At 57.4% G+C, this 54,653-nt stretch carries 57 protein-coding genes, 1 tRNA gene and 1 pseudogene (2 of these 59 only partly in view); 24 read left to right on the forward strand and 35 right to left on the reverse strand.

Going from position 1 to position 54,653, the window contains the following annotated elements; genetic code table 11:
• The 3 genes from ACVWYZ_RS03795 to ACVWYZ_RS03805 all read left to right on the forward strand — a co-directional run.
• On the forward strand, positions 1-57 hold the 3' portion of the coding sequence (locus ACVWYZ_RS03795; protein ID WP_457466120.1) for a hypothetical protein. 546 nt of this gene lie to the left of the window's left edge; the window shows 57 of its 603 coding nt (coding positions 547-603); its start codon lies beyond the left edge, outside the window; the stop codon is at positions 55-57.
• A gap of 18 nt (positions 58-75) precedes the next feature.
• On the forward strand, positions 76-1,200 hold the full coding sequence (locus ACVWYZ_RS03800; protein WP_457466122.1) for a hypothetical protein: 1,125 nt from the start codon (positions 76-78) through the stop codon (positions 1,198-1,200).
• Positions 1,201-2,364: 1,164 nt separating this feature from the next.
• Positions 2,365-4,758 (forward strand): VWD domain-containing protein, encoded by a 2,394-nt coding sequence (locus ACVWYZ_RS03805; RefSeq protein WP_457466123.1) that lies wholly within the window; start codon positions 2,365-2,367, stop codon positions 4,756-4,758.
• A gap of 37 nt (positions 4,759-4,795) precedes the next feature.
• Here the strand turns inward: ACVWYZ_RS03805 and ACVWYZ_RS03810 are convergent, their stop codons facing one another.
• Together ACVWYZ_RS03810 and ACVWYZ_RS03815 are read right to left on the reverse strand one after the other, a co-directional pair.
• Positions 4,796-6,436, reverse strand: coding sequence for an NAD(P)H-hydrate dehydratase (locus ACVWYZ_RS03810; protein ID WP_457466125.1), 1,641 nt, complete (start codon positions 6,434-6,436; stop codon positions 4,796-4,798).
• A 2-nt stretch (positions 6,437-6,438) separates the two neighbouring features.
• Complete coding sequence (locus ACVWYZ_RS03815) at positions 6,439-6,840, reverse strand: VOC family protein (RefSeq protein ID WP_414342431.1); 402 nt, start codon at positions 6,838-6,840, stop codon at positions 6,439-6,441.
• A gap of 149 nt (positions 6,841-6,989) precedes the next feature.
• Between ACVWYZ_RS03815 and ACVWYZ_RS03820 the strand changes: the two genes are divergently transcribed.
• Positions 6,990-7,301 carry a hypothetical protein gene (locus ACVWYZ_RS03820; RefSeq protein WP_414331818.1) on the forward strand — a complete coding sequence of 104 codons (312 nt, stop codon included), beginning with the start codon at positions 6,990-6,992 and terminating at the stop codon, positions 7,299-7,301.
• A gap of 93 nt (positions 7,302-7,394) precedes the next feature.
• A complete protein-coding gene (gene rpe, locus ACVWYZ_RS03825; RefSeq protein WP_414408814.1) occupies positions 7,395-8,105 on the forward strand; it encodes a ribulose-phosphate 3-epimerase in 711 nt (236 codons plus the stop codon).
• Positions 8,106-8,192: 87 nt separating this feature from the next.
• Here rpe and ACVWYZ_RS03830 read toward each other — a convergent pair whose 3' ends face one another.
• Complete coding sequence (locus tag ACVWYZ_RS03830; protein WP_457466127.1) at positions 8,193-9,047, reverse strand: hypothetical protein; 855 nt, start codon at positions 9,045-9,047, stop codon at positions 8,193-8,195.
• Between the two features lie 124 nt (positions 9,048-9,171).
• Between ACVWYZ_RS03830 and miaA the strand changes: the two genes are divergently transcribed.
• Complete coding sequence (gene miaA / locus ACVWYZ_RS03835; protein ID WP_457466129.1) at positions 9,172-10,236, forward strand: tRNA (adenosine(37)-N6)-dimethylallyltransferase MiaA; 1,065 nt, start codon at positions 9,172-9,174, stop codon at positions 10,234-10,236.
• On the opposite strand, the gene menD is transcribed toward miaA, so the two are convergent.
• A complete protein-coding gene (menD, locus tag ACVWYZ_RS03840) occupies positions 10,160-11,971 on the reverse strand; it encodes a 2-succinyl-5-enolpyruvyl-6-hydroxy-3-cyclohexene-1-carboxylic-acid synthase (RefSeq protein WP_457466131.1) in 1,812 nt (603 codons plus the stop codon). The two genes, miaA and menD, sit on opposite strands and share 77 nt — an antisense overlap.
• Before the next feature lie 10 nt (positions 11,972-11,981).
• Positions 11,982-12,890, reverse strand: coding sequence for a cyanophycinase (locus tag ACVWYZ_RS03845; RefSeq protein ID WP_148202746.1), 909 nt, complete (start codon positions 12,888-12,890; stop codon positions 11,982-11,984).
• Between the two features lie 188 nt (positions 12,891-13,078).
• Between ACVWYZ_RS03845 and ACVWYZ_RS03850 the strand changes: the two genes are divergently transcribed.
• Positions 13,079-13,321: a hypothetical protein gene (locus ACVWYZ_RS03850; RefSeq protein ID WP_011433628.1), complete on the forward strand. Its 243-nt coding sequence runs from the start codon at positions 13,079-13,081 to the stop codon at positions 13,319-13,321.
• A 124-nt stretch (positions 13,322-13,445) separates the two neighbouring features.
• Here the strand turns inward: ACVWYZ_RS03850 and ACVWYZ_RS03855 are convergent, their stop codons facing one another.
• The 11 genes from ACVWYZ_RS03855 to ACVWYZ_RS03905 form a co-directional block, all read right to left on the reverse strand.
• Positions 13,446-13,979 (reverse strand): fasciclin domain-containing protein, encoded by a 534-nt coding sequence (locus ACVWYZ_RS03855; RefSeq protein ID WP_457398116.1) that lies wholly within the window; start codon positions 13,977-13,979, stop codon positions 13,446-13,448.
• A gap of 338 nt (positions 13,980-14,317) precedes the next feature.
• Positions 14,318-14,542, reverse strand: coding sequence for a DUF3134 family protein (locus ACVWYZ_RS03860; RefSeq protein WP_011433626.1), 225 nt, complete (start codon positions 14,540-14,542; stop codon positions 14,318-14,320).
• 107 nt (positions 14,543-14,649) lie between these two features.
• Positions 14,650-15,987: a UDP-N-acetylmuramoyl-tripeptide--D-alanyl-D-alanine ligase gene (locus ACVWYZ_RS03865; protein WP_457466133.1), complete on the reverse strand. Its 1,338-nt coding sequence runs from the start codon at positions 15,985-15,987 to the stop codon at positions 14,650-14,652.
• A 285-nt stretch (positions 15,988-16,272) separates the two neighbouring features.
• The gene (gene rpiA, locus ACVWYZ_RS03870; RefSeq protein ID WP_457466135.1) at positions 16,273-16,989 is read right to left on the reverse strand and encodes a ribose 5-phosphate isomerase A; all 717 of its coding nucleotides are present in this window, start codon (positions 16,987-16,989) and stop codon (positions 16,273-16,275) included.
• A 50-nt stretch (positions 16,990-17,039) separates the two neighbouring features.
• Positions 17,040-18,524, reverse strand: a complete 1,485-nt coding sequence (rimO, locus tag ACVWYZ_RS03875; RefSeq protein ID WP_457466137.1) for a 30S ribosomal protein S12 methylthiotransferase RimO — start codon at positions 18,522-18,524, stop codon at positions 17,040-17,042.
• Positions 18,508-19,323 (reverse strand): cobalt ECF transporter T component CbiQ, encoded by an 816-nt coding sequence (gene cbiQ / locus ACVWYZ_RS03880; RefSeq protein WP_457466139.1) that lies wholly within the window; start codon positions 19,321-19,323, stop codon positions 18,508-18,510. The genes rimO and cbiQ overlap by 17 nt, the downstream gene beginning before the upstream one ends.
• Entirely contained in the window at positions 19,310-19,987 is a 678-nt protein-coding gene (gene cbiM, locus ACVWYZ_RS03885; protein ID WP_457466141.1) for a cobalt transporter CbiM, read from the reverse strand. The genes cbiQ and cbiM overlap by 14 nt, the downstream gene beginning before the upstream one ends.
• Positions 19,988-19,995: 8 nt before the next feature.
• Positions 19,996-20,517, reverse strand: coding sequence for a hypothetical protein (locus ACVWYZ_RS03890; RefSeq protein ID WP_457466143.1), 522 nt, complete (start codon positions 20,515-20,517; stop codon positions 19,996-19,998).
• A 151-nt stretch (positions 20,518-20,668) separates the two neighbouring features.
• Positions 20,669-21,466, reverse strand: coding sequence for a hypothetical protein (locus tag ACVWYZ_RS03895; RefSeq protein ID WP_414384032.1), 798 nt, complete (start codon positions 21,464-21,466; stop codon positions 20,669-20,671).
• Positions 21,467-21,747: 281 nt separating this feature from the next.
• Positions 21,748-22,518, reverse strand: coding sequence for an SH3 domain-containing protein (locus tag ACVWYZ_RS03900; RefSeq protein WP_414357377.1), 771 nt, complete (start codon positions 22,516-22,518; stop codon positions 21,748-21,750).
• 226 nt (positions 22,519-22,744) lie between these two features.
• Positions 22,745-23,125, reverse strand: a complete 381-nt coding sequence (locus ACVWYZ_RS03905) for a hypothetical protein (RefSeq protein ID WP_414342412.1) — start codon at positions 23,123-23,125, stop codon at positions 22,745-22,747.
• Positions 23,126-23,602: 477 nt separating this feature from the next.
• Between ACVWYZ_RS03905 and ACVWYZ_RS03910 the strand changes: the two genes are divergently transcribed.
• The gene (locus tag ACVWYZ_RS03910; RefSeq protein ID WP_011433617.1) at positions 23,603-24,322 is read left to right on the forward strand and encodes a response regulator transcription factor; all 720 of its coding nucleotides are present in this window, start codon (positions 23,603-23,605) and stop codon (positions 24,320-24,322) included.
• Between the two features lie 56 nt (positions 24,323-24,378).
• Here ACVWYZ_RS03910 and ACVWYZ_RS03915 read toward each other — a convergent pair whose 3' ends face one another.
• Complete coding sequence (locus ACVWYZ_RS03915; protein ID WP_457466146.1) at positions 24,379-25,257, reverse strand: ABC transporter ATP-binding protein; 879 nt, start codon at positions 25,255-25,257, stop codon at positions 24,379-24,381.
• A 413-nt stretch (positions 25,258-25,670) separates the two neighbouring features.
• On the opposite strand from ACVWYZ_RS03915, the gene ACVWYZ_RS03920 reads away from it, so the two are divergent.
• The 3 genes from ACVWYZ_RS03920 (at position 25,671) to ACVWYZ_RS03930 (ending at position 27,999) form a co-directional block, all read left to right on the forward strand.
• Positions 25,671-25,949 carry a hypothetical protein gene (locus tag ACVWYZ_RS03920; protein ID WP_011431115.1) on the forward strand — a complete coding sequence of 93 codons (279 nt, stop codon included), beginning with the start codon at positions 25,671-25,673 and terminating at the stop codon, positions 25,947-25,949.
• A 60-nt stretch (positions 25,950-26,009) separates the two neighbouring features.
• Positions 26,010-27,635, forward strand: a complete 1,626-nt coding sequence (locus ACVWYZ_RS03925; protein WP_457466148.1) for a TM0106 family RecB-like putative nuclease — start codon at positions 26,010-26,012, stop codon at positions 27,633-27,635.
• Between the two features lie 130 nt (positions 27,636-27,765).
• Entirely contained in the window at positions 27,766-27,999 is a 234-nt protein-coding gene (locus ACVWYZ_RS03930) for a hypothetical protein (protein WP_457384828.1), read from the forward strand.
• 193 nt (positions 28,000-28,192) lie between these two features.
• Here ACVWYZ_RS03930 and ACVWYZ_RS03935 read toward each other — a convergent pair.
• The 3 genes from ACVWYZ_RS03935 to ACVWYZ_RS03945 all read right to left on the reverse strand — a co-directional run bounded on the left by ACVWYZ_RS03935 (position 28,193) and on the right by ACVWYZ_RS03945 (position 29,109).
• Positions 28,193-28,266, reverse strand: a tRNA-Pro gene (locus ACVWYZ_RS03935).
• A gap of 99 nt (positions 28,267-28,365) precedes the next feature.
• Positions 28,366-28,779, reverse strand: a complete 414-nt coding sequence (locus tag ACVWYZ_RS03940) for an NfeD family protein (RefSeq protein WP_414346738.1) — start codon at positions 28,777-28,779, stop codon at positions 28,366-28,368.
• A gap of 90 nt (positions 28,780-28,869) precedes the next feature.
• Positions 28,870-29,109 carry a hypothetical protein gene (locus tag ACVWYZ_RS03945; protein WP_011433611.1) on the reverse strand — a complete coding sequence of 80 codons (240 nt, stop codon included), beginning with the start codon at positions 29,107-29,109 and terminating at the stop codon, positions 28,870-28,872.
• A gap of 139 nt (positions 29,110-29,248) precedes the next feature.
• Between ACVWYZ_RS03945 and ACVWYZ_RS03950 the strand changes: the two genes are divergently transcribed.
• A complete protein-coding gene (locus tag ACVWYZ_RS03950; protein ID WP_457466150.1) occupies positions 29,249-29,443 on the forward strand; it encodes a hypothetical protein in 195 nt (64 codons plus the stop codon).
• Here the strand turns inward: ACVWYZ_RS03950 and ACVWYZ_RS03955 are convergent.
• The 3 genes from ACVWYZ_RS03955 to ACVWYZ_RS03965 all read right to left on the reverse strand — a co-directional run bounded on the left by ACVWYZ_RS03955 (position 29,419) and on the right by ACVWYZ_RS03965 (position 31,545).
• Positions 29,419-30,495 carry an SAM-dependent methyltransferase gene (locus ACVWYZ_RS03955; RefSeq protein WP_457466152.1) on the reverse strand — a complete coding sequence of 359 codons (1,077 nt, stop codon included), beginning with the start codon at positions 30,493-30,495 and terminating at the stop codon, positions 29,419-29,421. The two genes, ACVWYZ_RS03950 and ACVWYZ_RS03955, sit on opposite strands and share 25 nt — an antisense overlap.
• Positions 30,492-31,094, reverse strand: coding sequence for a 3-isopropylmalate dehydratase small subunit (gene leuD, locus ACVWYZ_RS03960; protein ID WP_457466154.1), 603 nt, complete (start codon positions 31,092-31,094; stop codon positions 30,492-30,494). The genes ACVWYZ_RS03955 and leuD overlap by 4 nt, the downstream gene beginning before the upstream one ends.
• Before the next feature lie 124 nt (positions 31,095-31,218).
• Positions 31,219-31,545, reverse strand: coding sequence for a phasin family protein (locus ACVWYZ_RS03965; protein ID WP_011433607.1), 327 nt, complete (start codon positions 31,543-31,545; stop codon positions 31,219-31,221).
• Between the two features lie 42 nt (positions 31,546-31,587).
• On the opposite strand from ACVWYZ_RS03965, the gene ACVWYZ_RS03970 reads away from it, so the two are divergent.
• Both ACVWYZ_RS03970 and ACVWYZ_RS03975 read left to right on the forward strand, forming a co-directional pair.
• On the forward strand, positions 31,588-31,935 hold the full coding sequence (locus tag ACVWYZ_RS03970; RefSeq protein WP_414408832.1) for a hypothetical protein: 348 nt from the start codon (positions 31,588-31,590) through the stop codon (positions 31,933-31,935).
• Positions 31,932-32,408, forward strand: coding sequence for an urease accessory protein UreE (locus ACVWYZ_RS03975; protein WP_457466157.1), 477 nt, complete (start codon positions 31,932-31,934; stop codon positions 32,406-32,408). Before ACVWYZ_RS03970 ends, ACVWYZ_RS03975 begins: the two co-directional genes overlap by 4 nt.
• 43 nt (positions 32,409-32,451) lie before the next feature.
• Here ACVWYZ_RS03975 and ACVWYZ_RS03980 read toward each other — a convergent pair whose 3' ends face one another.
• Together ACVWYZ_RS03980 and ACVWYZ_RS03985 are read right to left on the reverse strand one after the other, a co-directional pair.
• Positions 32,452-33,156, reverse strand: coding sequence for a Uma2 family endonuclease (locus tag ACVWYZ_RS03980; RefSeq protein ID WP_041436634.1), 705 nt, complete (start codon positions 33,154-33,156; stop codon positions 32,452-32,454).
• Between the two features lie 177 nt (positions 33,157-33,333).
• Positions 33,334-35,262, reverse strand: coding sequence for a S9 family peptidase (locus ACVWYZ_RS03985; protein WP_457466159.1), 1,929 nt, complete (start codon positions 35,260-35,262; stop codon positions 33,334-33,336).
• Between the two features lie 371 nt (positions 35,263-35,633).
• Between ACVWYZ_RS03985 and urtA the strand changes: the two genes are divergently transcribed.
• The 5 genes from urtA to urtE all read left to right on the forward strand — a co-directional run bounded on the left by urtA (position 35,634) and on the right by urtE (position 41,132).
• The gene (gene urtA, locus ACVWYZ_RS03990; RefSeq protein ID WP_457466161.1) at positions 35,634-36,914 is read left to right on the forward strand and encodes an urea ABC transporter substrate-binding protein; all 1,281 of its coding nucleotides are present in this window, start codon (positions 35,634-35,636) and stop codon (positions 36,912-36,914) included.
• Positions 36,915-37,018: 104 nt separating this feature from the next.
• Complete coding sequence (urtB, locus tag ACVWYZ_RS03995; RefSeq protein ID WP_414416924.1) at positions 37,019-38,176, forward strand: urea ABC transporter permease subunit UrtB; 1,158 nt, start codon at positions 37,019-37,021, stop codon at positions 38,174-38,176.
• A 3-nt stretch (positions 38,177-38,179) separates the two neighbouring features.
• Complete coding sequence (gene urtC / locus ACVWYZ_RS04000; protein WP_457466164.1) at positions 38,180-39,388, forward strand: urea ABC transporter permease subunit UrtC; 1,209 nt, start codon at positions 38,180-38,182, stop codon at positions 39,386-39,388.
• A 179-nt stretch (positions 39,389-39,567) separates the two neighbouring features.
• The gene (urtD, locus tag ACVWYZ_RS04005; RefSeq protein WP_457466166.1) at positions 39,568-40,335 is read left to right on the forward strand and encodes an urea ABC transporter ATP-binding protein UrtD; all 768 of its coding nucleotides are present in this window, start codon (positions 39,568-39,570) and stop codon (positions 40,333-40,335) included.
• Positions 40,336-40,367: 32 nt separating this feature from the next.
• Positions 40,368-41,132: an urea ABC transporter ATP-binding subunit UrtE gene (urtE, locus tag ACVWYZ_RS04010; RefSeq protein ID WP_457466168.1), complete on the forward strand. Its 765-nt coding sequence runs from the start codon at positions 40,368-40,370 to the stop codon at positions 41,130-41,132.
• 51 nt (positions 41,133-41,183) lie between these two features.
• On the opposite strand, the gene ACVWYZ_RS04015 is transcribed toward urtE, so the two are convergent.
• Both ACVWYZ_RS04015 and biuH read right to left on the reverse strand, forming a co-directional pair.
• Positions 41,184-42,728 carry an ABC transporter ATP-binding protein gene (locus tag ACVWYZ_RS04015; protein ID WP_414357519.1) on the reverse strand — a complete coding sequence of 515 codons (1,545 nt, stop codon included), beginning with the start codon at positions 42,726-42,728 and terminating at the stop codon, positions 41,184-41,186.
• Positions 42,729-42,787: 59 nt separating this feature from the next.
• Positions 42,788-43,483 (reverse strand): biuret amidohydrolase, encoded by a 696-nt coding sequence (gene biuH, locus ACVWYZ_RS04020; protein ID WP_011430738.1) that lies wholly within the window; start codon positions 43,481-43,483, stop codon positions 42,788-42,790.
• A 191-nt stretch (positions 43,484-43,674) separates the two neighbouring features.
• Here biuH and mnmH point away from each other — a divergent pair, with 191 nt between their 5' ends.
• Positions 43,675-44,739, forward strand: a complete 1,065-nt coding sequence (gene mnmH / locus ACVWYZ_RS04025) for a tRNA 2-selenouridine(34) synthase MnmH (RefSeq protein WP_457466170.1) — start codon at positions 43,675-43,677, stop codon at positions 44,737-44,739.
• On the opposite strand, the gene ACVWYZ_RS04030 is transcribed toward mnmH, so the two are convergent.
• From ACVWYZ_RS04030 to ACVWYZ_RS04040, 3 genes are all read right to left on the reverse strand, one after another.
• Positions 44,732-45,535: a M55 family metallopeptidase gene (locus ACVWYZ_RS04030; protein WP_457466172.1), complete on the reverse strand. Its 804-nt coding sequence runs from the start codon at positions 45,533-45,535 to the stop codon at positions 44,732-44,734. The two genes, mnmH and ACVWYZ_RS04030, sit on opposite strands and share 8 nt — an antisense overlap.
• 192 nt (positions 45,536-45,727) lie before the next feature.
• Complete coding sequence (locus ACVWYZ_RS04035) at positions 45,728-46,762, reverse strand: amidohydrolase family protein (protein ID WP_414357521.1); 1,035 nt, start codon at positions 46,760-46,762, stop codon at positions 45,728-45,730.
• A 127-nt stretch (positions 46,763-46,889) separates the two neighbouring features.
• Positions 46,890-47,768, reverse strand: coding sequence for an isoaspartyl peptidase/L-asparaginase (locus ACVWYZ_RS04040; protein ID WP_011433592.1), 879 nt, complete (start codon positions 47,766-47,768; stop codon positions 46,890-46,892).
• 235 nt (positions 47,769-48,003) lie between these two features.
• On the opposite strand from ACVWYZ_RS04040, the gene ACVWYZ_RS04045 reads away from it, so the two are divergent.
• Complete coding sequence (locus ACVWYZ_RS04045) at positions 48,004-49,608, forward strand: NAD(P)H-quinone oxidoreductase subunit 4 (protein ID WP_414357523.1); 1,605 nt, start codon at positions 48,004-48,006, stop codon at positions 49,606-49,608.
• A gap of 56 nt (positions 49,609-49,664) precedes the next feature.
• Here ACVWYZ_RS04045 and ACVWYZ_RS04050 read toward each other — a convergent pair whose 3' ends face one another.
• Positions 49,665-50,261 carry a Uma2 family endonuclease gene (locus tag ACVWYZ_RS04050; RefSeq protein WP_457466174.1) on the reverse strand — a complete coding sequence of 199 codons (597 nt, stop codon included), beginning with the start codon at positions 50,259-50,261 and terminating at the stop codon, positions 49,665-49,667.
• 65 nt (positions 50,262-50,326) lie between these two features.
• Positions 50,327-51,073: a rhomboid family intramembrane serine protease gene (locus ACVWYZ_RS04055; RefSeq protein ID WP_457466176.1), complete on the reverse strand. Its 747-nt coding sequence runs from the start codon at positions 51,071-51,073 to the stop codon at positions 50,327-50,329.
• Positions 51,074-51,280: 207 nt separating this feature from the next.
• On the opposite strand from ACVWYZ_RS04055, the gene ACVWYZ_RS04060 reads away from it, so the two are divergent.
• Entirely contained in the window at positions 51,281-51,955 is a 675-nt protein-coding gene (locus ACVWYZ_RS04060) for a response regulator transcription factor (RefSeq protein WP_457466178.1), read from the forward strand.
• A 148-nt stretch (positions 51,956-52,103) separates the two neighbouring features.
• Here the strand turns inward: ACVWYZ_RS04060 and psb35 are convergent, their stop codons facing one another.
• A complete protein-coding gene (psb35, locus tag ACVWYZ_RS04065) occupies positions 52,104-52,412 on the reverse strand; it encodes a photosystem II assembly protein Psb35 (RefSeq protein WP_457466180.1) in 309 nt (102 codons plus the stop codon).
• A 137-nt stretch (positions 52,413-52,549) separates the two neighbouring features.
• A complete protein-coding gene (locus ACVWYZ_RS04070; RefSeq protein WP_011433585.1) occupies positions 52,550-52,768 on the reverse strand; it encodes a hypothetical protein in 219 nt (72 codons plus the stop codon).
• 184 nt (positions 52,769-52,952) lie between these two features.
• On the opposite strand from ACVWYZ_RS04070, the gene ACVWYZ_RS04075 reads away from it, so the two are divergent.
• Positions 52,953-54,230 carry a cysteine desulfurase gene (locus ACVWYZ_RS04075; protein ID WP_414374674.1) on the forward strand — a complete coding sequence of 426 codons (1,278 nt, stop codon included), beginning with the start codon at positions 52,953-52,955 and terminating at the stop codon, positions 54,228-54,230.
• Positions 54,231-54,242: 12 nt separating this feature from the next.
• A pseudogene (locus tag ACVWYZ_RS04080) lies at positions 54,243-54,338 on the forward strand (IS5-like element ISSoc13 family transposase); the annotation flags it as partial.
• 85 nt (positions 54,339-54,423) lie between these two features.
• On the opposite strand, the gene ACVWYZ_RS04085 reads toward ACVWYZ_RS04080, so the two are convergent.
• Positions 54,424-54,653, reverse strand: partial view of a SpoIID/LytB domain-containing protein gene (locus ACVWYZ_RS04085; protein WP_457466182.1) — the end only. Its footprint extends 1,450 nt past the window's final position; only the last 230 of its 1,680 coding nucleotides appear in the window; its start codon lies beyond the right edge, outside the window — the gene reads right to left on this strand; it ends in the stop codon at positions 54,424-54,426.

Genomic DNA, 54,653 nt, shown 5'->3' on the forward strand with positions numbered 1-54,653 from the left:
TTCTCTGGACAAGTCGTTGGCGCAGAAGAATGGACATGTACTGACCCAATTCGCTAGATTAGTGAGGATAAATGGATGTTCGGTCGAAATACTGTTCGTCTTGTTGTTTTATTGTGCTGTTGCCTGTCTGTACTGATTCTCAAGTCTTGCTCATTACCGAACAAATCAACTATCTACTCAGTCGTTTCTCCCAACCTAGGTTTCAATACTACTGAATCTATTCTTAAGTCTAGTCTTAAGTCTAAAATCTATTATATTAACGGGTTAGCAACTGCAATAGGTGACGCAGAAGGAAATCTTGATAGGATCATTGCTGCCATTGGAGGAAATGAAGAGAATGTATTGAGCCGAATCAAAGACAACATTGGGTTCGAGCAAGACATCGCAAACTATCGGCTTGCTTACAACATGGCTTTGGGAGGAATAACTGCGTCTGGAAATGTAACTCAAGCAGCAGACAACCCAACCTTTCAAATCGTTGCATCCATTGCACTCAAGATTCGGGAAGCACTGCCAGAACTGTCAGACCCTCAAGCGTGGCAATATGCTCGTGTTCTTCTAAAAGCCCCAAATGCAAATGATATTCTAAGGCCACTATTGCAAAGGTTTAATGTCCAAGAGACTCTAATTAATCTTCTTGGTCAAACAATTCGGGATAGAATTGAAGAGCCCAATCCTGATCCCACTACTGGATTTGTGCCAGAAAATCCGGGTGAGGATCCCTCTCCAGATATGATCCCGGTCGATGAACTGGATAGATTGTTTCCGAATTTGCCACCGGATCCAGGGGAGGCGGGCAAGCAAACTTTGGAGGGGATTGATGCCGATGGAGATGGCGTGCGCGATGATGTGCAGCGCTGGATTTACCGCCGGTATCCCAATGATGAGCTGAAGCGGAAGGCCATGCTGCGATACGCCAAAGCTTTACAGGCAAGCATCGTGAATGTTGACAGGGATAGTCGAGACCAGGTGCGTGCAAGAGTGCTTGATGGTTTCCGAGCAGAGCGATGTGCAAGATTGGCATTCGGCGGAGTTGATCAATTTGATCTCATTGATGAGGTTGCTGAGGCAGTAAGGGAAGTGCAATTTCAAATGCTTAACACTCAAGAAAGAGTCATTGCAGATTTAACAGTTGATGCCAAGTTCTCTGGACAAGTCGTTGGCGCAGAAGAATCGACATGTACTGACCCAATTCGGTAATTGAGTAGAGAGGATAAATGAATGTTTCGTCAAAATATCATTCGTCTCATTATTTTATTATGCTGTTGCGTATCCATATTTATTCTCAAGTCTTGCTCATTACCGAACAAATCAACTATCTACTCAGTCGTTTCTCCCAACCTAGGTTTCAATACTACTGAATCTATTCTTAAGTCTAGAATCTATTATATTAACGGGTTAGCAACTGCAAAAGATGACGCAGAAGGAAATCTTGATAAGATCATTGCTGCCATTGGAGGAAATGAAGAGAATGTATTGATCCGACTCAAAGACAACATTGGGTTCGAGCAAGACATCGCAAACTATCGGCTTGCTTACAACATGGCTTTGGGAGGAATAACTGCGTCTGGAAATGTAACTCAAGCAGCAGACAACCCAACCTTTCAAATCGTTGCATCCATTGCACTCAAGATTCGGGAAGCACTGCCAGAACTGTCAGACCCTCAAGCGTGGCAATATGCTCGTGTTCTTCTAAAAGCCCCAAATGCAAATGATATTCTAAGGCCACTATTGCAAAGGTTTAATGTCCAAGAAACTCTAATTAATCTTCTTGGTCAAACAATTCGGGATAGAATTGCCGACCAACATCTGGATATGATTCGAAGAGATACTATAGCTTCTCTCTACGACAATTTCATTTGGCCAGCCTTGGATGATGTCAGAGATGGTTATCATGTCTTAACTATCTCTAATTCTCAGGGAACAATATTTGTCGATGCTGCCAAGCGGACAATTGCAAATGCAACCTCTCAGAAGATTGCAGGTTGTTTCTTTGGTGGGGTTCAAGTTGCCCACATGATGGGATCCACAATCTCTAGCCTCAATGACATTCCTCTGTATGTCACCTTTGATGAAGATAGAGTGGTCAATTTGGTTAGAGAGGTTGCTCGAGCCTCTGGTGGAATCTCTGATGCTCAGGGTAATCCAGTCTTATCCAGATCTTTACTTGAACCTTTGGACTGGAATGTTAGGCTTGTGCCTCCTCTTGGCCCTGATGCTCTACCTCTTGACGGTCATAGATTTGACAACTTTTACCTCAATCGGAACTTCGAGGCTCGCCGGAAAATATTCCAAATGCTGGGGGATGCAGCAGAAACTCTCAATCCCACAAGCAATCAGTGCTTAGACCTTGAGATTGAGGAAATGGAATTCATTCCTCCTGCAACCTCTACAGGGCAAGCCAACTTGAAACTGAAAGTCCGCTTGCGGGATGCCCGCGGTCGAGTTGTAGAAGATGTCTCCGGCAAACGACCTCCCGTGCAGATCACCTTCCCTAGCATCACCAATGGTGAGCTTGACCCCGCAGAAGGGGAAACGGATGAAAAAGGCGAGTTCACCACCCAAGCCACCATCCTCAACCTGGACAGGCCCATCCAGGGAGGACGGGTCTACATGCAAGTTGATGCGCGGGCCGAATACCAAATTAAGGATGCACAAGGTCGGCCCATCGGGGATCCCCTTGTTGCCACAGACAGCAAACAGTTGAACTACACAGGCGGTTCTGGTTCCGGCTCTAGTGGCTCAGGGGGTTCTGGTGGCTCAGGCGGGGGATACTGTCCTCCGGGGGCCAATTGCGATCCGGATCCCTCCCAGGCGGATCCTGATGCCGGCAAAGCAGATGGGGTAGGGGATCCGCATTTGTACACCCTGGACCGGTTGCGCTACGACTTCCACGGGGTAGGAGAATATATCCTGAGCCAGAGTGTCGTACCCGAACTGGACTTTCAACTGCAAGCGCGCTTCCGCCCCTTCGGCAGCAGCACTGTCGCCAGCATGACCCGTGCCATTGCCACCCAAATGGGATCCCATCGTGTTGCCATCTACACCACCCCTGCCCCGGAACTGAGAATAGATGGCCAACTCACCGACTTACCCCCCGGTGGCTACCTGCTCCTCGCCTTAGCCGAACGCCCGCCCCAAGACCCAGAAGACGAAGACTCTGCATGGGAAACCCCCGACCCCAACTGTACCCCCGGCGGCTGCTACGGCTACGAACTCTTCCGTGGCCATCAGGGTGAGTACATCCTCAACTGGCCAGAAGGAGAAACACTCACCGTTCAACCCTACTTCCCCAACTCTGCAGCCTTTGCTCACCTGAGTTTTACCTTGGAGCTACCCCCCCAATACTTGGGACGAGTACGCGGCCTGTTGGGCAACTACGACTACAACCCCAGCAATGACCTGCAAAGCCGCAGTGGACAGCTAGTCTCCGAGACGGACTTTAACGGGCTTTACCCAGTCTTCGGTGACAGTTGGCGGGTCAGTCCTGCTGAGTCTTTGTTTGACTATGGCCCCGGAGAGAGCAGCGAGAGCCTGAGTAACCGGTCTTTTCCCAGTGGCTTTGCGGAGATTAGCCCAAGCCAACGCATAGGAGCAGAGCGCATCTGTCGGGATTCTGGGATCCAGTTGCACCCAAGATTCAGCTTGGAAGATTGCATTTTTGATGTTGCCATTATGGGTGGAGAGGCAGTGGCCGGGTATGGGGGCACTTATCGAACCACTGAGGCCGATGGCTATACCTTCACTCCCTTGGCCAGTGTCGGGCGAGTCAGAGACTTGGTGAAATCTGGCTCCGATTATTGGGTACTGGAAGAAGTTTGTAATCAATTTTCATTCAATACATGTGTGGATAGGAGGGAGAGAGTGAGTCGTATCACCCCTTTTGGAGGGGTAATTCCAGTGCTGGAGGCAGAAAAAAATGAATGGCCAGGCTATTCAGAGTGGTTCCGCAGAATCGGTGCATTTGAAGATGGGGTGATGCTGCTGAAAGGCACTCGGAGCTTTGATGCAGGGGTTGGAACCCGGAATGTGGGGGTTTTGAACAAAGTGAATGCCCAGGGCCAAGTCTCGACGTTTGTGGATGATCTCCCATTTGGGGCCTTCGGAAGAGGAACTGCAGAATACCTATCCAACCTCGTTCAGGTGGGCAATAGCGTCGTTTTCACCCGGTATAGCTTCCCGGTGATTATGGCTCGGCAAAGTCGGGATTGGCTGCGTTCCTGTTGTGGTCAGGAGTTGCTGCAGGTGGATGCCACAGGGCAAACCACTCAGGTGATGGATTTGAGTGCTTTTTTCCCGCCTGGGTTTTCGCTTATCTCGGATAACTCCGCAACCAAGCTCGTCGGGCAGGAGTATTATTTTCTGGCCAATAACCAAGGGAATCCGAGTATTCTCAAGGCCAATCCCAGTCAGGGGCTAGCGGTAGTGGTGGATGGGCGGGTGATACGAGAACAAAATGGTGGAGATTCTGTACCCATCCGGGATATTGACCCACAAGGAGCCAACTTAGTGGCTTTGTTGGGGCAGAGTCGTCTTTTGGAAGATGCAGAAGGGTCTTGGCGCAGTGGGTTGGCACGGGTGTCCCCTCAGGGATCCCTGAGTCCGATTTTCCGGATCCCGCAGGATTTTAGCTTGCAGCCGGAGAAGACAGTGGTGGAGGATGCGGGCTTTGGTTTGGTGGCCTGTCCAAGGCTTTCGAGTAACCAGCCAGAATTCTATTCCTGTGCCCTTTACCGGGTGACCCCTAGTGGAGGGTAGGAGCAAGCAGGAAGGCTTGGGCTATGACTTAGAGTATTTATTCACCCGCCTGCGACACGGTATGGACAACTTGCTCCTGTTGAAGAGCTTGCAGCACCTGGGGCAAATGCTCCGCCAGCCGTGCCGGATCCACTCCCGTTAGGCCGCGTTCCCGTGCCAGATGGACAGCCGCCTGAGCATGCCACCACACCCCTGCACAGGCGCAACTGAGCAGGGCGGGAGCGTCCAAAGGTTGATCGGCTTGAGCTCTTCTTCGCGCCACTAGGCCCCCGATCAAACCGGTCAAGACATCGCCACTGCCACCCCGGGCCAAAGCCGGCGTGCTCTCCGGATTCACCCAGCATTCCCCAGTGGGAGAGGCGATCACCGTCCGCGCCCCCTTCAAAACCACCACGGCTCCACTCTGGGCTGCCGCCCTTTGGGCTGCCTCGATGCGATCGTGGAGCGGGATCCCTGGAAAGAGCCGCCGAAATTCCCCCAGGTGGGGGGTGAGAATGGCTTGGATCCCTTTTTCTCGTAAGCGCTCTACCCCCATCTCAGCGAGAGCATTGAGGCCATCCGCATCGATCACCCAGGGGATCCCGGCCCAATCCCGCAGCAGGATCTCCAGCAGGGGCAAACGGGTTTCTCCCAAGCCCGGCCCCACGGCCACCGCCTGAAAGGGTTTCAAGGACTTCGTCCCGCTGTCGCGATCAGCCACCGGCGGCAAAGAAGGGATCCCCTCCCAGGCATGAACCAAAACCTCTGGCAAAGCGCTGTGGATCAACCCTTTTAACTCCGCCGGCACCGCCATCGTCACCATGCCCACTCCACTGGCGCGGGATCCCAGCCCCGCCAACAGGGCCGCCCCGGCATAGGCCGCCGAGCCTGCCACCCCTAGCAGGGATCCCTGGCGGTATTTGTGGGTATCCAAAGGGGGATCCGCAGGAAAATGCTGCCAAGGCCGCAGCAACAACTGGGAAACCTCCACCTCTGGGTAGGCCCAATCCGGGATCCCGAAATCAATGCGATGCAACCGCCCTACCCAAGGCAGAGCCGCCTCTTGCCACAGCCCCCGTTTCCAAAGGCCGAGGGCATAGGTATGGCTGGCGCGAATGCAGCAGCCCCAGACTTCCCCGGTTTGGTCGTTGAGGCCAGACGGCAAATCCAGGCTAAGGATGGGGATCCCACTGCCATTGGCCCACCCCACCGCCCCCGCCCAAGGCTCCCCCAAAGGCCGGTTCAGACCGATCCCAAACAGGGCATCAATTAACAAATCGCAATCGGCCAGCTCTTCAAGACTCTCCACAAACTCTGCCCCCAGCGCCTTGAGATAGCGGGCGTGGTCTGCCGTCAGGGGTTTGAGATCCGGCTTGCCCAGCCACACCTTCACCGACTTTTGGGCCAGCCATAGCTCCCGCCCAACCACCAACCCATCGCCACCGTTGTGCCCTGTCCCACAGAGGATCCCAATGCGATGGGCTTGCGGAAAATCCTTCTGCAACTGAGCAACAACGGCCAGCCCCACCTTCTCCATCAGAGCGGCAACGGGCATGCCGGCAGAGAAGATCTGCTCCTCAATGCGCTGCATCTGCGCGGAACTGACCAGGCTGATGGCCGGATCGAACTGGCAACGAGAACCCATATCGCTACGCAACGCTGTTGCAACCGGCGGCATTGCTGAGGGGAGATGGCTCATGGCTAAGTTGCGCTAATCGAGCTTAGCTCTATCACATTCCCATCCGGATCCCGGACGAACACTGCCGCTCGCCCGGAAGCGCTCGGTTGCACCTCATACCCTTCCTGCCGCAGGCGAGCCTTCACCGCTTCCAAGTCATCTACCCCCAGCGCCACATGGGGATTACGCCCCCACTTTGAGGATCCCGTTCCGCTTCGCTGCCGTGGATCCATCGGCTCCTCGGCCACGATTAAATGAATTTGGGAGGAACCTACTTGATACCAAGCGCCGGGAAAGTCAAACGGCAACCGTTCCACCTTGGGGATCCCAAGCACCGTTCCGTAAAAATGTTCGGCTCTGGCCAGATCGCTCACCCAAAGGGCGGTGTGCAGGTGATGATAGGTTGGCTTTTGGGGGGCAGTCATTGTCTTGTTGGGAAATCTTGACCGTGGGGCTTTGCAAGGCCGACGCGAACATCAATATTTTCTCCGAACGGCAAGCCAAACCCGTAAGCTAAGGTGGAGCTAGCGCACCCGCGACAACCGTATCTTTGTTTTCGCACAGGGGTTGACCTATGGGATCCCGCACCAAGTTTTTTGGCACAGTCTTGGCCATGCTGGCCGTGAACAGCATCTACATGCAGTTGCAGCAGCTTTCCCTGAGGCTGGAGGAAAGGGATCCCGCCCCCTCTGAGCAGTCTTCTCCAGAGCCTCAAAGCAGCCAGGACTCCGTCCTGCTTCCGCGAGCGGAACGGCTGGATCCCTGGCACCGTGTTGCCCAAGTCTTGCAGGGTCTGTGGCCCGGCGATGCGAGCTTGAAAGGACTCCGTTCCGCCAACGCGAACGGGATCCTGTCGCCAGAGTCCACGTCCCCCCTGGAGCCTTGAGTGCCAAGCTGAGAGGGGATATGACGCTTTGCAAAGGGGATCAAACCCCGTACCATAGAGGAGCAGCTTTCTTTGACATTCCTGATACCCACCATGGTGCAGCCGTCAGCGACCTCTGGGCAAAAGCCGATTGTCATCGCCCCTTCAATTCTTTCGGCGGATTTCAGCCGCTTGGGGGAGGAAGTACGGGCAGTGGATGAGGCGGGGGCCGACTGGATCCATGTGGATGTGATGGATGGCCGCTTTGTGCCCAATATCACCATCGGCCCGTTGGTGGTGGAAGCCCTGCGCCCGGTGACGGCCAAGCCCCTGGACGTTCACCTGATGATTGTAGAGCCGGAGAACTATGTGGCGGATTTTGCCAAGGCAGGGGCCGATATCATTTCCGTGCACGCAGAGTCCAGCTCCACCATTCACCTGCACCGCACCCTCAGCCAAATCAAGGATCTGGGCAAGCAAGCGGGCGTGGTGCTCAATCCGGCCAGCCCTTTGGAGCTGATCCAATACGTGCTGGATCTGGTGGATCTGGTGTTGATCATGAGTGTCAACCCCGGATTTGGCGGGCAAAGCTTCATTCCGGCAGTGGTGCCCAAAATTCGCCAGTTGCGGGCCATGTGCGATGAGCGGGGCCTGGATCCCTGGATCGAGGTGGATGGTGGCTTGAAGGGAAGCAACGCTTGGCAGGTGATCGAGGCAGGAGCCAATGCCATTGTGGCCGGTTCGGCAGTGTTCAAGGCCAAAGACTATGCAGAAGCCATTCGCAGCATTCGCAACAGCCGCCGTCCCGAGCTGGTGACAGTTTAAGGTGACAGTTCATTTTGAAGGAAACTGCTCCCTTACTGAAATCCGGCTTGACCCCAGCGCTGCGCTGAGCCAACTCCTCACGTGCCTTTAGCGCAAAGCAGCAGCCCCTTTCTGGGCAGCGTAAGGCCCCGTCCCGCTGTTGACGGCAGTTGTGCCCAGGCAATGGGGAGGCACATCGACGGAGGGGGGGATGATCGGCTGGGGCAAAGTGGGGCTGAAAAAAGTCTGACAAAAAGGCACGCGATTGCGCTGAATATCGGCAAGGTAGGGAGGAGGAATGGTGCCCAAATAGGCGCCCAGCACCTGCTGCTCGGGATCCTCTGGCAGTATTTGGTAATGCAACATCAGGCGATTATCGGGAAACCAGGCGCGGATAAGCCTTTGCAGGGCCTTCAAGTTGAAGCCCGGCTCTTCAGGGTTGCGAATCAGGTGCATTCCCGCCAGGCGCCCGCCGACAAAATAGGCTTGCACATAAAACCCACGGGCATAGATGGGGGGCTCCAAGGAGTTCTGAGATGAAGGGGAATCGGGCAGGTAAAGGGCTTCACCCCCAGGACGCAGTTGCCAGCGGCTCCAGCGGGGATCCTCCCGGTCGCTAGAAAGGGTCTCCCAATTGTTGGCGCGGGCGTAGCTCAAGAAGCGCTCCTCGACCATGCCCAGATAGAGCATTTCCATTTGCAAGGGCAGCCGAGCCCGGGTTTGCAACAGGGGCAGAGTGCGCACTTCTCCCTGCTTGAGCACCAAGGTCTCCCCCCGCGCCGAGCAAGGGACACCTATGAGCATAGCCATCAGCAACCCTGTTCCAATTGCCCGTCCAATCTGGCTGAGGCCGCGCCTTGCGAACAGCTCTAGCCGGAGAGGTAAAAACTGCGCCACTGGCTGCGGCTGTGGCCCATTGCCCCTCAAAACCGTCGAAGCAGGAATGTAGGATGAGATCAGCACAGCAAAAAAGCAGGGTAGTAAGTGACCGATCCTAACCCAAAGAGACAAGGTTCTTCGAGAATCTTAATCTGGTCTCTGAGGAAAGTTGCTTGCCAGTCTGCCCTGCCGATGGTTTGGGTAGCGAATGCGCATTACCCTCGAGAATGGCATTCCCGCTGCAGCAGCTTCTGACCGGACAGAATGGCCGGGATTGATCGTCATTGCCGGCCCCACGGCCACCGGGAAATCTCGACAGGCGCTGCTTTTGGCCCAACGGCTGGGATCCCCGTTGTTGAACGCCGACTCTCGCCAGGTCTACCGCGAGTTCGACATCGGCACAGCCAAGCCTACCCCCGCCGAGCAGGCCCTTTGGCCCCACGAGTTGATCGACATTGTTGATCCCTGCCACACCTACACGGTGGCCGAGTTTCAGCAGGCGGCCCAGGCCCGCATCGCCGAGGCCCATCGGCAGGGACAGACTCCCATCTTGGTGGGGGGCACCGGTCTCTACATCCAATCGGTGACTACTGGCCTAGGGATCCCTGCTGTACCCCCGCAGCCCCAACTGAGAAGACAACTGGAAACTTGGCCCCCTGAGATCCGCTACGCCTGGCTGCAGCAGTTGGATCCCGTTGCCGCCCAGCACATTCATCCCCATGACGCAGTGCGCACGCTGCGTGCTTTGGAGATCGTTTACACCACCGGGAAGCCGGCTTCCAGCCTACGGCAGGCCCATCCCCCCCACTACCCCATCTTGATCTTGGGTCTGAGCTGCCCAATGCCCCGTTTGGAACAACGCATTGCCCGGCGCACGGCAGAGATGATGGAGCGGGGGTGGATCGAGGAGGTGAAAACCCTGCGGGAGCGCTATGGGCCCCACCTGCCCCTTTTGAATACTTTGGGCTACGCGGAAATCGGCGCTTATCTGGAGGGGCGGATCCCGGAAGCCGAACTGCAACCCCTGATTGTGCGGCGCACCCGCCAATTTGCCAAACGGCAGATGACTTGGTTTCGAGCCATGCTGGGGATCCAAAAGGGCCATGCCTACGGCACCCTGTCGGGAAGGGGTCGATGCGTGGCCCTGTGGCTGGACTGCGAAGCTGAGGATTTGCCGGAGCAGATCTGGAAGCAGGTCAAGGCTTGGATGGCAGCTCCGACCACTGTTGAAACCAGTCCCGCCGCCGCTGAGCATCGGCTTTTCGATCCGTAAGGATCTCCAACACCCGCACCCCTTGGGCAGGTAAGGGATCCAGAGCTTCGGCCAGCTCCTGCCAGCTTTCCACTCGGCGATGGGGAATGTGGTGGGCCTGACAGAGCAGGGCAAAATCCACCGCCTGGGGCGTGGCGAAATAGGGCTCGAAGGGTGGGCCCACCTCAGCGATGGGCAGCAGCTCAAAAATCCCACCCCCCTGGTTGTTGATGAGGAGAATGGTCAGGGATCCCCGCACCTGTTGGCCGAGCCGTAGGCCACTGCTGTCGTGGAGAAAGGCCAGATCCCCGGTCAGCAGCACCGTTGGGCGTTTGTGAGAGCCGTGGGCCACTCCAAGGGCGGTAGAGAGAATGCCATCGATGCCGTTGGTGCCGCGATTGAAGTAGGGACGGATGCGGCGGTCGTTGGGGGGCCAAAACCACTCCACATCCCGCACCGGCGTGCTGTTGGCAATAAACAGCGGAGTCTCTGGGGGCAAGTGGTGGGCCAGCCACCAGGCAACCTTGCCTTCAAACCACTCCGATAGGTCAGTCATGGCCTGGTCTAGGGCAGCACGGATTTGTGCTTCCGCTGTCAGCCAGCCCTGCAGAAAAGTTGTTCGCTTGGCTGGCGCTTCCGGGATCCCGGCGACCCACTCCTCTACGGCGAAAGGCAAGTGGGTGGTGGGGTTGTGCAGGGGATCCCCATTGTCGGGACGGGGATCCAACCGCCAAACGCGGGGAGCAACCTTGGCCAGGGTTTGCCGCAGCGCTTTGCTGGTGGGCAGGGATCCCAGTTGGATGACTTGCTCCGGCCAAAGCTGGGGCCGATCCCGCTGCAGGATGAGATCGTAGGTGGTGATGAGATAGGGGTTGAGGGAAGCGTAGTTGCGCAGGGGAGAGAGCCCCTCCGCCAGCACCGGCCACCCCAAAGCCGTCGCCAAATGGGCCACTGCCTCCACATAACGCTGGGGATCCGCCAGTTGAGCCGGCCCCGCCAAGATCACCCCCCGCTCACAGCTGCGCCACTCCTGCCAAAAAGAAACCGTCTCCGTCTGAAAAGGGCTCCGCACCGCCTGCAAGGAAGAGCCGGTGCATGGAGGAGCAACCCCACGAAAAAAGGTCTTCTCAAACTCCGGATCTTCCTGTAGATGGAGCAGCGGCGCAGTGCTGCCATCGGCAATGGGAGCCAAGGGATCCCGGAAGGGCACATTCAAATGCACAGGGCCGGGGAAGGGGTAAAGGGTGCGCTCCCAGGCGTGAACCAGGGTCTGGCGCAAGTAGGCCAGGGCTTCTGGAGCCGCGCTGGGCACGGCCAATTCCGCCTGCCAGTTGGGGTAATGGCCGTAGAGCTTCACTTGGTCAATTGCTTGGCCGGCGCGACAGTGGCGCAGCTCTGGAGGCCGATCCGCCGTCAGGATCAACAGGGGAAAGCCACTTTCGGCTGCCTCAAGGAGAGCCGGGAAAAAGTGGGCGGCAGCACTGCCAGAAGTACACACCAGGGGGATGGGCTGCCGGGTTTGCTGGGCCAACCCCAGAGCAAAAAAGGCTGCCGACCGCTCATCCAGCACGGGAATTGCCTCGATGTCGGGGTGCTGGGCCAGCGCGTAGGTCAGGGGTGCTGAGCGGGATCCCGGACACACCACCGCCAAACGGCAACCCAGCCGACTCAAGGTTTCGGCCAACAGGGATCCCCAGAGGGTGTTGAGGTTGCGCCAGTCCAGCCGCCTTGGCAGGACAAAGTTTTCAGCAGTCACATTTCAGCAGTCAGAGTGGAGACAAGGTGTTGAGATCGAATCGGGATCCCGGCGGCAAAAAGTGAATGCGGGCATTGTGCAGCCGAAAATACTCATCCGCTGCCGCCTCCTGAACAGTCGAGTACAGTTGTGTCCCGTCCACAATTGTCACTGTGCCCAAGCCGATCACCTCCATCACATCGTCGGCCTGGATCACCACCGCCGTATTCTCATCAATGCCGATGCCCAGACATTGGGGGTAGTGGGCCACCGCCGTAACCAGCCGCACCAGGCGATTGCGCTGATGGAAATGTTGATCGATGATGACGCGAGGCAAAAGGCCCAAGCCCGTCTTCACCGTTACAATTGCCGGCGTGGGCGGTTCTCCGCTGTAGCCGCGGGAGATCATCTGCTGCCCCAACGCAGAAGCTCCGGCGCTGGTTCCGGCAATCACCGTCTGCCCCCGCTGCCACTGCTGTCGAATGGCCTCCATCAGCTCGCTGTGGGCCAGCACCTCTGCCAGCCGCTCCTGATCCCCACCCGTGAAGTAGATGCCGGTGGAGAAGCGAATTTTCTCGACGTTATCGGGATCCCTTGCCTCCATCGGGCTGCGGATATCCAGAACTTGGAGGCTGGCTGCCCCCATCTGCTGAAAAATGTTGGCGTAGATCTCCCCCAGCACCGCCGGGATCCCAGAAGCCGCGGGCACGATGGTGATGTGGGCAGACTTTCCCCCCGCTCGGCGGAAGAACTCCCAAAGGATGTGGCGCTCATTTTCCTTATCCTCTGCTCCCCCGACGGCGATGATGTCGGAACGGGCGGTGATGGGATCCTTCACGGTAGAGCGGCTCAGGGGTTGGGCGTCGTTTGTCGGCGTGGAAGGAACTCCGTTCCACTCCAGCTCACGGTGGGCAGCAGAAACATCAGGCAAATGGGGCATGGAGCGCGAGGAAGATTAAAATGGGCACATTTCACTTTCACTATGCTACGGCTTGGAATTCGGTTTGGCGCAGCTCAATTCCAGATTTCACGGAAGAGTCAGGGGTTGGTTAGGGGTCTCGAAAGGGGGAATAATGTTCATAAGAACACCCCTCGTCTCGTCCTTCGGTTCACCCAGCAGGAGCATCCATGGCCAGAAAACCTGACGGATATCTTGTCCACATCATGCTGGAAGGTGGACAAACCATGCAGGTACGGGTCAAAGAAGCCAGAGAATACACCGAGCTGATCAACAACCTCATGGTGGGCGGCGAAGAGTTCATCACCTTGCCCAAGCAAATGGACAATGAGTACATGATCGTGCGTCCTCAACGGGTGTCCGGCGTGTCGGTGGAGGCAATCTACGCTTCCAGCGTTGGCATCGACCTATGAAATTGGGGATCCCTTGCCCAAAGAACGGAATAGCTGGGGATCCCAATACAAAACCCCCGCCACCAGAGCAGGGGCTGCCAGAGGGCTAGACCCTGAAGGGCCTAGAATCCATGGCGTTGGTAGGTCACCCTTGTGGAGGCAAGATCACCTTGTCGATCACGTGGATGACACCGTTGGAAGCTTCAATGTCGGCTGTTACCACATTGGCATCGTTGACCTTGACACCATCAGCCAAAGAGATTTCCACAGGGGATCCTTCGACTGTAACCACTTCCCCAGCTTCCAAAGAGGTAGAGAGAACTTTGCCGGGCACCACGTGGTAGGTGAGGATTTGGATCAATCGCTCACGGTTTTCCGGCAAGAGCAACTCCTCCAAAGTGCCTTCCGGCAGAGCTGCAAAAGCCTCATCGGTGGGAGCAAAGACGGTGAAGGGGCCTTCCCCAGAAAGCACTTCCACCAAGTCGGCAGCCTCCAAAGCTTGGATCAGGGTGGTGAAAGAGCCGGCCTCAGCAGCAACATCCACAATGGTTCTACTAGCAGCAGCGGTTTTCACGCTTTCAGAAGTCGCGCCCTGGCTGCTGGCATTGACCATAGGGGCTGCAACCAACGTGGTGGCCGAGGCAACGGCCAAAGAGAGAGTGAAGAGATTGCGAATCATATGCTGTAACCCTTCGTAAAGATTAGGTTTACATTCCTTAGAGACGTAGGGGAGCCTGTTCGAGTTCCTAAAAATCAAAAAAATCTTGGAAAAAGATACTCTCAACGTGCGAAACGTAATCTACGCAAGGATTTTGGGATTATGCTCCACTGCTTTTAGATTTGCAACAACAACTCCGGTACGTTTGCCAGCCAACCACAACGACCTGAAAAGGGATCCTTTCAAGCCGAGAAATCTATTACATTTATTTACATTTTCATTGCAAGAGCCGGCACACTAAGAACCGGCAGCTTTGCTGTGCCGGGCAAAGGGGGTGAAGAGGCATTCAACAACTGCAGCTATTCTTCTTCGGGCTCGAAGTCTTCGTCGTAGTCGTCCCCGATCAAATCGTCGATATCGTCGATGTCTTCTTCCAAAATCATCTCAGGGACCTCAATGGGCTGCTCGATCAACCGGCCCTCTTTGCGCAACCAGTCAAGAATGGAGAGGCTGCTAGGAGAGGGCACCACCGTTGGCGGCTGATCGCGGGGCTCTTCGCGCAGAGAGGGATTGTGGTAGTACATGCCGTACGGAAAAAGGGCAGTTATCGACGAGGAATGAACTTGGCTTGGATTGATCTCCTCTCAACCGAGGGACGCGGGCTTTCCATCGATATATCCCTCAGTTTAGCCTATGCCTGCCACTCCTGCAAAAAGCGGTGCAGCACCCGCTCCAGTTCAACAGCCCGCGCTGCCTTGAACAGCAGCCGATCCCCGGCTTGCACGTGATGGAGCAAGATTTCCAGCAGTTCGGATACCTCCTCGCAGCGTTCTGTCTGGGCTGCCGGTTTTTGGTCGAGCAGCGGTTGCATTTCTCCTTCGGGATCCAAGAGCAAGATCCGATCCAGCCCCAGAGGAGCAGCCGCCCGACCCACCTCTGCATAGAGCTGAGGCGCATGCTCTCCCAACTCCCGCATCGGGCCGAGAATGGCCCAGCGCCGTTTTCCCGGGGTTTGGGCCAGCAGGTGTAGAGCCGCGATCATCGCTTCCGGCGAGGCGTTGTAGGTTTCGTCCCAGATTTCCACATCTCCTGCCAGCTTGAGATGGCGGTTGCGCCCCTCCAGATGGGTGGGCAAGGCGATGGGTTCTCGGAGCCGCTCCCAATCCAGCCCCAAGCTGCACAGAGCAGCCAGCACCCCCATCCAGTTGAGGGCATGATGCCTTCCCGGCAAGGGCACCGGCAGCGTTAGGCCCTCCACAGTTACCGTTTGGGCTTGGGGATCCCATTCTCCCCGTAAGTCCCCCCGATCCAGACCATAGGTAAGGGTTTGTCCCGACCACAGGCTGGCGGCGGTAGACAACAGCAAGGGATCTTCTCCATTCAGCAGAGCCACCCCCTGCCCTAGCTCCTGCAGCAGCTCGCACTTGGCAGCAGCAATGGCCGCGCGGGATCCCAGTCTGCCGATGTGGGCGGTGCCAATATGGGTGATCAAGGCGTGGGTGGGCTGAGCCATCTGAGCCAGGCGGCGAATTTCTCCGGGGCCGCGCATGGCCATTTCCAGAACCACAAACTGATGCTCCGGTCGCATCTGGAGCAGGGTTTGAGCAACCCCGATGTCGTTGTTGTGGTTGGCCTCAGTTTTGAGAACTGTGCCGTAGCGGGATAGGGCAGCCGCCAACATTTCCTTGGTGGTGGTTTTGCCTGCTGAGCCCGTGATGGCCAGTATGGGGGGGGGAAACTGCTCCCGCCAGCCTCTGGCGATGCGCTGGTAGGCAGCTAGGGTATCTGAGACTTGAAAATGGGGCCCGGCCACCGGACGCTGGCTGATGACGGCAACGGCCCCCCTTGCCAAAGCTTGTGGAATAAAGTTGTGTCCATCAAACCGTTCCCCCCGCAGCGCCACAAAGACTGACCCCGGCTGCAATTGGCGGCTGTCGGTGCAAATGGCTTGGACGGGAAGACCCAACAAATGGGGATCCCCCTGCAGGGGAGTTTGCAGCAGGTCAGCCACAGTTCGTAAGGTCAGCATCGGGCAGAAACTCCAATTCGCCTACAGCCTCTTCGTCTATGGTCATTTCAGACCCGATTGAGACATTTCCCAAGCGCTCCCCCTCACCCCCAGCCCCTCTCCCAGGGGGAGAGGGGAGTTGGGGATAGCTGTACAGCTTTTTTCAGCGTTGTTTACCACAGCCAGTGTCAATCAATCTCTTGCGTGGGAAGGCTCCCGCTTGGCTACGGAACTCCCATGAAGTCGGAAAAAGCTGTAAACCCAGTTCCTGGGCAACGCCAATACACGACTGGGTATAGGAAGTTGTCAGCTGGGTTGCAGCGTTTCGATCCCAGTCGGGAGGGCGATGATTGCCTCTTTGGCCATGCCGATGAACAGGCCATGTTCCACAACCCCCACCGTCCCTTTGAGTTGATCGGCAATCTTAGCGGGATCCGCCATGGGGCCGAATTGGCAGTCGAGGATGTAGTGCTGCTCGTCCGTCAAGTAGGGATCCCCGTTGGCATTCCGCCGTAAGGTGGCTGTGCACCCCAGAGCCTCTACCCGCGCCAAGGTGGTTTTCCAGCCAAAGCGCACCACCTCTACCGGCACCGGGAAGCGAATGCCCAACTGCGGGACTTTTTTAGAGGCATCGGCGATGATGATCAGCTCGGCAGCGCTGGCCTCCACCAATTTTTCCCGCAACAGGGCCCCTCCTGCCCCTTTGATCAGGTTCAGGGATCCCACTTCAATTTCGTCGGCCCCATCGATGGCCAGATCCAGGCGCGGCTGCTCTTCTAGGGTAGCCAGTGGGATCCCCAGGGAGCGGGCCTGTTCAGCCGTGCGCTCGGAGGTGGGCACGCCGATAATCTGGAGACCTTCGGTTTGCATCCGCTCTGCTAGGGCGCTCACGGCAAAGGCGGCTGTGGATCCCGTGCCCAGCCCCACCACCATCCCCGACTGCACCTTTTGAACCGCGGCTCGGGCTGCTGCTTGTTTCAGATCATCTAGAGACTCTGTCCCGCTGACGCGAAGGGTAGTCATTCCCAGCTCCTCTCCCGTGGATGAAGATCCTACCAAAGTGCTTTGCACCGCTACCGCCCGCTCCAGTCAAAGTCCACCGGCGCTGCCACCACTTGGCCAAAGAGATCATAGGGCTCAGCGCGGGTGATCTGCACCGGCACCAGGGATCCCAGGGATCCCTGCCCCTGCACATACACCACTCCATCCACCTCGGGGGCAAAGCGGGGGGAACGGCCAATCCACTCGCCGGTTCTGGGGTTTTCCTGCTCCAAGAGAACGGGAACCACCCGGCCTACCTGCTCGCGGTTGCGGCGGAAGGTGATCCCCTGCTGCACCTGCATCAGGCGGGCACGGCGCTCCTGTTTGACGGCCTCTGGAACCTGATGGGGGAGATGGTAGGCGGGAGTGCCTTCTTCGGGGGAAAAGGTAAACACCCCCACATGGTCAAATTGGTGACGCTGCACAAAGGCCAGCAGATGCTGGAAATGCTCCTCCGTTTCCCCGGGAAACCCGACAATGAAGCTGGTGCGCAGCACAGCATTGGGCAACGCCTGGCGCAGCCGCTCGATCAGCCGGTCGTTGACCTGCCCTTGCCAGGGGCGATTCATGGCCTTGAGGATCTGCGGATGGCTGTGCTGTAGGGGCAAATCCAGGTAAGGCAAGAAATTGGGAGTTTCTTGGATGGCCTCCACCACTGCAGGCGTAATGCCGGTGGGGTAGGCGTAGAGCATGCGGATCCAGGGGATGGGGATCTTGCCCAGGGCGCGAATGAGATCTGCCAGCCGCGGCTCCCCGTAGAGATCGATCCCGTAGTGGGTGGTGATCTGGGAAATTAAAATCAGCTCCTGCACCCCCTCTTCGGCCAGTTGTTCTGCTTCCCGTAGGATCGACTCGATGGAGCGGGAGCGTTGGTTGCCCCGCAAGTGGGGAATGATGCAGAAGGAGCAGCGGTAGTTACAGCCCTCAGCTACCCGTAGGTAGGCCACAGGCGCATGGGTGGTGCGATAGCGAGGTACGGTCTCGTCGGCAATGTAATCCAAGCTGGAAGTAACGGCATTGACCCGCTCTCCCCGCTCCGCCCGCTCGATCACCTGGACGATCTGGTGGTAGTCGCCGGTACCTACCAAGGCCACGGCCTCTGGGATCTCCTGCAGCAGCTCCTCTTGGAAGTGTTGCGCCAAGCAGCCGGCAATAACGATTTTCTTGCCCTGTACTGCCAACTCCATCAGGGTGCTGACCGACTCCCGCCGCGCTGCTTCAATGAAGCTACAGGTATTGACGATCACATAGTCAGCACTCTCTTCGTCCCCATCCACCCGGTAGCCTGCTTGAGCCAGCAAGCCCAGCATGTGCTCGGTGTCCACCCGGTTTTTCTCGCAGCCCAGGTGTAAAACGGCAACCGACGCCTTTGTACGCTGCACCGCTGTTCGCGTAAGCGGGACGGAGTCCTTAACGGATGGGAAACTGGAGACGGTCGCTTCTAACCCATTCATGGACTGAGCATCAAAAAGGGGGCAGCTTGCCAGAGGCTTATCTATTCTAGTTGAGGGCCGCATCAGCGTTGCGGAGCAATAGAGCCGTAGCCACGGCCAACGCGGTGGCCGCCCAACTGTAGGGATCCCTGCCAGCCGCCGTCGGAAACAGAGGCGCTTGTCCATAGCCCCGCAGGCGCAAAGCCTGATAAACCCTCTGCGAGCGCTCGTAGCTGCGAACCAACAGGGTGCCCACCGAAGCGGCCAGAAAGGGCAGATCTTGTCTTAGAGACGGCCCAGGACGCCACAGGGATCCCCGCGGTCGCCAACCCCTCAACCGGGCTGCCCGTTGCATCTGCTCCCACTGAGCAGCCATCTCTTGCAGATAGCGCTGGGTGAGCCAGGCCAGTTCCAAAAGCAGATCTGGGATCCCCAGTTGCCGCAACGCTGCCAACAGTTCCGACGTGGGAGTGGTCTCCAGCAGCAGCATGGTGAGAGCGAACAGGGCCAGCCCCCTCCCCCCCATGCGGAGCGCCATCTCCAGCCCCTCCCAGCGCAAAGCCAGGGATCCCCACTGCCACAGGATGGTTTCCCCCGCCCAGAAGGGAAGGATCCCCATCAGCCCTGCCACCAACAGCCCTGGAGCTGCCAGCCGTTTCAGCCCGAGGCTACAAGGCAATCCCGACAGGCTCCACAGTCCGGCCACCAGCGCCCAGATGAGGGGCAGGAGGGTCAGGCACCTCACCGAGGCGAAAGCCGCCATCAGCGCCATCAGGCCCAGCACCTTGGGCAGAGGTTGCCACCGGTGGAGCCAGGAAGGGGGCTTGGAGAAGTCAGGACGCCAGCAGCAAGGGATCCCCGAGCCAGCTTCATCTTTTGCCATAGTCTCCCAGCAGCGCCGGTTGTACCCGCTGCAAAAACAGCACCACCCAACTGGCGAACAACCCCTCCACCACCATCAGGGGGATGTGGGCCACCACCAAGCTCCCAAGAGCCAGGCGACCGGCTTCTGTGGAGAGGATCCCGCTGCCAGCGTCAACCACAGCAGCCATGACCACCCCGTAAAACAACAGCACTGCTAGACCCACCCCAACCGCTCCCGCCAAGAAGGCAGACACTCCGGCCCCCATCACCCGACGGCCTGCCCGAAAAATCCCACCGGCCAGGAGCGCCGGGATCCCCATGATGGCGGCGTTGATGCCCAATGTGGTCAGGCCCCCATGGCCAAAGGCCACCGCCTGAAAAAACAAGCCCACTACAATCGCCGGATAGGCCAAAGCCCCCAACATCAGGCCCATCAACCCGTTCAGCACCAGATGCAGGCTGGCCGGGGGAAAGGGCAGGTGAATGGAAGAGGCCACAAAAAAGACAGCCGTGAGCAGAGCCCCCTTGGGCAACTGATGGCGGGGATCCCTTTCCCACCAAGGACATTGCTCCGCAACGCTGGCGCGACGGAGAAGCCGCAAGCTGTAGCCGGTGATGAGAGCGGTGATGCCATAGCCCCCCAGCCAAAGCGGTGCCGGCAAAATGCCATCGCTAATGTGCATGGCCAGTCCTACTCCAGAGCAGAGGAGCCAGCCTGGGAGCCTGAGATTCCTGACCCTGGAGATCCCGAAACCGGTGGGCTCTCCACCGCTGCGTAACCAGATTGACGGGGCCTGGAGAAGAACAGAGCTGTGCCCAGACAGCCCCAAATGACGCAACCGGCCATAACCCCCCGCTGCAAAGGCCCAAAGGGTGGGGAAGCGCTGGGGATCCCTTCTGTCTGAGGGAACTCCTCGCCCACCGGCACGTTGACCAACACCCCATGCCCCGCCTGGCGAATCCGCACCTGCCAGAGGCCCGTCAGGTTGGGATCCGGCTGCAGCAGAAATCGTCCCTGTGCATCCGTCTGTCCCTCCTGCCAAGGGGTAGTGGGATCCGTCGGCGCAAATACCGTCACCCGGGCGGATCCCATCGGTTCCCCAGAATCGTAGCGGGCCTGGATCTCAAAAGCGGGAACAGCCCGAAGAGAGGCTTCCACCCCATGGGCCCAAGCCGGAGCAGACAGGAGCAGGCCGAAAGCCAGCAAGCTCAACCGTGCTCCGCATCGCTGACGCGACGCCGCAATCAGGCTCAGTCGGCAGGAAGGGATCCAAAGTTTTGGCCAGACTCGGTTCATTGGTTAGCTGAGGACAGACGACAATCTCTACGCTCTGCAGGCGACCGGTCTTAGAAAAGCCAAGACTTCAGGGCGAAGACTCTGTCTGGGCAGGGCCAGAGGCAGCGCGGCAGTGGCCTTCCCCCACATGGCCCAAGTGGTGCAGGAGCTCCAATGCGGCCTTAGCCGCAGGGGATCCCTCCTGCAGATCCCCCCAGTCCACTTCCAGAAGGTCGGATCCCCCCCCAGTGCTCCGCGCCGCTGACGCGGCCAGCCGCTGCTCCAGGGAGACAGGATCCAACTTCACCAAAGGGGCAAACCCCAGAGCTGCTTGATTGAGGCTGTCGTTGGGGGGCAAGCTTCCATCTCCAAACAGGTGGTCGAAATGGAAGGTGACCTCCAGATCTGCCACCTGGCCGACGCGCACAAAGCCTTTGCGCTCCTCCCCCACATACTCTCCGCAGGTGAAGGCCACCTCAGGGCTGAACTTGAGCACAAACGGCATCTCCCCAGCCCCTTCCTTTGTCGGTCGGGCTTGGCCTTCGATCCAGAGGGAATAGCCCTTTGCCGGCCCCTCCAGTGCTGGCACCAGCCGCCACCCCAGGGCGTTGTAGTGGCCAGGGGGTGCCTCTAGGGATCCCAGTAGGGCCCGCTCCGCCGGGGGAGCCGTGATCAAATCAACCGTGATGGGGCCGGAGAGGCTGACCAATGCCCGTGCCAGCAAATCTGCATTTCCTTCCGGATCAAAGGGCGGATCGGTTTGGTAGGCGGTTATGTCCGCCAGCGTCACGTACACGTGCTCAAAGCTCAGTTCCCAGCCGTCTTTGGAGACAAACCCCTCCCGAATGAAGTCCTCGCCGTTGGCCCAAAACTCCAGAGTACCCATCTCTGCCTTTGCTTGGGCTAGGGGTGCTTCCTGCCTGACCTTTTCCGCTCCAGCGTTAGAAGCCGGTCGGCAGGCGCCTAGAGAGAAGGCCAACCCAAGGGCCAGAAAGGGTAAAGCTAACCCCTTGCCCCAGGGATCCCTTGTTGAAGCACCAAGCCGAAATGGAGTGTGTTTCACCAGTTCCCCTGCCAAGGACTCGGTCCCGATGACGCAAACGGCACTGCTCTAGCGAAACACAGGCTTCCCTGGTGTTACAATCCCCCACCGGGGCATCTGTATGGCTACTCCTGCGCTAAATTCCCCGCCCGCACCCAACCTTCCTGCCCATTCTGACGGCGAATGCGCTGCCAACGGCCATCTTCGCTGAGGCCCAGCACCGTCACCACCTCGTTCATGGGCACACCGCCAATGTAGGTTCCCTCCCGCTCTGGAGTGGCCCGAAGCGCCAGGCCAATGGGCTCGATCACCCGTCCCCGCTCACCTGGGGAAACCACTGCTGCCGTGGGGGGTCGAGTCGGCAAAGGAGTTGATTCAGGGTTGGGTTCAACTGTGGGAGCTGGAGAAGTTGAGGCTGAAGCACCATCCACAGGGCCCAAATTGCCGGCGCGCACCCAGCCCTCTTGTCCGTTCAACTCCCGCCGCACCCGTTGCCAACGACCATCGGCGCTGTACTCCAACACCGTCACCGTTTCCCCCACCACAATTCCCCCTTGGTAGGCTCCATCGGCAGAAGGTTGGCTGCGGATTGCCAGGCCAATTGGCTCGATCACCCGCCCGCGGCTGCCGGGGGGAAATCCCTCAGGGTCAACAGTGCCTGCAGCAGGGCCAGAGGGGGGAGAGGGAAAACTGGCTGGGCGGGGCAAGGGATCCAAGCGCACCGCCTGCGGAAATTGAGGCGGGGCAGGGGGGGCCAACATGGGGGCGACGAGCTGCCACAACTGCCAAGCCAAGGCGGCCAGAGCCCCAACCGAGACACTCACCACCACCAAGGTGCCCAAGGGAAAACCGCCAGAAGCAGGAGAAGAACGGCCTCGCATCGGGTAGTTAGCCATCCGAAATACCTTCCCGCAATGCTGCAGGCAAGAATCCGCAGAGAAGATGGGATCCCCGTCAAAACCGGGGATTTACGAAAGCCAGAGCACGACTGCTGCGCAACGCTGACGTGATTGCATCCCAATGTATCGTGTTCCGCAGCGCTCTTGCTAGGCCTGTGCAGAGGAATCGCAACGCTGACGGGGCGACGCGACCCCAGAGGGCAAGGGCGTCGGAGATTAGCTTCTACTTATTGGTGTTGGTGAACTTATTCTGCCAGTCGGTCGTCAAAATCTCTCGGCCAAATACCCATCCTGCCAGAAGGAGGGGCAATGCCAAGCCCAGAAAGCCAAAAAGACTGACCACCTGAGCCACTTGCCGCTGGGCTTGTTTTCTCCTGGGATCCGGGATGTTGTTGGCAGCCAGCACCACTTTAGAACAAAAAGCCACCACCACCGCCCCCACCGGCCCCAAAACCAAAGAGGGCCACAGCCAAGCCTCCACTTGCGAGAATGCGTAGGCTCCGGTAAAGGGGATAATCACGAAACAAGCCAACTCTAGGATCCCCCACGTGAAGAGGGCCAACCAGACATCTTTGCGGAAGACTTCATCGGGATTGGTGTACATAAGCCTCCGGGATAAACCGCCACCTGCCACACTAAAGCGAGACTTTGAGACAGGAACAGCAGCGTCACAGCTTCCAGATTAACTCCAAGTGCTAAGGATCTTGCTTGACGGATCCTCCTTACGCTACTTTTCCCCTTGGGCAACTCAGTAAGATAATGCCCAAGATTCTTGGATAAGCCTCCGTTGATTTACGCACAGGAGGGCGGCCTCGGCAAGGATAAACTCCCCGCGCGACCCCACACGTAAAGACTTGAAATAAGATTTAGGTGTTCAATAACTCATGAATCACCTGCGTTTGTTGCCCTTTCCAGCCGAGGTTGGGGTCAAGCTTGCCTTGTTGAGAGGGCTCTTTATTCACCCGCGAGCCGAGGGCCCATCGCCTCTGTACGATTGTTGCCCATGAGCTGCCGAAGGGATCCCCACACCCCAACGCCCTGCAACCTTGTCTCCTGCTGACTTCGAGAGTGCCAAGCTGCCATGTCACGCATCCTCATCATCGATGATGATCCCAGCATTTGTGCTCTACTGCAGCGGTATTTGCAGCGGCAAGGGTATTCGGTTGAGGTGGCGATGACGGGGGCCGAGGGCTTACAGCAGTTGCGCGCTTTTCAGCCGGCCTTGGTAATTTTGGATCTGAACTTGCCGGATGTGAGCGGCTACGATCTCTGCCAGCAAATGCAAAAAGAGACCGGCGTGTACGTGTTGATGTTGACCAGCCGCGTCAGCCCTGCTGATAAGTTGCACGGATTCCAGTTGGGGGCAGATGACTACCTGACCAAGCCCTTCAGCCTGCCGGAGTTACAGGCGCGAGTGCAAGCCATTCTGCGGCGGCAACGCATGAAGACCGAAGTTGCCAGCGCACCGGTCTTGACCTTTGCCTCTTTGGTAATCGACCCGGAAACCCGAGCAGTCATCCGCGAGCAGCGCCTGATCAACTTAACAGCACTGGAGTTCGATTTGCTCTATGCTATGGCTCGACATCCGGGGCGGGTTTGGCGACGGGCTGAGCTGATTCAAGAGGTGTGGGATTTTAACCACGAGGGAGATGAACGGGTGGTCGATGTCCACATCGGCCAAATTCGCAAGAAACTAGAGACTGATACCAGCCAACCGGAGTTGATCCGCACCGTGCGTGGAGTTGGCTACAAGTTTGAGCCCCCCGCTCCGAAGGAGGGATGGGGAGAGGAAAAACCTTAACCCCCAAATAACTCTCCCCTCTTCACGTTGGGAGAGGGGCCAGGGGTGAGGGCCCGTTAATCCAAGCGGCGGCCTGTCAAACGCACAAAAATGTCTTCTAAGTTGGCCGGGCGCACCATGAGGCCGGTTTTGTCAGGTTCAGCTTCCAACTGCCGCTGAGCTTCCGCCAAGCTGGGGAAAAAGGTGTACTCCACCTCCCGGCCAGGACAGGATCGCACCAGCAGGGCCTCTCCATACTTGGCCCGCAGTTGCTCGGTGCTGCCCAACTCGATTAACCTTCCCCCATCCATGATGCCGATGCGGTCGCACAGCTCTTCTGCCTCCTCCATGTAGTGGGTGGTAATCAGCAAGGTCATGCCCTGCCGATTGAGATCCCGCAAGATCTCCCACAACAGCCGCCGCGCCTGGGGATCCAACCCGACGGTGGGCTCGTCCAAAAACAAAATCTGGGGGCGATGCAGTAACGCCCTGGCCACCTGCAAGCGCCGTTTCATCCCACCCGAGAGGGTTTTCACTTTGTCTTGGCGGCGATCCGCCAGCCGCACATACTCCAGCCATTCATCGATGCGCCGTTGCCGCTCCGGGTTGGAAATGTGGTGCATGCGGGCATGAAACTCCAGGCTTTCCCAAACGGTCAGCTCTGCCTCTAGGGTGATGGGCTGCAACACTACCCCAATCTGCCGCCGCACCGACACGGGATCCCGCACCACATCGTAGCCCCCCACCTGGATGGATCCCTGGCTGGGTCGGGTAAGGCTAGTAAGCATGCGAATGGTGGTGGATTTGCCGGCGCCGTTGGGCCCCAACAGGGCAAACACTTCCCCCTGGGGGATCTGCAGGCTCAAATCTTGAACGGCAACCTGCTGCCCAAAGCGCTTCCACACCCCCTGCATTTCCACCGCCGCCGTCTTGGTTTGGGACAAGGTTGGGGCCATCGAAAGAGCTGTCACAGTCCGCTCCGGTAAAGTGTAAAGAAATCTTTATTCTCCAGCATACGCCAGCCGTGTCAGCAAGCTGCAGGTCTTATCAGGGATCCCTGCCCTTGGCAGTAGTTTATGCCATTCCTTCAAGTCTTCCGTGGCTGTGATCTCGTTCCCTGTGGTTTTTCTCTAGACTCTGCAAAATAGTATACATTGCGTCTGAAGAGCGAGTTGCGTCCGCAGGGCAAGGCGTGATCGTACGGCAGGTAGGGGAAATCGCGCTGAATGGCTAATGCTGTATCTGTACGTATGGGTAACAATAGAGACACAAGCTTGAGCGGGCTGGCTGTTCAGCTTGGGGCTTTTTCTTGGTGAAGTGACTTCCCTTCAGCACCCACCGATAACCTCTACTAACCAATGTAAGGAAAATGCAGAGCAAAGACCGATTCGATCAAATTGACTTCCGGCTGGATCGCCTGGTTGGGGCTGTGTTGACCCTGGCCGAGACCGTCAGCTTCGTCAAGGATGACCTGACCCATCTGAAAGCCATTGTTCAACAACAGGTGCTGATATCCCAGGAGCAGAGCACTTGGCTAGGAGAGTTAAAGGCAATATGTCAACAGCAAGCCGATACAGCTCGTCGCCAATCTGAGACGATTGAGCGGATCATCGCCCATCTCCTGCCCGCTCAGGATCCCAAGTCTTGAAGGATCAGAGGGCAACCTGGGGGCGTGCCACAATGGCAGCAGAGCTGAGGTTTTCCACCGTTGGAGTGCCAGGTTGCAGCAGCAGGACAGGGTTCTGTTGAGGCTGAGGAGCTGCTTGCTTTTTTTCGTTGCCGACGCTTGCCTTACCTGGATCGCTTTGGCCCTCAAGAGGCCAAGCTGCCGCCGGACAACCTGCTGGAGCAATGGCGGCGGGATCGCCAAGCCCTGGCAGCCGCTGTGTTTGAGCGATTCCCCGGAGAACGAATCGCGCCGGGCAATGAAGCTCTCTTGGCAGCCATGGCCGACGGGGCGGAGCGGATCTACGGCGGACGGATTGCCGCAGAGCTGTTTTGGCAACCGCAGGAAGATCTCAACTGTACTGCTGAGGCAGAGCTGTTGCAGCTTGCTTCTGAACCTGTCCCTCACTCCTCCTCTCCAAGGGATCCCATCCCTGCCCCAGAAGACTGCGAGATGGTGCCCGCTCTTGCGTTGCCGCCTGAAGCTGTTCCAGAGGGACGTTCAGTTTGGGTGAGCAGCTCCCTGGATCTGCTGATTCGGGATCCCGCTCTCGTTGGCAGAAGTCGCCACGCCGCCCGATCCTCTTACCTGCCGGTTCATATTCGTATCGGCAAACGCCCCAAACCGGAATACGAATTGTTGCTGGCTTTGCAGGCAGAGCTGCTCGGATCCCTGCAGGGAAACGTTCCCAAGCGGGGCATTTTGATCCTGAAAGATGGGAAGTGGCACCCCGTCCACCTGAGCCGCCGACGAGCACAGGTGCGGCAATTGCTGCAGGAGTACCTGCACTCCCTCAACCAGCCGGAACCACCGCAGGTGTTCATGGCCCGCAGCCGCTGCCATCTTTGCCACTGGCGGGAGCATTGTCGCCAGTTGAACGCCGCCGCTCAACCCCTCAGCCTGCTGCCGGGCGTAACGGGATCCCGCTATCCCCTTTTGCAAGAGGCGGGGATCCACTCGATTGAAGCCCTGGCCAACGCTCAGTTGGATAGGTTGCAAGCCATTCCCAAGTTGGGATCCGGCGTGGCCCTGCAACTGCAGCTGCAAGCCCGTGCCACCCTCAGCCGGCAGCCTCTCTGGATTCAATCCCCCCCGGAAACCCTGCCCACCACACCCGTAGAGCTGTACTTCGATATCGAGGCGGATCCCCGCCACAACGTCGCCTATCTGCTGGGCCTGCTGGTGGTGGAGCAAGCCGAGGGGAAAAAGGTTGCGAGCTATCACAGTTGCCTGGCCGCCGAGCCGCGGGAAGAAAGGCAAGCTTGGGAGCAATTCTTGCAACTGGCACAACGCTATCCCGACGCTCCCATCTATCACTTTCACGGCTTTGAAGTGCAGACCTGCCGACGGCTGGGGGAGCAATACCGCACGGATCCCCGACAAGTGCGCCAGTTGTTGCAGCGCTTTGTGGATTTACAGGCCTGGGTGCAACGCTCGGTGGTGTTACCGATTGAGAGCTATTCCCTGAAAAACATCGCCCGCTGGTTGGGGTTTCAGTGGCGTCTGCCGGATGCCAATGGCGCCCAGTCCATTTATTGGTATAGCCAATGGCTGGAAACTCGGGAGCGCAGATATTTGGAGCACTCGCTTATCTACAACGAGGATGACTGCCGGGCTACCCACCGCCTAAAAGACTGGCTGTCCCAAGGAGTCCTCCATGCCGAATGATGCGAATAAATTGACAAAGACGGCCTATCCCCAGCCGCAAATGCCGCAGCTTGCGCCGCCAGTCTTGTGGCCAGTTGCTGAGGTTTCGTTTAGAATTAGACAGGCCCATTTAGTTCATTAAGGGGATCCCATGCTGTTGAAATCTCATGAATCTCCTCGCCATCAGGGCAGAAACCGTCGCGGTCGTGGGGGATCGGCACGCAAGCGCCAACTGGACAAACGGAACCGCGCCTTGATGCAACGATTACGACAACGAGAGCAAGCTCTCAACTCTCGATCTTCTCGGCAGGGGCAAGTTAACCCTGCCTTTTTTGTGCTTGCTTCTTCTTGGCCTGGCTACGAGGGATCCCGCTTGGCTGCCTGATCCGCCCATTTCTTTCATGGCATCGAAGAATCGAAGAGTTTGCTTCTCGCGCCTTCAAGACAAAGACTGCGCCTCCACCAATAGACGCCCGCTTTAGCAGTTAGCAACATCAATGGGAAGATTTTGGGGCCCTGGATAAGCGCGAAGCTATCGGCCAAGAACGCGAATGGCTCTGTTCTTGGTGCAGGCAGGATCGGGATGACAGGATTTGAACCTGCGGCCCTCTGCTCCCAAAGCAGATGCGCTACCAAGCTGCGCTACATCCCGGCTTAGCTTTTGTGATTATGCCAGATCCCCGCCTCCGATGCACACCCAAGCAGGGATCCCTCCCTCAGATCAACAGGGGAACAAAAGAATCTGTCCGCTTCAGGACTTGAGCATCTTGGCCGGCATGACAATGAGGGTATTTCCCTGTCGCTCCACCACGTAGAGCTCCTGTCCGGCTTGGATTTCCAGGTTGGGAATGCTGCACTTGGCGTTCCAGGTGGAACCCAGATAAGAAACCCGCCCCCGTTCGCCTGGGGGAATGGGGGTGATTGCCCGCGCCTCGCGAGATTCCTCTACCTGAACCGATCCATGGGGCACCAGACGGCGGCTGAGGATAATCAACACCACCGATGCCCCAATCCAGCTGGCAAATTGTACCCAGATCGGCAGCCCCAAATAAGCCAAAAGCCCTGCCAAGAGCGCCGCCAGCCCCACCGAGCCGGCAACCAATTCTGGCAAAAACAATTCGGCAGAAATGAGGACTAACCCGATGATGATCCAAGGCCAAACCATAGAATCCAGGGATCCCACCTAACTCAGTATGGCTCAAAACCCCTGGATCCTCAGCAGGGATCCCTTGTCCTTAGGGAGACTGGTTGGGGCTTACCCGCCCAAGCGGTAATTCTCCAAAAACTGCAGGGGATCCATCTCCTCCTGAGGGGAGCTTTTGGGTAGGTTCTTGGATTCGGCGATCCGCATCAAGGTCTCCCAGTCGGTGCTCATGACAAAGGCCACGGCTTGGCGAGCCGCCTCTCGGTGGGGGCAGTCCTCTCCCAAGACACAGCCATCTCGACAGAGGGTGGCGCAATCGTGCGCAGTGCTCCTGGGATCCGGGCCAGCCATGATGTCTTCCTCTCGGTGGGTTTCACGTTTTCTTTAGGATACCTGAAGAGAATCTTGCGCTTGCAGGAGATTTGGGTCAGGGCGGGTAGCTTGGATGAGGAGATGAGGCGACAAGACCTGTTCAAGCAAGAGGAGCCTTATGGAGTTTTCGCAATTGCAAGCGCTGGTGGATCGAGCCTTGGAAGACAAGAAGCTCACCCGCACAGAGGTGGATCAAATCGTCAGCGCCATCCGGGCCAACGGCAAAATCTCCCCCGAAGAGATAGGCTTGCTGGAGTCCATTCGCGAAATGGTGCTCCGTCGGGAGATTCAGGTGGTGGAAACGGCAGATTGAGGGGCAGGGATCCCCAAGTAGAGGGTGACTTCGCTGCGGTTGTGAAACAGGTGGCGGGCCCTCACCAGGGGGAAGGCACTACCCAAGATCTCCAAACTTTGCCGCAGCACCCGCAGGCGGTGTTGGTGGGGTAGCTTCAGGGTCATCACAGCTCTCCCCTGTGGCTGCAGATGGGGAGCAAAAGCCACCATCAGGTGGGCGGAAGCCGGGCCATCCATGCGCATGTCGTTGAGGATGAGGTGAAACCGGCCTGGGCCACGGGCCAAGTAGGCTTGGGCGCTGAGGCGATGGTGGCGGATCCCCGGATCTTGGCTGAGGCGCTCGTGCAAGTCCCCCGGATCCACTGCTGTGACCTGCTGGCCATATAGGCGCAAAATGCGCGACCATCCCCCCGGCGCTGCCCCCAGATCCAGAGCCTGTCCCCCCGGCACCAAGGGAATCTGAAACACCTGGATGGCCTCCAGCAGCTTAAACTCGGAGCGGCTGATTTGCTCTGGATCCCGCCGAAAGCGATGGATCCCACCGGCCCAGTTGGAGAGGTTCTGGGCAGCCAAGGATAGGCCCAGCCAAGCGCGAATGCCCATCGGTTGAGCCAGGATCACCACCGAGATTACCTGCTGGGGGTCTTTGACCTGCAGGGGGGATCCCACCGCTGCCATCACCTGTTCGGCCAGGGTTTCATTGACCTGGAAGGGCTTGAGAGCCGGCTCTCCAAACAGGCGCGTCTGAACCGAAAAGCTGAGGGCGGGGTCAATGGCTGCCAACATTTCCCCATCAAGGCGCAATTCAACTGGGGATCCCCCAGATAGCCGCCGTTCTTGGTGAATGGGGCAGATGTGGCGTAAAAAAATGGGCGGGTCAGCTTGCCAAGCCTCAGCCAGGTCAGCAAATGAGCGTTGGCTGCATACCCACACCAAGCCAGGTGCTTCCTTTAGCCGCTGCACGGCAGCCTCTGGATCCGCAGCTTCTATCTCCCGGATCGCCAAATCCAGAAAATCTGGGTCAGCACTGCCCAGCCATGTATGGGTATCAGGGGGGAGAGGATTGCTCAACGGGCTCGCTGCCAACGCACGTAGGGTAAAGAAGCGGCTACTTGCTGAATCTGAGCTTGAGCGGCCAGCAGTTGTCCTGTGGCGTCCCAGGTGCCCTGCACCAGCATTTGCCAGGCTCCCTGGGGGATCTCCACAGCAGCGGTATTTGCCTCCCAGCGCACCTGTTTGTTGGGCAGATCCAGCGTCAACTGGAGCTGGGGATTTTCCGCCACCGCCTTCTGCAGGGCTTGAATCACAGCCGGGGGTGCCGTAACACAAGGGATCCCTAGAGCCAAGCAGTTGCCGAAGAAGATCTCGGCAAAGCTTTCGCCAATGAGGGCGCGGATCCCCCACTTGGCCAGCGCTTGGGGCGCATGCTCCCGACTGGAGCCACAGCCAAAATTGGCATTGACCACAAGGATCTGGGATCCCTGGTGCTGGGGTTGATCAAAGGGGTGCTGGCCGGGATCCTGGGCGCGGTCGTCGGCAAACACATGCTGGCCCAAGCCATCAAAGGTAACGCACTTCAAAAAGCGGGCTGGGATGATCCGGTCGGTGTCAATGTCGTTGCCCGGCAGGGGGATCCCTCGGCCTGTGATGGTCAAAACTTCGCTTGGCATAGGAACTTCGATGAACTCTTGGACTCGACTGGGGATTGGCTTCAGGAGATTGGCAGGCTCGGCAAGACCCTGCCCGGCTGCCGATGGGCCAGCTTCAACGGCAAACAGGGAAGGCTTGGCTCTGCTACCGGCGGTAAACCTGATTTTCCAAATTGCGCACCTGCCGCTCCAGCCGATCCAGCCGCCCGCGCAGCTCGTCCATTTCCGACTGGCGGGGCACGCCCAGATCCTGCAGGACGTTGCGCACCTGCCGCTGAACGTAGGATTCAAAGTTACTCTGCTCGGCCTTCACCTGGTTGAGCAGGTTGTTGATGACATTGGATGCCTCTTCTGGGTTGAGCTGCCCCTTCTGCACCAAGTCGTCGGCAGCCTTTCTCAACTGTTCTGCCAGCAGAGTGGTTGTGCCCACGCCCATTAGCAAGAGCTGACGTAAGATACTGTTGTTGTCCAATGCTGCCCTCCAAAGGACGCTTCGCGAACGGTACGGGCCTCCATGACTACCCATTTTCCTCAGTTTGCCCTCAACTTCGCAACCGGCTCGGCCAGTTTCTCCCTTTCGCCAGAGGTGGCACAACAATGGCACAAGGCCCTGCAAATCCTCTTGGAGCGGCTCAAGGTTCGCTCGGGCAGCTCCCGGCAGCAGCCTCAGGATCCGGTTGAGTTTCATCATTCTGCTGCCGACTTCTCTTTGGAGATGTTCTGCAACCCCAACATCTGGGTCGGCCCCCACGCAGCCAAGGTCTTGGTTACTGTGAAAACGGAAGGGCTGCGCTTTTCCACTGAGGTGGAGTTCTCTCGCCTTCAAGAAGACCTCAGCCAGTATCTGGAGTCCCTAACATGAGCGAAGATGCCCATGCTGCGGGAGAGGAGCCCGCGGCCATTACGGTGATGCAACTGCTGGACGAGCCGCCAGAGGGGATCCCCGGCCACTTGGAAGTGGTTGCCCTCACTTGGCACGACCGCCAGCGATCCCGGCAACGGCTGGTGAGCGACTGGGGCACCGAGATCCAGCTGATGCTGCCCCGCGGCACCCATCTTCACGATGGGGATCTGCTCTATGCGGATGCGCAGCGACACATTCGGGTCAGAGCCCAACCCGAACCGGTGCTCTTGATTCAACCTGAAAACCCCATCCAGATGGGCCAAGTGATTCATCAACTGGGCAACTGGCACCGTCCGGCCCACGTTTCCCCCCAAGGGCAGATCCTGGCGCTGGCCGATGATCCGCTGCAGGACTGGCTGGCCCACATGGGGATCCCGTTTCGGTTGGAGATGGCTGTCTTCGAGCCCAACCTGTTGGCCCACAGCCATTAACCTGAGCCTTTGCGAGCGCAAACCCGTCCCTCCGACTCATGGCCTAGGCTCCAGCCTCTGCTTCTCGGGTTGCCAACCGCGCTGCAAACTCTCGGTGTTCCTCCGACTCAATTCCCCTTTGCAGCACACCCAACACCTGCTGCATGTTGCCCGTCAGCAGCGCGTCCACGGCTAACCACAACCCCGGAAACACCCGACTGTACAAAACGCCCAACTCATTGGGCTGTTGCTGCACGTACTCTCCATTCTGGAAGACATACCAGCGAAAGGCTTGCTCTTGGGTTAGCCAGACCAGATATTCCCGCACGCCGTTGCGCCGGTAGGCCCGCAGCTTATCATGCAGGTCGTAGGAAGCTGTGCTGGCGGCAATCTCCACAATCAGCTCCGGTGCACCCTCAATGTAGTCATCCTCGCTAATGCGGGACTGTCCCCCACAAGATTCGTGCATCCGCAATATGGCATCTGGCTGCGGCTCATTGTCCAAGTCCAGGCGAACGGTTGGATTGCCCGCCGACTCAACCCCCGGCGTTGCTGCTTCATAAACTCCCAGCCAGGCCATGATGTGGCTGTGTGGTCTGCCATGTCGGCGATATCTGAGGGGAGATGCCACGTAAACAATTCCCTCAATCAGCTCGGCTTTTTTGAGCTGAGGCATGGCTTGATAGCGCCGTTCAAACTCATCGCGGGTGAGACGATCGCCGCTTTCTAAGATGGGCAGTTCACGGAAGGAAGGGCTACTGACGCTCATGACCAGCTCTCTTACCAGCAGTCGCGACAGTGTTGCGGAGCAATATCGATGACTCCATCCGGGTTGGCTGGTAAGTCCATCATAGAGGGGCTGCTCTGTCGCGACAGCGTTGTGGAGCAACAATGGGCCATAGATGGGACGGGATCCCTTTCTATTCGACCCATTGAGCAGTCATCATCAGGTGTCCAAGTTCTCGATCCGAACCGGCTCAAAAGGTTCTGCCAGCGGAAACCCCAGAACCTGGGCATAAAAGTAAAGCTCTGCCTCCAAGGCCCGTTTGATGTTGGCCGCCTGGCGAAAGCCGTGTTGCTCTCCCTCGAAGGGCACATAGGCCACTGGGATCCCTTTGGCCCGTAGGGCTGCCACCATCCTCTCCGCCTGATTGGGGGGCACGATGGCGTCTTCCAACCCTTGGAAGAAGATAACCGGACAATTGAGGCCCTCCAGGTGATGAATGGGGGAACGCTCCCGGTAGAGATCCCGTCGCTCTGGGTAGGGGCCAATGAGGCTGTCCAAGTAGCGAGACTCGAACTTGTGGGTCTCCTGGGCCAGGGCTTCTAGATCGCTCACCCCGTAGTAGCTGGCACCTGCTCGGAAGACGGCGTGGAAGGTCAAGGCCGCCAACGTGGTATAGCCGCCAGCGCTGCCCCCTTGAATGAGCAGCCGTTCCCCATCCACCTTGCCCTGTTCTGCCAAAAATTGGGATCCGGCGATGCAATCTTCCACATCTACCAGGCCCCACCGGCCTTTGAGAGCATCCCGATAGGCCCGTCCGTAGCCGCTGCTGCCCCGGTAGTTCACATCCAAAACGGCAATCCCCCGACTGGTCCAGTATTGGATCCCCAGGTTGAGCACGGCTGCCGTCGCCCCGGTGGGCCCGCCGTGGCTTTTCACCAGCAGGGGTGGCTTTTCGCCAGCAGGGGCAACAAAGTCTCGGTTCTTGGGGGGATAGAAGAAGGCGTAGGCCACTTCCTTGCCGCCACCGGTGGGAAAAACAATGGGCTCTGGGATCGACAGATAGTCGGGATCCACCGCCACGCTGCTGGAACGGGCCACCACCTCCACTTGGCTGGAGGGTAAGTCTAGGCAGACCAAGGCAGTGGCTTCCGTCGGGGATCCGGCCAGGAAAGCGGCTTTTTCCCCACTCACCTGCAAACCGCTGATCTGGGTGTAGGGCAAGGGGATCCCTGCCAACTGTCCTGAATGGGGATCCAGATAAGCCAGATGAGACAGCCCGTCTTGTTCATAACAGGCCAGGATGCGCCCATCGCCACAGAAGCCGTAGGTGCTCAGGCCGAACACCCACTGGGGTTCTCCAAACTCTGCTTCCATAGGACAGAGGGGAAGGGATCTCTGGGGATCCCAGCGATAGAGGTTCCACCAGCCGCTGCAATCGGAAACAAAGTAGAGATCCCCTTGCGGTGACCACTGGGGCTGGAAGATCGACTCGGCAGGGCCACCGGCTAGCTTTTGGGGCTCTCCTAGAGTGCCATCTGCTGCCACCTCTGCTCGCCACAGTTCCGTCCCATCCCAGGGCATCTGGGGGTGATCCCAGGTCAGCCATACCAAGGTCTGGCCGTCTGGACTGAGGCGCGGGCTGGCGTAGAAGTCGTGCCCAGAAGCCAAAATCTGCTGGGATCCACTTGCTAAGTCAATCGAGACAAGGCTGTTTTCCGGCTCTCCCTGGCGGCTGTGATCCTCCCGCACACAGAGGATGCGTCCACGCGCCCGATCCACCACCCCGTCGGCGTAGCGATAGGGGCCTGCTTCTGTCAGGGGCTGGGGATCCGAACCCGGCAGCAGGCGGTAGAGCCGTTGGTCAGCGAAGTTGCAAAAATACACTACCCCTGCCGACACCCAATAAGCTCCACCCCCATACTCATGCACCCGTGTCCGCACATTGAAAGGTGCCGGTGTCAGCTCCACCAGGATCCCGTCGGCAGAGCGCCGCATCAACACATTGCGCCCTTTTTCTTGCGGGCGGCCCTCCGTCCAGTAGAGATCCCCCTGATCCCAAACCATCTGTCCCAAGCGCAGGGATCCCGTCACCACCAGGTCAGCGGTAATCGGGGATCGCCAAGATCCATAGCCGGCCTGCTGAACCATAGGCTGTTAATTCTCCACCCCAGAACCCCTATTATGCCGGCAGCAAGGGATCCCTGCCTCTGCCTGCAGCCTGCGGGGAAAGGGCTCGGATTCTGGGAAAAGGTATCCCACGATACAATTCTCTCCGGGCCGAATGGGTTTGATGGAACACGTTAAGGCAACAGGGACGCACGACGCTTTCTCGACTGCAGGATTAGCCTTTTCCTCTGTTGATGTTGGGAAGGCATTCGGTGAAAGCCTCAGCCGACTGCAGTTGGGCAAATTTAACACATGGGCGAGGTGATGAGCTAGGTGCTTCCCCCCCGTTGGCCGGGCTGCTGCAACTGTACTTCTTAACACCCTTTGCACTCACTTCGTTTCGGAGATCACCGATGGCTCAATCTTTTAATCGTCGTCAAGTGCTGAAAATGGGCGCTCTGGCTGGAGCCGGGGCGGCCCTGGGGCCGCAGATCTGGGTGAAGCGGTCTGTGCCCGCCTACGCCCAGGGAGAGACCATTCGCGTTGGCATTTTGCACTCCCTCAGCGGCACCATGGCCATTTCAGAAACCAGCGTGGTGGATGCCGAAAAGCTGGCTATCAAAGAGATCAATGCCGCCGGTGGGGTTTTGGGCAAGCAGATCGAGCCGATTATCGAGGATGGCGCTTCCGATTGGCCAACCTTTGCCGAGAAAGCCACCAAATTGATCGATGTGGACAAGGTGGCAACGGTATTCGGCTGCTGGACTTCGGCCAGTCGCAAAGCGGTTTTGCCGGTGTTTGAATCCAAGCAGCACCTGCTCTGGTATCCCGTGCAGTACGAAGGACAAGAGTGCTCCAAAAACATCTTCTACACCGGCGCTGCCCCCAACCAGCAGATCGAGCCTTCGGTGGAATGGCTGCTCAAGAACAAGGGCAAAGAGTTCTTCCTGGTGGGATCCGACTACGTGTTCCCCCGCACGGCCAACACCATCATCAAGGCCCAGTTGGAAGCCCTGGGGGGCAAGGTGGTGGGTGAAGACTATCTGCCTTTGGGCAACACAGAAGTTACTCCCATCATCAGCAAGATCCGGGCCGCTCTTCCCAATGGCGGTGTGATCTACAACAGCTTGAACGGCGACAGCAACGTGGCCTTTTTCAAACAACTGGAAGGGGCAGGGCTGGGGCCGGATCGTTATCCTTCCATGTCCGTCAGCATTGCCGAAGAAGAGGTGCAGGCCATTGGCCCCGAATTTTTGGAAGGGCACTTTGCCGCCTGGAACTACTTTATGACGGTGGATACGCCTGCCAACAAGAAGTTTGTGGAAGCTTTCAAGGCAGAATACGGCCAAAACCGCGTCACCAACGACCCGATGGAAGCCGCCTACATCATGGTTTACATCTGGAAGCAGGCAGTGGAAAAAGCGGGAACAGTGGAAATCGACGCCGTGCGGCAGGCAGCCTATGGCCAGACCTTTGATGCCCCAGAAGGCTTGGTAACCATGAACACCAACCACCACCTGACCAAGTATGTGCGGATCGGCCAGGTGCGCTCTGACGGTTTGTTTGATGTCATCTTTTCTACGGATGCCGTGGAGCCGCAGCCCTGGAACCAGTTTGTGGCAGAGACCAAGGGCTTTGCCTGCGATTGGTCAGATCCGGCCAAGGGCGGTCGCTACAAAGTCAAAGTCAGCTAGTCCTGGCCAGGGCTGGGATCCCTTGCCGTTTGGATAGGGTCGGGGATCCCGCTCTGCCGCTTAAGAAGCTTCCCCGGTCAAGTTGGAAGGAGGATCCCCTGCCGATGACCTTGCTCTTGGATAGCTTGTTTAACGGCCTTAGCATCGGCACCGTCTTGCTGATAGCCGCTCTGGGCTTGGCCATTGTTTTCGGCCTCATGGGGGTCATCAACATGGCCCATGGGGAGCTGATGATGTTGGGGGCCTACACCACTTTTGTGGTTCAAAATGCCTTTCGTCCCCTAGGGGATCCCTGGCGGGATCTGTACATCTTTCCAGCTTTGGTAGCTGCCTTTGCCGTCACGGCTCTGGTGGGACTAGCCCTGGAGCGGGGGGTGATTCGCTTTTTGTATGGCCGACCCTTGGAGACCCTTTTGGCCACTTGGGGCGTGAGCCTGATCCTGCAGCAGTTTGTGCGCAGCGTCAATTGGGTGCTGGCTTTCCGCTTGGGGGCCTTCGCGGTGCTCTTTTTTGGCGGCTGGTGGCTCTTGGCCAGGCGAACGGATTGGCCGCGCCTCAAAGGGTGGACGCTGGCGCTGCTACTGGTGCTTTCCACGGCCATTGCAGCGGTGGGGGGGCGGGTGCTGGCGCAAACCTATGCTTTAGCAGTCACTCAACCCTGGTTTGGAGCCCAGAACAAAGATGTGACCGCTCCCCGTTGGCTGGGGGGTGGGATCCCGGTGGGCAGCCTGTTTTTGCCCAATACCCGCCTGTTTATCATCGCCCTCACTGTCTTCTGCATCCTAGGGCTGTACTTCTTCTTGCAGCGCACCCGCTGGGGGCTGCGCATCCGGGCGGTTACCCAGAATCGGGCCATGAGTGCCTGTGTAGGGATCCCTACGCAAAAGGTGGATGCCCTTACCTTTGCCATCGGTTCGGGTCTGGCGGGAGTAGCCGGCGTGGCGGTCAGCCTGCTGGGATCCGTGGGGCCGAACACCGGCCAGAACTACATCGTGGATACCTTTATGGTGGTCGTCGTGGGGGGTGTCGGTAAGCTCTTAGGCAGTATTGTGGCGGCGCTTGGGATCGGGATTGCCAACTTTGTCATCGGCTCAGGGACGCTGGCTTTGATTTTTCCCAACGTGCCCATCCTGACCGATACCCTCAACTTTTTTGCCACCACGAGCATGGCCAAGGTGATGGTCTTTGCTTTGATCGTGGCCTTTTTGCAGGTGCGACCTCGGGGCCTTTTCCCCGAAAAAGGTCGTATGGTGGATGCCTAGGGAATGATCTCGCTTGGCGAAAACTCTAGGACCAGACTCTCCATCTTCTACTCCCTCACAAAGCCCATGAAACTGGTTCATTCCCCCCGTGCTGATCATGAAGTGGCTGCTCCCGCCGCGGGTGGGGATCCCAATTCTTCTCGCAAGCTTCTGTGGGAGGCCGGGATCCTCATCGTTTTGGTGCTGGCCTTGATCTTTGTGGCCCCAACTGTGCTGTCTGGCTTTCGGCTCAACTTGTTGGGGCGGTTTCTGGCCCTCAGCATTGTAGCTTTGGGGATCGACCTCATCTGGGGCTATACCGGCATGCTCAGCCTGGGGCATGGGGTGTTCTTTGCCTTGGGGGGCTACGCTCTGGGGATGCACCTGAAATTGCAATTGCCGGAAGGTCAGATACCGGAGTTTTTCAGCCTCTATGGGGTAACGGAATTGCCCTGGTTTTGGTATCCCTTTTATTCGTTTCCGTTTACGGCTGTTGCTGTGGTCTTGATCCCGGCTTTGGTGGCGGCAGCCCTGGGGTATTTGGTGGTGAGAAATCGCATCCGAGGGGTTTATTTTTCCATTTTAACTCAGGCCACCACGATCATTTTCTTTAACTTCTTCAACGGCCAACAGCGCTTAATCAACGGCACCAACGGCCTGACCAACTTCCAGACTTTGTTTGGCCTAGATGTCAACTCGTCCGAAATGCGCCTTGCTGTCTATGTCACTACAGTTCTGGCGGTGGTTTTGGCTTACCTTCTCTGTCGTTGGCTCACCAGCGGCTTATTCGGTCGGATCCTGGTAGCCATTCGAGATGACGAGCCGCGGGTTCGTTTTTCCGGCTACGATCCCACCGGCTTTAAAGTTCTGGTGTTTGCCGTGTCTGCTGCCCTGGCAGGCATTGCCGGAGCTTTGTTTACCTTGCAAACTGGGATCATCTCTCCCAATGCGATGGCCGTTCCCTTTTCCATTGAGATGGTAATCTGGGTGGCGGTGGGCGGTCGGGCCAGTTTGGTGGGGGCGGTGCTGGGGGCTCTGTTGGTTAACTTTGCCAAGAGCTTGCTGAGCGAAAGTTTTCCCGAAATTTGGTTGTTTTTCCAAGGGGGATTGTTCCTGCTGGTGGTGCTGGTGTTGCCGGATGGACTGGTGGGTTGGGTGCGCACCCAAGGCAGGCAGCTTTGGGTCACTGTCCAGCTTTGGCGCAGGCGCTTGGCAGATACTTCCCCAGCTTAAATCTGGCTTTCTGTCGATGTGCATCATACGCAAGGTGCAAGTTCAGAGTAAAAGGATCCCAGATCTGATGGGTAAGCCAGCGATGCCAAGTGTCCTCTCTTATTTATTTGATGGGTTGAGTGTGATGGGTTAAGAACCCTGTTCGCCCTCTGCCCTTTCCGTTCTTGGATGTGATCCCCATGCTTACTTCAGCTCCCACCGCCACCCGACAAATTTTACAAACTCAGGATCTCACCGTCAGCTTTGATGGCTTCAAGGCTTTGGACAGGCTGAACTTCTCTCTGGAGGAAGGGGAGCTGCGGGTGGTCATCGGCCCCAATGGGGCAGGCAAGACTACGTTTCTCGATGTGCTGACGGGCAAGGTTAAGCCTACTCGAGGCCGGGTGCTGTTTAAAGGAAAAGATCTGACCAAGCTCAAGGAACATGAGATCTCGATTTTGGGTGTTGGGCGCAAGTTTCAGACGCCGCGGGTCTATCAAAACTTGAGCGTGCGAGAAAACTTGGAGCTATCCCTCAACCCTGACAAAAGGGTTTTTTCCACCCTATTGGGCAAAAAGCATCTGCGAGAAAAAACGGATGCTCTTTTGGAAACCATTGGCCTCAGCCGTAAGGATCGGGTTCCGGCAGGGCTGCTTTCCCACGGAGAAAAGCAATGGCTGGAGATCGGCATGGTGATTGCTCAAGATCCGGATTTGCTGCTGCTCGATGAATGCGTAGCCGGGATGACAGATAAAGAAACAGAAGCTACAGGGGAGTTGATTCAATCCTTAGCCCAAAGCCACACCATTTTGGTGATTGAACATGACATGGTATTTGTCCGGCAAATTGCCCGTAAGGTTACTGTTTTACACCAAGGCTCGGTGCTGTGCGAAGGTACCTTTGAGGATGTGAAAAACGACCCGCGAGTTATTGAGGTCTATCTCGGATCCCATAAGGCGAAAAACTAAGCAAAAAGCTATAGCCCTGTTTTAACTGACCCATGCGCAGGCCCATGAATACGGAAAACGCGACCGCAACACAAAACTTATCCCGAGATGGATCCGGGCCTCTTCTGGAGGTCTCCGATTTGAGGGTTTACTACGGTCAGAGTTTAATTGTAAAGGATCTCTCTTTTAAGATCTTTCCCGGCCAAGCGGTCTGCCTTCTGGGTCGCAATGGCATGGGCAAAACCACCACGCTTAAAGCCCTGATGGGGCTTCTGAAAGACTGCACAGGCAAAATTGCTTTTGAGGGCCGTCCTATCAACCATTACCCTCCCAATTGGCGAGCCCGCGCCGGTATTGGCTATGTACCCCAAGGTCGAGAGATATTTCCCCGCCTAACGGTTGAGGAAAACCTGCTGGTGGGGCTAGAAGCGGCACCGGACAGAGAACGGATCATACCTGAGTTTGTCTATGACCTATTCCCAATTCTGCGTTCTTTTCTTAAACGGCTGGGTGGGGATTTGAGCGGTGGGCAGCAGCAGCAACTGGCCATCGCCAGAGCTTTGGTGGCAGAGCCCAAACTTTTGCTCCTGGATGAGCCTACAGAAGGGATCCAACCCTCCATCATCATCGAGATTGAAGAAGCCATCACCCGTATTCAAAAGGAGCGGGGCGTTTCGGTGTTGCTGGTGGAGCAGTATTTTGAGTTTGCCCAAAGTCTGGCCGATTACTTTTATCTTATGGAAAATGGATCCCTTATCATGGAGGGGCCGACTGACCAAATGGACGAAGAAAAAGTTCGGGCTCACCTCTCCATTTGAGGGGAAGCCATGTCATATTCGCTGCTGATTACTTACCAAATCACTTAATGCTTAATGTCCGCCCATCTTGTGGCCAACTTCTTTGAGATCCACGCTGCTGATAGGACTTTCATAGACGATCCGACCGCCCGCCATCACCAGCAAACGATCGGAGAGCTTGAGAAGCTCGTCTAGATCTTCGCTGATCAGCAAGACGGCAACTCCTCGGTTACGAGCATCCACAATCTGCGAGTGAATGTAATCTACTGCCGCAAAGTCCAGACCAAAACAAGGATTGGCGGCGATCAAAATTTGTGGATCTCCGGCGAGTTCCCGTGCCAAAATGGCTCGCTGGACATTACCCCCCGACAGGTGGCTGATGGGAGTTTGGGCTGCAGGCGTTTTCACCTTAAATTGCTCGATTAACGCGCGGGCAGAGCGCCAAATCTCTTGCCAGATCAACATCCAACCTTTGGCCATAGGATCCCGGTCATAACGACGCAGGGCCAAGTTTTCGCCAACGCTCATGTTGGGGATCGAGGCATTTCTCAGAGGTTCCTCCGGCAAACAGCAAACCCGGTGGCGCACCATTTCTGCGCGGGTGGCCCTGTACAGTTGCCCGTTGATCTTGATCTGCCCGGCTGTAGCCATCCGCTGCCCGGCCAAGACTTCCATCAACTCCCGCTGGCCGTTGCCGGAAACGCCGGCAATTCCCACAATCTCACCTCCATGAACAGTCAGGGTCACCCCCCGCACAGCGGGCAAGCCATTGTCCTTGTCAGCCTGGATCCCTTCAATTTCCAGCAGAGGGGATCCCCCTTTGACCAAGGCTTTCTCCAACTGGATCTGCACCTGTTGCCGGCCCAGCATCATTTCGGCCATTTCTGCTGTGGATAAATCTTTCACTTGTCCATGGCCGGCCAGCTTCCCACGTCGCAACACCGTCACCTCATCGGCAAAGGCATTCACCTCGCGAAACTTGTGGGTAATGAGCAATACACTCAGGTCGCCAGCTTCCACCGAACGACGCACAAGGCCCAAGACTTCGTCGGCTTCCTCTGGCGTGAGCACAGAAGTAGGCTCGTCCAAGATCAGGATCTTGGTGTTCAAATAAAGCTGCTTGAGGATCTCGACCTTCTGCTTTTCTCCTGCCGATAGTTCGGAAACAAAAGCCCGCAAGTTGACTTGGAAAGGGGCTGTTTCCATAAAATCTGCCAGCTTTTTCTCCTCTTCTTTCCAGTCAATCACCAAAGGCAAATCTGGGCGGGCCAAGACCAAGTTTTCCGCCACAGTCATGGCGAGTACAGAGGTGAAATGTTGGTACACCATGCCAATGCCGTAGTGATAGGCATCCCGTGGGCTGTGGATGGCACGAGCTCGTTTATCAATGCAAACATCGCCAGAGTCAGCATGATAAAAGCCCATCACGCACTTGACGAGGGTGCTTTTCCCGGCTCCGTTTTCCCCAAGTAAGGCATGAAGGGATCCCGGCTTGAGTTTCATCGAGACGTGGTCTAGGGCCAACAGGGATCCAAATCGCTTGGTGAGGTTGACGACCTCCAGTTCCGGGGGGGCTTTCCGTGCTGTTGAGATTTCAGTTTGGGCAGTGGTAGTCATGGTTGGTCAAGATCTCCTGGTTTGGGTGTCTCACGTAAAGACACGTAAAGAAACGAGGTCTAGTCGGTTTTGAGTTCCTGAAGTACTGCTATCAGGGCACCTGAATCGGCAACTGCCCCGAAAACCCCCCCTTGCATCTGGATCATCTTCAGAGCAGCGAGATAATTTCCGTAGTCTGTGGCACCTGTGCAATCGGATAGCAACAAACATTCATAGCCCCGGTCGTTGGCTTCTCGCATGGTGGTGTGGACGCATACATCGGTGGTGATGCCCGTCAAGATCAGGTTTTGGATGCCTTTGCGCCTCAGGATTAAGTCCAGATCGGTGGCATAGAAAGCGCCTTTGCCCGGCTTGTCGATGATCACCTCCCCTGGCAGAGGAGCCAGTTCCGGGATAATTTCCCAGCCGGGTTCTCCTCGCACCAGGATGCGCCCACAGGGACCGGGATCCCCAATGCCTGCCCCAATGCGTTGACTGCGCCAGCGCTTGTTTTCCGGCAAATCTGATAGATCGGGGCGATGGCCTTCGCGGGTATGCACGATGAAAAAACCCAGGGCTCGCATTGCCGCCAAAACCCGTCGGATCGGCTCTATGGGGGCACGGGTGAGGGAAATGTCGTAGCCCATTTTGTCTACATAGCCACCTACCCCGCAGAAATCGGTCTGCATATCGATGACGATCAGGGCGGTGTTCTCAGGCCGTAAGTCACCGTTGTAGGGATAGGGGTAAGGTTCTGCCGCAATATAGGATCCCATAGCACCTCTGGCAAATCAATTCAATAAAGAGCAAAGAAAGAGCAAAAGCCCAATCAAGAGGGATATCCAACCCAAGCCTTCGGGTCACCCTGCGCTTGACCTCGGCTCTCCCAAGTTAAAGCTGGGGCGGTGAGCCTTGGCCAGAACCCTGCCAAGATAGAACACAGCTTGCCATTTCTATCCGCAGGTTTGTGTCTCCTCCGATTCACTTCACTGCAGAGCCCTGGCTGCACACCTACAGCGAAATTATCGATGTGCGCTCTCCGGCAGAGTTCGCAGAGGATCATTGGCCGGGAGCCATCAACTTGCCTGTACTCTACGATACAGAACGGGCAGAGGTGGGCACGCTCTACAAGCAGGTGGATCCCTTTACAGCCCGCAAACGAGGGGCAAGCTTGGTGGCCCAGAACATCAGTCGCCACTTGCAAACCCATTTTGCCGATAAAGATCGCGATTACCGGCCCCTAATCTACTGCTGGCGGGGAGGGCAGCGCTCTGCCAGCTTGGCATTGGTGTTGTCCCAGGTGGGCTGGCAGGTTACGGTTTTGCAAGGTGGCTACAAAACCTACCGGGCCTGGGTGCGCCGACAGCTGCAGATCTTGCCCCAGGAATTTACCTACCGAGTGCTCTGCGGACCAACAGGGAGTGGCAAAACCCAGTTGCTTCACCATCTGCGCCAACAGGGATCCCAAGTTCTCGATCTGGAAAAGCTGGCCTGTCACCGGGGATCCCTTCTGGGGGCCGAGTGGGGGGTGCCGCAGCCCAGTCAGAAGAGCTTTGAAAGTCAACTGGTGCAGGTTTTTCTCCAGTGGGATCCCGCCAAGCCAGTCTGGGTGGAGGCTGAGAGTGCCAAAGTGGGCCAGCTCCATCTGCCGCCTGCCCTTTGGCAAGCCCTCACCCAAGCCGACTGTGTCGAAGTGCAGTTGCCTCTAGAGGAGCGGGTGAAGGGGCTGATCGCCCATTATCCCCACTGGATTGCTCACCCCCAAGCGCTGAAGGAAAAATTGCTGCCTCTGAAGTCCCGTCTTGGCCAGGCCCGCCTGCAGCGTTGGTTTGAGCTGATCGACGCCCAAGAGTGGCCGCAGTTTGTGCAGGAGTTGCTGGAGCAGCACTACGACCCCACCTATCGACACGGGCTGCAGCAAAACTTCAATCGCCTTCGGGCCCGGATTGAGCTGTCTGACCTTTCCGAGACCAGCCTCAGGGAAGCCGCCGCTCGCCTCATCGAGATGCCGCTTGGATCCCTGGCTAGGTGAGCACAATAAACTCCAAAGCCCGCAACACCTCAAACCAGTCGGAAACTTCCAGCCGAACCGTGGAATCGGCAACCCACCGGCAGCCGGGATAAAAAGACTTGCGGTAGGCGCGAGCGGGATCCTTGTAGTCCACTTCCAATTGAAAGTGATCCGGCAGTGGGCGAGGCCGGTAGGCCGGCAGCCGCCTCAGGGATCCCTCTACACCTTGGCGGATGGCCTGTAGAACCTGCTGCGGATGTGGCGTAATGACCGACTGGCCTATCCCTTTGTGGGTGACCACCGTCTCGATTTGGGCGTCATAAGCTTTCGCTGCGGCACACACCTCCGCATCTCCGGCTACAAACACAACTGGGACTCCCTCATAGGCAGCCGTGAGGCTGACCAGGTGAAACTCGGCGATGGCCTGGCCGTTCAGCCGGATTTGGCTAACTTCGGTGGTGTAGGTGTGGGCGAGGGGGTTGGCAGCAGATCCGGCGCGGGCATGATAGCCGATTAGGAGCAGGGCATCGTAACTGCGATCCAACTCTTGCACCATACAGTAGGGGTGGCCGCTCCAGCCGCGGATGAGTTGCACCGGCTCCGGCAACCGTTCGGGGATGAGGTTCCGCCCGGAGTCATGGGCATCTTTGACTGTGATCTGCATGGCTCCGGCAGCCAGGGATCCCTCACAAGCCGCGATCACTTCTCGGGTCATCTGCTCTCGGAATGGCTCGTAACCCGGCTGGCCGATGGTGGCCTCATCCCAATGGCTGATGCCGGCGATCCCTTCAATATCGGCACTGATATAGACCTTCATGCTTGGCTCAGTAGACTCAGCATTGGATTCTGTTGGGCTTCATCCACCCTCGGATGCCGCTCAACATCGCTCTGGGCAAGGGATCCAAGCCGTTATTTCCCTTGCGAAAGCTGCCCCTGTCTCTGTTACGGATCCCTTCCCTATTCTCAAGAAGCTCGGATGAAGAATAAAGACTCCGTCCCGCTGAGGGGATCAGAGAGCCACCAAAGAAGCAGATACCCCCTGCTGTAACTCCGACAACAATGAGGCCGGACGCCCCTTATAGGGCCAGGCAAAAGCGTGACGAAAGGCTGCTTCCTGGCAGTGTTTGAGCTGCTCGAAATCGATAATGTCGTGGGTTAGCAGGTTTTCGTACTCAAACGGCAGCCGCACATTGTGCAAGCCGGCGTTGTCGGTGCAGATGGCGATATCCACCCCCGCCTCAAAGCAGCGGTCAAAGACAATCTTGAGGGGCTCCAAACTGGGCAGGGTTCCCGTTTTTAGATAGGTGGTGGGACAAACTTCTAGGCATTGTCCTCGCCGTGCCAGCTCCGGCAGCAATTCTGGATAGTGGAGGGGGATCTGAATGCCGTGGCCGATCCGCGAGACATAGGGCAGCAACTGTGGGTAGCAGCCATCCAAAGTTTCGTACAGGTGGGCAGTGGTTTTCAGGCCGCGGGCCAGCGCATACTTGAACAGCTCAATCCACTCGTCCATCCGTTCACCGTAGGGCTTGTCTCCCCCGGCCAGGTCGATGGCACACACATACTCCGACTCGGCGGCAGCTTCCACCATGGCTCGGTTGATGTGGCTGGGCAGGCGTGAATGCAAACAGACGATCTGGGTGGTGACGATGGGATACTCCCGCTGCTGGCTGGCCTGCCCCACCGTCTCGATTACCTGGCGCATCTGCTTGAGGCGCTCCGCCTCATCCAGGCTGGGATCCGTGCGCAGGTAGGGGGTGTAGCGAATCTCTAGGTAGGCCAGATCCTCAAAGATGTAGGCTCCCCGCAGCAGGCGGTAGATAAAATAGGGCAGGGTTTCCAGGGTCTGCACCTGTTCCACCAGCGTGTGCAGCTCCAGGTAATCCTCGAGGGTGTTGCGCGGGCGGGTGTAGAACTCCTCAAACTCGGCATAGGTGGGAAAGCGCTCTGCCAAAGGGGATCCCTGGCGGTGAAAATAGCGCCACAGAATTCGGGGGACAACCGAACCGCCCAAATGACGGTGCAACTCCGCGTGAAGTGCCATAAACGCTCTACAGTGGCCCGCCAGGGGGCAGACTTGGTTTGTTTAAGTACTATTTCTACTCTTATCCTACTCTTATCCAACCGCCTCAGGCTTGTCCAGGTCTAATCCCGCAAGCCCGGCTAGAAGTTTAGATCGTCAAGCCGATCCCCTGCCCATCGTGGTAGGCGGCCAGCAGCAGGTCGGTGGTGGTATCCCAAGCAATCTCGCCCGAGCGCGATAGAGCAATGGCCCCAAAGGAGCGGCGACGTTGGCGGGCCTCTTGAAAAGACTTGGCCATGGCAGCCTTCAGGCTGAGGCCATCTTCCACTCGAATCACAATCCGCGCCGCCAAGCTCTCATCCAAAATATCTTCCCCGACACCAGTACAACTGACCCCCGCCGCCGCACTGGCATAGGTTCCCGCTGGAGTGGCCGAATCGCTCACTCGCCCCACCCGTTCAAACCCCCGCCCGCCGGTGGAGGTGCCGGCACAGATTTGCCCCTGTTGATCCAGCGCCACCGCCCCCACCGTGCCCATGGCCAGAGCAGTGAGAACCCTAGTTGGGGGATGGGTTTGGCGCAACTGCACCCACTCTTGAACCCGCTTGAGAGTGGCCGGGTCATAGACCGGCAACTGCAGCTCCCGCGCCAGCTCTGCTGCCCCTTGTTCGGCCACCACGCGATCCGGGCTTGATTGCAGAGCCTGGGCCATGAGGATGGGATGCTGAACTCGGCTGACGTTGATCACCCCGCTAAAAGACTGGGTGGCCCCGTTCATGAGAGCGGCGCTCATGCGGATTTGCCCATCCGATTGCAAGACCGACCCCGTCCCGGCATTGTAGAGCGGATCATCCTCCAGCAACTGGCAGGCATGCATCACCGCCGCCTCGGCACTCTGCCCAGCCAACAGCAGCTCGTAGGTGCTCTCCACCACCTGCTGCAGGGATCCCCTCACTTTTTCCAGGCTGCTTTCCCCTTCCAGGGCGCTGCCGGCTCCGCCGTGGATGATCAGTTTGGGCTGAGGCATGATGAGATCGGTTACCTTGTGAGAACAGTGGAAGACTATATTTTGATTTTCGGGTACAACATCCACCCATGCATCTGCTCCATCCCAGGGATCCCAACGCAAAGGGAGAGGGAGCCTTAAGATAATCCTGTAGATTTGCTAAGCATAGATACTCAAGGGCGATTCTGGTAAAGGGCTGTCGGATTGCAGCCGGCAGGGATCCCCCTGATGGTATGGCACAAGCGAGGTTACATCCATGGCGCTGCCCAGCTTGCACGAGTTTCCTTGGCTGACCACGGTCATCGCTTACCCTGTGTTGGCCGCCCTATTTATTCCCCTGATCCCAGCACCGGCTGGGGATCCCAGTACCCGCGCCTACGCACAAAAGTTGGCCGAGCGGATCCGCTGGTTTGCTTTGTTCATTGCGGTCACGGATCTGCTGATTCTGCTGGCCGGCTTCTATGTCGGCTACGATCCCGGCCAGACAGGTTTGCAACTGCTGGAGCGCTACACCTGGGTACCCCAAGTGGGCTTGAGTTGGTCGGTGGGGGCTGATGGCCTCTCCATGCCCCTGATCCTGCTCACGGCGTTTATCACTACCCTAGCCATCTTGGCCGCTTGGCCGGTCACCCTCAAACCTCGCCTCTTCTACTTTTTGATGCTGGCCATGTACGGCGGGCAGATCGGGGTGTTTGCCGTGCAGGACATGTTGCTGTTTTTCCTGATGTGGGAATTGGAGCTGATCCCGGTGTACTTGCTCCTCTCCATTTGGGGGGGATACAACCGCCTGTATGCGGCCACCAAGTTCATCCTCTACACGGCTCTCAGCTCCCTGTTTATCCTGGTGGCAGGTCTGGCTATGGCCTTCTACGGGGATCCCATCAGCTTTGACATGACGGATCTGGCCCACAAGACCTATCCGCTCACCTTCCAACTGCTGATGTATGGGGCCTTCCTCATTGCCTATGGGGTGAAGCTGCCCATTTTCCCCTTGCACACTTGGCTGCCTGATGCCCACGGCGAGGCCACTGCGCCGGTGCACATGTTGCTGGCCGGGATCCTGCTCAAGATGGGGGGCTATGCCCTGATGCGCATGAATGCGGGCATGCTGCCGGATGCCCATCTTTACTTTGCGCCGGTGCTGATCGTGCTGGGGGTGGTGAACATCATCTTTGCGGCCCTCACCTCTTTCGCCCAGCGCAACCTGAAACGGAAGATCGCCTACTCTTCCATCAGCCACATGGGCTTCGTGCTCATCGGTATCGGATCCCTGACGGAGATCGGCATGAGCGGCGCCATGCTGCAGATGATCTCCCACGGGCTGATCGGGGCCAGCCTGTTCTTTTTGGTGGGGGCCACCTACGACCGCACCCATACGCTGGAGCTGGAGGAAATGGGCGGCGTTGGCCTGAAGATGCCCAAGATCTTCTCCATGTTCACCGCCTGCTCCCTGGCTTCGCTAGCCCTACCCGGCATGAGCGGCTTTGTGGCCGAGATCATGGTGTTTATCGGCATGGCCACCACCGATGCTTACTCTCTCCCCTTCCGGCTGGTGGTGGTTTTCCTGGCAGCAGTTGGGGTGATCCTGACCCCCATCTACCTGCTGTCGATGTTGCGGCAGATTTTCTTTGGCCCAGAGAACAAAGAGCTCACCGAACACGAAGAGTTGGTGGATGCCGAGCCACGCGAGGTGTTCATCATCGCCTGCCTGTTGATCCCAATCATCGGCATTGGCCTCTATCCCAAGCTGGTGACCAGCCTCTACGACCAATCCACCAACGCCTTGGTGGCGCTGCTGCGGCAGGAGCTGCCTCAAACTGGTGAGACGGTTGCCCAAGCCCCTGCCCTCTACAACAACTGAATAATAATGTTGAATTGAGATGAGAACTGAGGGTCGGAAAGGGATCCACTCCCTTTCTATCCCCTATTGGGCTTGCGGCCCTCACCAGCTTGAACTTGCATCCAGCCAAACAAAGTTGCAATTGTCAGTTGGATCCCTTGGGCAAACGCAGGAGCGGGGATCACCTCTTGGGGATCCTCATGTACTGTCGGCTGCTGCCCGGCAGGGTAGGCGAAAACAACCCTTTCTTCGGGATCCACCACCCACCCCATTTGGCAGCCGTGGGCCAAACCGATCAGGATTTTTTTGACCAGCTTCATTTGATTTTGATTGGGAGAGAAAATCTCGATCATCCAATACGGGCAAAAGGGGATGAGATTTTGAATGGTGCCATCTTCATCCACAGGGATCCGATCCCAGGGGATCACAGAAATATCGGGCACAATCGCATATCCGGCGAAGGTGCAGCGCAGCTCTGGAAATGCCATTCCCAGTTGAGAAGGCTCCAACATCTCGTTAATGAAGCTACCCAGTTTTAGTTGGAGACGGCTATGTTTTCCCTGTGGCATGGGCTTCTGGATAATTTCTCCTTTGATGAACTCGCTGGCGGGCTGAGTTTCCGGCTGTTGTAGAAAGTCTTCCAGAGTTAGAGGCTTGGCAGATAGACTGACCATGGCTTTCTCCCATCACGCTGCTATCCGATTAACAATAGACTGAGAAAGTATCAAAGCTGATCAAATCAAAACAGATCCCTGTCGCGTTGTTGCCATGTCATTTGGCGGTCATAAGGGCTTTTGCCGGAAAACAAACCCATTAGCGGCCCCAAAATGGCCCCAAACACAAAACCGCCCGCATGGGCCCAATAGGCAATCCCCCCACCCTGCATACCGATGTTGGTAGGCGTCTGTAGGCTGGCAATGCCGTAGAAGGCTTGCTGGATGAACCAAAAGCCTAGGAACACCCAAGCCGGAACGTAGAGGGTTGTGATGAAAATACCCAAGGGCACCAGGGTCAGAATCTCGGCCCGTGGAAAACGCAAAATATACGCTCCCAATACGCCAGCAATAGCGCCGCTTGCCCCCAGTGAAGGAATGGGGGATCCCATGTCGAAAAACCACTGCGTTAATGCAGCCAAAGCTCCGCAAGCCAGGTAAAAGATGAGGTAGCGCACATGGCCCAAGCGATCCTCAACGTTGTTGCCGAAAACCCACAAAAAAAGCATGTTCCCGCCAATGTGGAGAAAGCCCCCATGCAGAAATTGTGAGGTGAATAGGGTTATCCATTCCGGACGCGACGAAGAGGTGAGCTCCCCTCGAAAACTGGCCGTCAACTCTGTCGGTACCACTGCCCACTCCCGGAAAAAAGCTGCCAGCTCTTGTGGCGACAGGGTTAGCTGGTACAGAAAAATTAAGATGTTAACGATCACCAGGGCATAAGTGACATAGGCTGTGCGGGTGGTTGGGTTGCGATCTTGCAGGGGTACCACAGTTCAGATCCGGTTGACGTCACCCTCTAGCCTAACCTGTCCTTTCCCACCCCCCCAGGCTCACCTCTAAGCCCCTACCTGAGGCTACACTGGGGTAGTCGGCTGGGAGCTATGCTTGCAGACGGATCCCTTGCCGACGAACGCATCTCGGCCAAGCTCGCTCGGCAGAGAATGGACTACAAGATAAGGATTTAGAGGAGTGGATTGATGCCCGAGGTTGAAAGCGCCACTGCCCCGCTCAAGTTTTTGATCGTCGAAGATCATCCAGAGGTGGCTCAAAACAACTGTGAGTGGCTGCAACGCATTGCAGCAGATGCTCAATGTATTACGGTCACCAATCCCATGGACGCCATCCTGCGCTTGCAGCGGGAACAACCGGACTTGGTTGTAGCCGATCTGCTCTACGGTCAAACCAGCGGGGAGCAGTCTGCCGAGCCTGGCCTAGAGTTCCTGCGTCATATCTTTGAGAACTACCCCACCTTGAATGTGATGGCCTATTCCAGCGAGCCGCTGCTGCTCACTCCATTGGTGGGCCTGATCAGCAAACACCAGGGTGGGTTTGCCGCGGTCAACAAAATGGAACGGCGCACCGTGTTTTTGGAGGGGGCCAAAAGTGCCCTCAATGGAGAATTGCGCATGCCGCGGGAGTTGCGCGGTCTTACGAAGCTGACGGAACGAGAAATTGAGGTCTTGAATTTGCTCTGCAAAGAAGCCCTCACCGACCAAGCCATTGCCGATCGCATTCACACCAGCAAGAAGACCGTACAAAACTGTATCCAAAGGCTCAAAGAAAAGCTAGATATTTTCGGCTCTGAGGATGAGATCAACGCCCGCATTGCCATGTGCATGACAGCTGTTCAGAAAAAGATTATCCAGTGGTAAAGGCTGAAGGCCAGCAGTGACTTGCATCTGCGGCCAGCTCCAGCTTGGGGTACTGGCAAAGGCTTAGTCAAAGCCAGAAGAAGAGAGGCGGAGCTCTCCGGCTGCCATTTTCCAATTCTTCCAGCCATCAGACAGCTTTCAACTGGGATCAGCGGATCCCCAGTGCAGAGGCAAACACGCTGTGGCCCACTATGGCCTCTACCAAAACACTGATGGCAAACCCCAGCATGGCCAGCCGTCCGTTCCATCGCTCGGCCTTCTCCGTCCAGCCAATCTCCCACTCCGGCGGGGTATCGCCGTCTTGACCGTACTGCGGCACGTACCGCGGGCGACCGGCGCCTTCCCAGCCAGCAGGGCGCTTGGAGTTGAAGAAAGCCATCGAGCCAATCACAACAGCGGCCACCAGCCCGGCCACCATGACGGCAATGTAGGGGAGGAAGGGATTGTCAAGCATCATCGGACTGTCGAGATAGGGATTGAAGGGTGAAAAAGCTCCCAAAAAGGGTAGAGCTGTAACATCTCAAAGCCGAAGAGAAAGTCTGTGAGATGTCCAATGTGGCTCTACCGAAAAGTTCTTCGACAAATTATTGCAGGTTATTGCAGACCTAGCCACTGGGCGAGAGTGCTGGCAAAAACACTGTGGCCCAGCACCGCTTCTGTAGCAATGCTGATCACCAAGCCCAACATGGCCAAGCGTCCATTCCAACGCTCCGCTTGCTCTGTCCAGCCTGGGATCCAGTCGTTGGTGGTGTCGTAGTACTGGGCAACAGAAGCGGAGTCCAAGCGAGAAGGGATTCTGGGAGACGATTGCATTGCTAATACCTCGTATTGGTTGCTGTAACCAAACTTAACACAAAGTTACATTTTGTGACAAGTTTCGCTTTCAGGTCAGGGCGGAAGGGATCCCTGGCCGTTGCAACGGTTTGGGCAGAGGGGTTGGCCGAGGGCTGGCCGGAAGCGATGTCATACTGAGGGAAGCAGGCCTTTTGCGCAGACTATGGCGGTATCCCCCCTTTCTTCTTTCAAGCTTGATCATTCTTTCGACCTGGCTGCCCAGGTGCGGTCAGATTTTCCGATTTTGCAGCGCCAGATCAACGGCCACCCGCTGATCTACTTTGACAACGCTGCCACTTCTCAAAAGCCACTGGCAGTCCTGCAGGCGATGGATCATTACTATCGACACTGCAATGCCAACGTGCATCGCGGGGTGCATACGCTGAGCAACGAAGCCACAGATGCCTATGAGGGGGCGCGGGAAAAGATCGCTCGTTTTGTGAACGCGCCTTCTCCTCAGGAGATCATTTACACCCGCAATGCCAGCGAAGCCATCAATCTGGTGGCCTACAGTTGGGGCTTGAGCCATCTGGAGCGGGGGGATGAGATCGTCCTCTCGGTGATGGAGCATCACAGCAACCTGATCCCGTGGCAATGGGTGGCCCAAAGGACGGGAGCCCACCTCAAGTTCATCCAGATCACGCCAGAGGGAGAGCTGGATCTGGAGCACTACCGGTCTTTGCTCAGCGACCGCACCCGCTTGGTGGCGGTAACCCAGGTCTCCAACATGCTGGGATCCATCAATCCCGTCCAGGAGATGACTGAGCTGGCCCATCGCTACGGGGCCAAGGTTCTGCTGGATGCTTGCCAGAGTGTGCCCCACATGCCTGTGGATGTCCAGGCGCTGAATTGCGATTGGCTGGCCTTTTCGGGGCACAAGATGTGTGGCCCGACGGGGATCGGCGTCCTCTACGGCAGGCGGGAGCTGCTGCGAGCGATGCCTCCCTTTTTGGGCGGGGGAGAGATGATCGCCGATGTGTACTGGGATCACGCCACCTATGCGGATATCCCCCACAAATTTGAAGCCGGTACGCCGGCGATTGCCCAGGCGGTGGGGTTAGGGGCAGCCGTAGATTACTTGAGCCAGATCGGTCTGGAGCGGGTTCATGCCCACGAACAAAGGTTGATTGCCCACCTGTTGGACGGGATCCAGCGCATAGCGGGTATTAGGGTTTATGGCCCCAAGGATCCGGCGCGACGGGCAGGGCTGGTCAGCTTTTCGGTGGAGGCCGTCCATCCTCACGACCTGTCTACCTTGCTGGATGAGCAGGGCATTGCCGTTCGAGCAGGGCACCACTGCACTCAGCCTCTCCATTGCTATTTGGGAGTACAGTCCACTGCCCGAGCCAGTGTTTACCTGTACAACACCTTGGCGGAGGTGGATCGCTTTTTGGACGTGTTGGCAGAAGCGGTGGAGTTCTTCAGCGTTGCCCTAAGCTAGGTCGTGTTGATCTTAAAGCAGTACCGACATCTATTTTCTCGTTTTGACAAATTGGCAAGAAACTTCTTGAGTTTTCTCTATCTCGTCAGTGCTCTCTTTTGGCTCAAATATAAAGATCAACACAACCTTGCATTCCTCCCGACCCTCGCCCTGTGGGCAGAGGGCAGGGCTCCTGTGGCTTCTAGCTGAATCTCTAGCGGACGGAGTAGGCTGCTGAGACGGCAGGCAACTGCAGGGAGAGGGATCCCAGCGGGGCCAAGGTGGTGCCGGGGTAGTAAAAAGCGAGGATTTGCGCCGCGTTAAACCCCTGCCGAGCCAGGGTATAGGAGCCGTACTGGCTCAAGCCCACCCCATGGCCGAAGCCGCCGCCGATAAAGCGATAGCCCGCCAATCGCTCCCCTTGTTTGAGAGGCTCTATCCGAA

This window comes from Thermostichus sp. MS-CIW-37 (assembly GCF_054060065.1).

Excerpts from the sequence above, each read along its gene's own strand:
- ACVWYZ_RS03800 (WP_457466122.1), top strand. The coding sequence starts at position 76 with ATGTTCGGTCGAAATACTGTTCGTCTTGTTGTTTTATTGTGCTGTTGC.
- ACVWYZ_RS03805 (WP_457466123.1), top strand. The coding sequence starts at position 2,365 with ATGGAATTCATTCCTCCTGCAACCTCTACAGGGCAAGCCAACTTGAAA.
- ACVWYZ_RS03810 (WP_457466125.1), bottom strand. The coding sequence starts at position 6,436 with ATGAGCCATCTCCCCTCAGCAATGCCGCCGGTTGCAACAGCGTTGCGT.
- ACVWYZ_RS03815 (WP_414342431.1), bottom strand. The coding sequence starts at position 6,840 with ATGACTGCCCCCCAAAAGCCAACCTATCATCACCTGCACACCGCCCTT.
- ACVWYZ_RS03820 (WP_414331818.1), top strand. The coding sequence starts at position 6,990 with ATGGGATCCCGCACCAAGTTTTTTGGCACAGTCTTGGCCATGCTGGCC.
- rpe (WP_414408814.1), top strand. The coding sequence starts at position 7,395 with ATGGTGCAGCCGTCAGCGACCTCTGGGCAAAAGCCGATTGTCATCGCC.
- miaA (WP_457466129.1), top strand. The coding sequence starts at position 9,172 with ATGCGCATTACCCTCGAGAATGGCATTCCCGCTGCAGCAGCTTCTGAC.
- ACVWYZ_RS03845 (WP_148202746.1), bottom strand. The coding sequence starts at position 12,890 with ATGCCCCATTTGCCTGATGTTTCTGCTGCCCACCGTGAGCTGGAGTGG.
- ACVWYZ_RS03850 (WP_011433628.1), top strand. The coding sequence starts at position 13,079 with ATGGCCAGAAAACCTGACGGATATCTTGTCCACATCATGCTGGAAGGT.
- ACVWYZ_RS03855 (WP_457398116.1), bottom strand. The coding sequence starts at position 13,979 with ATGATTCGCAATCTCTTCACTCTCTCTTTGGCCGTTGCCTCGGCCACC.
- ACVWYZ_RS03860 (WP_011433626.1), bottom strand. The coding sequence starts at position 14,542 with ATGTACTACCACAATCCCTCTCTGCGCGAAGAGCCCCGCGATCAGCCG.
- ACVWYZ_RS03865 (WP_457466133.1), bottom strand. The coding sequence starts at position 15,987 with ATGCTGACCTTACGAACTGTGGCTGACCTGCTGCAAACTCCCCTGCAG.
- rpiA (WP_457466135.1), bottom strand. The coding sequence starts at position 16,989 with ATGACTACCCTTCGCGTCAGCGGGACAGAGTCTCTAGATGATCTGAAA.
- rimO (WP_457466137.1), bottom strand. The coding sequence starts at position 18,524 with ATGCGGCCCTCAACTAGAATAGATAAGCCTCTGGCAAGCTGCCCCCTT.
- cbiQ (WP_457466139.1), bottom strand. The coding sequence starts at position 19,323 with ATGGCAAAAGATGAAGCTGGCTCGGGGATCCCTTGCTGCTGGCGTCCT.
- cbiM (WP_457466141.1), bottom strand. The coding sequence starts at position 19,987 with ATGCACATTAGCGATGGCATTTTGCCGGCACCGCTTTGGCTGGGGGGC.
- ACVWYZ_RS03895 (WP_414384032.1), bottom strand. The coding sequence starts at position 21,466 with ATGGGTACTCTGGAGTTTTGGGCCAACGGCGAGGACTTCATTCGGGAG.
- ACVWYZ_RS03900 (WP_414357377.1), bottom strand. The coding sequence starts at position 22,518 with ATGGCTAACTACCCGATGCGAGGCCGTTCTTCTCCTGCTTCTGGCGGT.
- ACVWYZ_RS03905 (WP_414342412.1), bottom strand. The coding sequence starts at position 23,125 with ATGTACACCAATCCCGATGAAGTCTTCCGCAAAGATGTCTGGTTGGCC.
- ACVWYZ_RS03910 (WP_011433617.1), top strand. The coding sequence starts at position 23,603 with ATGTCACGCATCCTCATCATCGATGATGATCCCAGCATTTGTGCTCTA.
- ACVWYZ_RS03915 (WP_457466146.1), bottom strand. The coding sequence starts at position 25,257 with ATGGCCCCAACCTTGTCCCAAACCAAGACGGCGGCGGTGGAAATGCAG.
- ACVWYZ_RS03920 (WP_011431115.1), top strand. The coding sequence starts at position 25,671 with ATGCAGAGCAAAGACCGATTCGATCAAATTGACTTCCGGCTGGATCGC.
- ACVWYZ_RS03930 (WP_457384828.1), top strand. The coding sequence starts at position 27,766 with ATGCTGTTGAAATCTCATGAATCTCCTCGCCATCAGGGCAGAAACCGT.
- ACVWYZ_RS03940 (WP_414346738.1), bottom strand. The coding sequence starts at position 28,779 with ATGGTTTGGCCTTGGATCATCATCGGGTTAGTCCTCATTTCTGCCGAA.
- ACVWYZ_RS03945 (WP_011433611.1), bottom strand. The coding sequence starts at position 29,109 with ATGGCTGGCCCGGATCCCAGGAGCACTGCGCACGATTGCGCCACCCTC.
- ACVWYZ_RS03950 (WP_457466150.1), top strand. The coding sequence starts at position 29,249 with ATGGAGTTTTCGCAATTGCAAGCGCTGGTGGATCGAGCCTTGGAAGAC.
- leuD (WP_457466154.1), bottom strand. The coding sequence starts at position 31,094 with ATGCCAAGCGAAGTTTTGACCATCACAGGCCGAGGGATCCCCCTGCCG.
- ACVWYZ_RS03970 (WP_414408832.1), top strand. The coding sequence starts at position 31,588 with ATGACTACCCATTTTCCTCAGTTTGCCCTCAACTTCGCAACCGGCTCG.
- ACVWYZ_RS03975 (WP_457466157.1), top strand. The coding sequence starts at position 31,932 with ATGAGCGAAGATGCCCATGCTGCGGGAGAGGAGCCCGCGGCCATTACG.
- ACVWYZ_RS03980 (WP_041436634.1), bottom strand. The coding sequence starts at position 33,156 with ATGAGCGTCAGTAGCCCTTCCTTCCGTGAACTGCCCATCTTAGAAAGC.
- ACVWYZ_RS03985 (WP_457466159.1), bottom strand. The coding sequence starts at position 35,262 with ATGGTTCAGCAGGCCGGCTATGGATCTTGGCGATCCCCGATTACCGCT.
- urtA (WP_457466161.1), top strand. The coding sequence starts at position 35,634 with ATGGCTCAATCTTTTAATCGTCGTCAAGTGCTGAAAATGGGCGCTCTG.
- urtB (WP_414416924.1), top strand. The coding sequence starts at position 37,019 with ATGACCTTGCTCTTGGATAGCTTGTTTAACGGCCTTAGCATCGGCACC.
- urtC (WP_457466164.1), top strand. The coding sequence starts at position 38,180 with ATGATCTCGCTTGGCGAAAACTCTAGGACCAGACTCTCCATCTTCTAC.
- urtD (WP_457466166.1), top strand. The coding sequence starts at position 39,568 with ATGCTTACTTCAGCTCCCACCGCCACCCGACAAATTTTACAAACTCAG.
- urtE (WP_457466168.1), top strand. The coding sequence starts at position 40,368 with ATGCGCAGGCCCATGAATACGGAAAACGCGACCGCAACACAAAACTTA.
- ACVWYZ_RS04015 (WP_414357519.1), bottom strand. The coding sequence starts at position 42,728 with ATGACTACCACTGCCCAAACTGAAATCTCAACAGCACGGAAAGCCCCC.
- biuH (WP_011430738.1), bottom strand. The coding sequence starts at position 43,483 with ATGGGATCCTATATTGCGGCAGAACCTTACCCCTATCCCTACAACGGT.
- ACVWYZ_RS04030 (WP_457466172.1), bottom strand. The coding sequence starts at position 45,535 with ATGAAGGTCTATATCAGTGCCGATATTGAAGGGATCGCCGGCATCAGC.
- ACVWYZ_RS04035 (WP_414357521.1), bottom strand. The coding sequence starts at position 46,762 with ATGGCACTTCACGCGGAGTTGCACCGTCATTTGGGCGGTTCGGTTGTC.
- ACVWYZ_RS04040 (WP_011433592.1), bottom strand. The coding sequence starts at position 47,768 with ATGCCTCAGCCCAAACTGATCATCCACGGCGGAGCCGGCAGCGCCCTG.
- ACVWYZ_RS04045 (WP_414357523.1), top strand. The coding sequence starts at position 48,004 with ATGGCGCTGCCCAGCTTGCACGAGTTTCCTTGGCTGACCACGGTCATC.
- ACVWYZ_RS04050 (WP_457466174.1), bottom strand. The coding sequence starts at position 50,261 with ATGGTCAGTCTATCTGCCAAGCCTCTAACTCTGGAAGACTTTCTACAA.
- ACVWYZ_RS04060 (WP_457466178.1), top strand. The coding sequence starts at position 51,281 with ATGCCCGAGGTTGAAAGCGCCACTGCCCCGCTCAAGTTTTTGATCGTC.
- psb35 (WP_457466180.1), bottom strand. The coding sequence starts at position 52,412 with ATGATGCTTGACAATCCCTTCCTCCCCTACATTGCCGTCATGGTGGCC.
- ACVWYZ_RS04070 (WP_011433585.1), bottom strand. The coding sequence starts at position 52,768 with ATGCAATCGTCTCCCAGAATCCCTTCTCGCTTGGACTCCGCTTCTGTT.
- ACVWYZ_RS04075 (WP_414374674.1), top strand. The coding sequence starts at position 52,953 with ATGGCGGTATCCCCCCTTTCTTCTTTCAAGCTTGATCATTCTTTCGAC.